The sequence below is a fragment of the Aureibaculum koreense genome (assembly GCF_034296135.1).
Taxonomy (GTDB): domain Bacteria; phylum Bacteroidota; class Bacteroidia; order Flavobacteriales; family Flavobacteriaceae; genus Aureibaculum.
In genome coordinates, this window is sequence record NZ_JAXKVV010000001.1 from 173,015 (window position 1) to 230,685 (window position 57,671).

63 protein-coding genes (2 of these 63 running past the window's edge) are annotated in these 57,671 nt (G+C 34.1%); 24 read left to right on the forward strand and 39 right to left on the reverse strand.

Annotation, left to right across the window (positions count from 1 at the left end; genetic code table 11):
- Positions 1-391, forward strand: partial view of a TIGR00266 family protein gene (locus tag UMM65_RS00835; RefSeq protein WP_321974554.1) — the final stretch only. It extends 410 nt beyond the left edge of the window; only the last 391 of its 801 coding nucleotides appear in the window; the start codon falls outside the window, past its left edge; its stop codon occupies positions 389-391.
- Positions 392-434: 43 nt separating this feature from the next.
- Here the strand turns inward: UMM65_RS00835 and UMM65_RS00840 are convergent, their stop codons facing one another.
- The 10 genes from UMM65_RS00840 to UMM65_RS00885 form a co-directional block, all read right to left on the reverse strand.
- On the reverse strand, positions 435-1,130 hold the full coding sequence (locus UMM65_RS00840) for a DUF4369 domain-containing protein (protein ID WP_321974555.1): 696 nt from the start codon (positions 1,128-1,130) through the stop codon (positions 435-437).
- A 218-nt stretch (positions 1,131-1,348) separates the two neighbouring features.
- The gene (locus UMM65_RS00845; protein ID WP_321974556.1) at positions 1,349-1,741 is read right to left on the reverse strand and encodes a VOC family protein; all 393 of its coding nucleotides are present in this window, start codon (positions 1,739-1,741) and stop codon (positions 1,349-1,351) included.
- A gap of 2 nt (positions 1,742-1,743) precedes the next feature.
- A complete protein-coding gene (locus UMM65_RS00850) occupies positions 1,744-2,274 on the reverse strand; it encodes an SRPBCC family protein (protein ID WP_321974557.1) in 531 nt (176 codons plus the stop codon).
- Between the two features lie 44 nt (positions 2,275-2,318).
- Positions 2,319-3,245 carry a 1,4-dihydroxy-2-naphthoate polyprenyltransferase gene (locus UMM65_RS00855; protein WP_321974558.1) on the reverse strand — a complete coding sequence of 309 codons (927 nt, stop codon included), beginning with the start codon at positions 3,243-3,245 and terminating at the stop codon, positions 2,319-2,321.
- A 154-nt stretch (positions 3,246-3,399) separates the two neighbouring features.
- Complete coding sequence (locus tag UMM65_RS00860) at positions 3,400-4,002, reverse strand: SPOR domain-containing protein (protein ID WP_321974559.1); 603 nt, start codon at positions 4,000-4,002, stop codon at positions 3,400-3,402.
- 18 nt (positions 4,003-4,020) lie between these two features.
- Entirely contained in the window at positions 4,021-4,800 is a 780-nt protein-coding gene (locus UMM65_RS00865; RefSeq protein ID WP_321974560.1) for a (Fe-S)-binding protein, read from the reverse strand.
- 118 nt (positions 4,801-4,918) lie between these two features.
- Entirely contained in the window at positions 4,919-5,362 is a 444-nt protein-coding gene (locus UMM65_RS00870; RefSeq protein WP_321974561.1) for an LNS2 domain-containing protein, read from the reverse strand.
- Positions 5,352-6,668, reverse strand: coding sequence for a (Fe-S)-binding protein (locus UMM65_RS00875; protein ID WP_321974562.1), 1,317 nt, complete (start codon positions 6,666-6,668; stop codon positions 5,352-5,354). The genes UMM65_RS00870 and UMM65_RS00875 overlap by 11 nt, the downstream gene beginning before the upstream one ends.
- A 338-nt stretch (positions 6,669-7,006) precedes the next feature.
- Positions 7,007-7,963 (reverse strand): MlaD family protein, encoded by a 957-nt coding sequence (locus tag UMM65_RS00880; protein ID WP_321974563.1) that lies wholly within the window; start codon positions 7,961-7,963, stop codon positions 7,007-7,009.
- A gap of 62 nt (positions 7,964-8,025) precedes the next feature.
- Entirely contained in the window at positions 8,026-9,141 is a 1,116-nt protein-coding gene (locus tag UMM65_RS00885; protein ID WP_321974564.1) for an N-acetylmuramoyl-L-alanine amidase family protein, read from the reverse strand.
- Between the two features lie 114 nt (positions 9,142-9,255).
- Between UMM65_RS00885 and UMM65_RS00890 the strand changes: the two genes are divergently transcribed.
- The 5 genes from UMM65_RS00890 to UMM65_RS00910 all read left to right on the forward strand — a co-directional run bounded on the left by UMM65_RS00890 (position 9,256) and on the right by UMM65_RS00910 (position 15,276).
- Complete coding sequence (locus tag UMM65_RS00890) at positions 9,256-11,940, forward strand: putative LPS assembly protein LptD (RefSeq protein WP_321974565.1); 2,685 nt, start codon at positions 9,256-9,258, stop codon at positions 11,938-11,940.
- Between the two features lie 107 nt (positions 11,941-12,047).
- A complete protein-coding gene (locus UMM65_RS00895) occupies positions 12,048-12,962 on the forward strand; it encodes a S41 family peptidase (protein ID WP_321974566.1) in 915 nt (304 codons plus the stop codon).
- Positions 12,963-13,134: 172 nt separating this feature from the next.
- Positions 13,135-13,947, forward strand: coding sequence for an AraC family transcriptional regulator (locus UMM65_RS00900; protein WP_321974567.1), 813 nt, complete (start codon positions 13,135-13,137; stop codon positions 13,945-13,947).
- A 134-nt stretch (positions 13,948-14,081) separates the two neighbouring features.
- Positions 14,082-14,459 (forward strand): VOC family protein, encoded by a 378-nt coding sequence (locus UMM65_RS00905; protein WP_321974568.1) that lies wholly within the window; start codon positions 14,082-14,084, stop codon positions 14,457-14,459.
- Positions 14,460-14,535: 76 nt separating this feature from the next.
- Entirely contained in the window at positions 14,536-15,276 is a 741-nt protein-coding gene (locus tag UMM65_RS00910) for a DNA alkylation repair protein (protein WP_321974570.1), read from the forward strand.
- Positions 15,277-15,406: 130 nt separating this feature from the next.
- Here UMM65_RS00910 and UMM65_RS00915 read toward each other — a convergent pair whose 3' ends face one another.
- Together UMM65_RS00915 and bshA are read right to left on the reverse strand one after the other, a co-directional pair.
- Positions 15,407-16,045, reverse strand: a complete 639-nt coding sequence (locus UMM65_RS00915; protein ID WP_321974571.1) for an HAD family hydrolase — start codon at positions 16,043-16,045, stop codon at positions 15,407-15,409.
- Positions 16,046-16,048: 3 nt separating this feature from the next.
- Positions 16,049-17,182: an N-acetyl-alpha-D-glucosaminyl L-malate synthase BshA gene (bshA, locus tag UMM65_RS00920; RefSeq protein WP_321974792.1), complete on the reverse strand. Its 1,134-nt coding sequence runs from the start codon at positions 17,180-17,182 to the stop codon at positions 16,049-16,051.
- Between the two features lie 40 nt (positions 17,183-17,222).
- Here bshA and UMM65_RS00925 point away from each other — a divergent pair, with 40 nt between their 5' ends.
- On the forward strand, positions 17,223-17,861 hold the full coding sequence (locus UMM65_RS00925) for an NUDIX hydrolase (protein WP_321974572.1): 639 nt from the start codon (positions 17,223-17,225) through the stop codon (positions 17,859-17,861).
- 42 nt (positions 17,862-17,903) lie between these two features.
- Positions 17,904-18,719, forward strand: a complete 816-nt coding sequence (locus UMM65_RS00930) for a lysophospholipid acyltransferase family protein (RefSeq protein ID WP_321974573.1) — start codon at positions 17,904-17,906, stop codon at positions 18,717-18,719.
- A 73-nt stretch (positions 18,720-18,792) separates the two neighbouring features.
- Here the strand turns inward: UMM65_RS00930 and UMM65_RS00935 are convergent, their stop codons facing one another.
- Positions 18,793-19,263, reverse strand: coding sequence for a Dps family protein (locus tag UMM65_RS00935; protein ID WP_321974575.1), 471 nt, complete (start codon positions 19,261-19,263; stop codon positions 18,793-18,795).
- Positions 19,264-19,440: 177 nt separating this feature from the next.
- On the opposite strand from UMM65_RS00935, the gene UMM65_RS00940 reads away from it, so the two are divergent.
- The gene (locus tag UMM65_RS00940; protein ID WP_321974576.1) at positions 19,441-20,379 is read left to right on the forward strand and encodes a LysR family transcriptional regulator; all 939 of its coding nucleotides are present in this window, start codon (positions 19,441-19,443) and stop codon (positions 20,377-20,379) included.
- Between the two features lie 14 nt (positions 20,380-20,393).
- Here UMM65_RS00940 and UMM65_RS00945 read toward each other — a convergent pair whose 3' ends face one another.
- The 4 genes from UMM65_RS00945 to UMM65_RS00960 all read right to left on the reverse strand — a co-directional run bounded on the left by UMM65_RS00945 (position 20,394) and on the right by UMM65_RS00960 (position 22,511).
- Positions 20,394-20,597 (reverse strand): hypothetical protein, encoded by a 204-nt coding sequence (locus UMM65_RS00945; RefSeq protein ID WP_321974577.1) that lies wholly within the window; start codon positions 20,595-20,597, stop codon positions 20,394-20,396.
- A 143-nt stretch (positions 20,598-20,740) separates the two neighbouring features.
- A complete protein-coding gene (locus tag UMM65_RS00950) occupies positions 20,741-21,010 on the reverse strand; it encodes a hypothetical protein (protein WP_321974578.1) in 270 nt (89 codons plus the stop codon).
- A gap of 62 nt (positions 21,011-21,072) precedes the next feature.
- Complete coding sequence (locus UMM65_RS00955; protein WP_321974579.1) at positions 21,073-22,053, reverse strand: type I phosphomannose isomerase catalytic subunit; 981 nt, start codon at positions 22,051-22,053, stop codon at positions 21,073-21,075.
- Between the two features lie 2 nt (positions 22,054-22,055).
- On the reverse strand, positions 22,056-22,511 hold the full coding sequence (locus UMM65_RS00960) for a peroxiredoxin (protein ID WP_321974580.1): 456 nt from the start codon (positions 22,509-22,511) through the stop codon (positions 22,056-22,058).
- A gap of 252 nt (positions 22,512-22,763) precedes the next feature.
- Here UMM65_RS00960 and UMM65_RS00965 point away from each other — a divergent pair, with 252 nt between their 5' ends.
- Both UMM65_RS00965 and mgrA read left to right on the forward strand, forming a co-directional pair.
- Positions 22,764-23,771: an adenosine deaminase gene (locus UMM65_RS00965; RefSeq protein WP_321974581.1), complete on the forward strand. Its 1,008-nt coding sequence runs from the start codon at positions 22,764-22,766 to the stop codon at positions 23,769-23,771.
- Positions 23,755-24,768, forward strand: coding sequence for an L-glyceraldehyde 3-phosphate reductase (gene mgrA / locus UMM65_RS00970; protein WP_321974582.1), 1,014 nt, complete (start codon positions 23,755-23,757; stop codon positions 24,766-24,768). The genes UMM65_RS00965 and mgrA overlap by 17 nt, the downstream gene beginning before the upstream one ends.
- Before the next feature lie 103 nt (positions 24,769-24,871).
- Here the strand turns inward: mgrA and rlmH are convergent, their stop codons facing one another.
- The gene (rlmH, locus tag UMM65_RS00975) at positions 24,872-25,345 is read right to left on the reverse strand and encodes a 23S rRNA (pseudouridine(1915)-N(3))-methyltransferase RlmH (RefSeq protein WP_321974583.1); all 474 of its coding nucleotides are present in this window, start codon (positions 25,343-25,345) and stop codon (positions 24,872-24,874) included.
- A 303-nt stretch (positions 25,346-25,648) separates the two neighbouring features.
- Here rlmH and nadC point away from each other — a divergent pair, with 303 nt between their 5' ends.
- Genes nadC through UMM65_RS00990 form a run of 3 tightly spaced genes read left to right on the forward strand, consistent with a single transcriptional unit; the run spans position 25,649 to position 27,417 of the window.
- Positions 25,649-26,506, forward strand: a complete 858-nt coding sequence (nadC, locus tag UMM65_RS00980) for a carboxylating nicotinate-nucleotide diphosphorylase (RefSeq protein ID WP_321974584.1) — start codon at positions 25,649-25,651, stop codon at positions 26,504-26,506.
- A 30-nt stretch (positions 26,507-26,536) separates the two neighbouring features.
- Entirely contained in the window at positions 26,537-27,031 is a 495-nt protein-coding gene (locus UMM65_RS00985) for a hypothetical protein (protein WP_321974585.1), read from the forward strand.
- Positions 27,028-27,417 carry a hypothetical protein gene (locus UMM65_RS00990; RefSeq protein WP_321974587.1) on the forward strand — a complete coding sequence of 130 codons (390 nt, stop codon included), beginning with the start codon at positions 27,028-27,030 and terminating at the stop codon, positions 27,415-27,417. The genes UMM65_RS00985 and UMM65_RS00990 overlap by 4 nt, the downstream gene beginning before the upstream one ends.
- Before the next feature lie 127 nt (positions 27,418-27,544).
- On the opposite strand, the gene UMM65_RS00995 is transcribed toward UMM65_RS00990, so the two are convergent.
- Positions 27,545-28,192 carry a protein-L-isoaspartate(D-aspartate) O-methyltransferase gene (locus UMM65_RS00995; protein WP_321974588.1) on the reverse strand — a complete coding sequence of 216 codons (648 nt, stop codon included), beginning with the start codon at positions 28,190-28,192 and terminating at the stop codon, positions 27,545-27,547.
- A gap of 205 nt (positions 28,193-28,397) precedes the next feature.
- Here UMM65_RS00995 and UMM65_RS01000 point away from each other — a divergent pair, with 205 nt between their 5' ends.
- Positions 28,398-29,366, forward strand: a complete 969-nt coding sequence (locus UMM65_RS01000; RefSeq protein WP_321974589.1) for a Gfo/Idh/MocA family protein — start codon at positions 28,398-28,400, stop codon at positions 29,364-29,366.
- Positions 29,367-29,418: 52 nt separating this feature from the next.
- Positions 29,419-30,306 (forward strand): 3-hydroxyacyl-CoA dehydrogenase family protein, encoded by an 888-nt coding sequence (locus tag UMM65_RS01005; protein WP_321974590.1) that lies wholly within the window; start codon positions 29,419-29,421, stop codon positions 30,304-30,306.
- Between the two features lie 166 nt (positions 30,307-30,472).
- Here the strand turns inward: UMM65_RS01005 and UMM65_RS01010 are convergent, their stop codons facing one another.
- From UMM65_RS01010 to UMM65_RS01025, 4 genes are read right to left on the reverse strand one after another with little or no spacing between them, the layout of a single operon-like run.
- Positions 30,473-31,582 (reverse strand): efflux RND transporter periplasmic adaptor subunit, encoded by a 1,110-nt coding sequence (locus UMM65_RS01010; RefSeq protein WP_321974592.1) that lies wholly within the window; start codon positions 31,580-31,582, stop codon positions 30,473-30,475.
- A gap of 48 nt (positions 31,583-31,630) precedes the next feature.
- Positions 31,631-32,893 carry an ABC transporter permease gene (locus UMM65_RS01015; protein ID WP_321974593.1) on the reverse strand — a complete coding sequence of 421 codons (1,263 nt, stop codon included), beginning with the start codon at positions 32,891-32,893 and terminating at the stop codon, positions 31,631-31,633.
- Positions 32,894-32,911: 18 nt separating this feature from the next.
- Positions 32,912-34,141, reverse strand: a complete 1,230-nt coding sequence (locus tag UMM65_RS01020) for an ABC transporter permease (RefSeq protein ID WP_321974594.1) — start codon at positions 34,139-34,141, stop codon at positions 32,912-32,914.
- Positions 34,142-34,143: 2 nt separating this feature from the next.
- The gene (locus tag UMM65_RS01025) at positions 34,144-34,830 is read right to left on the reverse strand and encodes an ABC transporter ATP-binding protein (protein ID WP_321974595.1); all 687 of its coding nucleotides are present in this window, start codon (positions 34,828-34,830) and stop codon (positions 34,144-34,146) included.
- Positions 34,831-34,927: 97 nt separating this feature from the next.
- Between UMM65_RS01025 and UMM65_RS01030 the strand changes: the two genes are divergently transcribed.
- Positions 34,928-35,338 carry a thiol-disulfide oxidoreductase DCC family protein gene (locus UMM65_RS01030; protein ID WP_321974596.1) on the forward strand — a complete coding sequence of 137 codons (411 nt, stop codon included), beginning with the start codon at positions 34,928-34,930 and terminating at the stop codon, positions 35,336-35,338.
- A gap of 7 nt (positions 35,339-35,345) precedes the next feature.
- Here UMM65_RS01030 and UMM65_RS01035 read toward each other — a convergent pair whose 3' ends face one another.
- Together UMM65_RS01035 and UMM65_RS01040 are read right to left on the reverse strand one after the other, a co-directional pair.
- A complete protein-coding gene (locus UMM65_RS01035) occupies positions 35,346-36,197 on the reverse strand; it encodes a sulfurtransferase (protein WP_321974597.1) in 852 nt (283 codons plus the stop codon).
- 116 nt (positions 36,198-36,313) lie between these two features.
- On the reverse strand, positions 36,314-37,618 hold the full coding sequence (locus UMM65_RS01040) for a dicarboxylate/amino acid:cation symporter (RefSeq protein WP_321974598.1): 1,305 nt from the start codon (positions 37,616-37,618) through the stop codon (positions 36,314-36,316).
- A 166-nt stretch (positions 37,619-37,784) separates the two neighbouring features.
- Between UMM65_RS01040 and UMM65_RS01045 the strand changes: the two genes are divergently transcribed.
- Positions 37,785-38,423: a DUF937 domain-containing protein gene (locus UMM65_RS01045; RefSeq protein WP_321974599.1), complete on the forward strand. Its 639-nt coding sequence runs from the start codon at positions 37,785-37,787 to the stop codon at positions 38,421-38,423.
- Between the two features lie 120 nt (positions 38,424-38,543).
- Positions 38,544-38,852, forward strand: a complete 309-nt coding sequence (locus UMM65_RS01050) for a DUF6787 family protein (RefSeq protein WP_321974600.1) — start codon at positions 38,544-38,546, stop codon at positions 38,850-38,852.
- Between the two features lie 49 nt (positions 38,853-38,901).
- On the opposite strand, the gene UMM65_RS01055 is transcribed toward UMM65_RS01050, so the two are convergent.
- The 5 genes from UMM65_RS01055 to UMM65_RS01075 all read right to left on the reverse strand — a co-directional run bounded on the left by UMM65_RS01055 (position 38,902) and on the right by UMM65_RS01075 (position 42,876).
- Entirely contained in the window at positions 38,902-39,234 is a 333-nt protein-coding gene (locus UMM65_RS01055; RefSeq protein WP_321974601.1) for a DUF2853 family protein, read from the reverse strand.
- 123 nt (positions 39,235-39,357) lie between these two features.
- Positions 39,358-39,672: a hypothetical protein gene (locus UMM65_RS01060; RefSeq protein WP_321974602.1), complete on the reverse strand. Its 315-nt coding sequence runs from the start codon at positions 39,670-39,672 to the stop codon at positions 39,358-39,360.
- A gap of 169 nt (positions 39,673-39,841) precedes the next feature.
- Positions 39,842-40,438 carry a GTP cyclohydrolase I FolE gene (gene folE / locus UMM65_RS01065; protein WP_321974603.1) on the reverse strand — a complete coding sequence of 199 codons (597 nt, stop codon included), beginning with the start codon at positions 40,436-40,438 and terminating at the stop codon, positions 39,842-39,844.
- A gap of 374 nt (positions 40,439-40,812) precedes the next feature.
- Positions 40,813-41,463: a peptide-methionine (S)-S-oxide reductase MsrA gene (msrA, locus tag UMM65_RS01070; RefSeq protein ID WP_321974604.1), complete on the reverse strand. Its 651-nt coding sequence runs from the start codon at positions 41,461-41,463 to the stop codon at positions 40,813-40,815.
- A gap of 66 nt (positions 41,464-41,529) precedes the next feature.
- Positions 41,530-42,876 carry a M28 family peptidase gene (locus UMM65_RS01075; protein ID WP_321974605.1) on the reverse strand — a complete coding sequence of 449 codons (1,347 nt, stop codon included), beginning with the start codon at positions 42,874-42,876 and terminating at the stop codon, positions 41,530-41,532.
- Between the two features lie 60 nt (positions 42,877-42,936).
- Between UMM65_RS01075 and UMM65_RS01080 the strand changes: the two genes are divergently transcribed.
- On the forward strand, positions 42,937-43,434 hold the full coding sequence (locus tag UMM65_RS01080) for a TonB-dependent receptor (RefSeq protein WP_321974606.1): 498 nt from the start codon (positions 42,937-42,939) through the stop codon (positions 43,432-43,434).
- Positions 43,435-43,757: 323 nt separating this feature from the next.
- On the opposite strand, the gene UMM65_RS01085 is transcribed toward UMM65_RS01080, so the two are convergent.
- Both UMM65_RS01085 and UMM65_RS01090 read right to left on the reverse strand, forming a co-directional pair.
- Entirely contained in the window at positions 43,758-44,783 is a 1,026-nt protein-coding gene (locus UMM65_RS01085; protein WP_321974607.1) for a threonine aldolase family protein, read from the reverse strand.
- A 101-nt stretch (positions 44,784-44,884) separates the two neighbouring features.
- On the reverse strand, positions 44,885-47,284 hold the full coding sequence (locus UMM65_RS01090; protein ID WP_321974608.1) for a zinc-dependent metalloprotease: 2,400 nt from the start codon (positions 47,282-47,284) through the stop codon (positions 44,885-44,887).
- Between the two features lie 283 nt (positions 47,285-47,567).
- On the opposite strand from UMM65_RS01090, the gene prfB reads away from it, so the two are divergent.
- From prfB to UMM65_RS01110, 4 genes are all read left to right on the forward strand, one after another.
- Positions 47,568-48,659, forward strand: a complete 1,092-nt coding sequence (gene prfB / locus UMM65_RS01095) for a peptide chain release factor 2 (protein ID WP_321974609.1) — start codon at positions 47,568-47,570, stop codon at positions 48,657-48,659.
- Between the two features lie 264 nt (positions 48,660-48,923).
- Entirely contained in the window at positions 48,924-49,622 is a 699-nt protein-coding gene (locus UMM65_RS01100) for a transposase (RefSeq protein ID WP_321974610.1), read from the forward strand.
- Positions 49,623-49,641: 19 nt separating this feature from the next.
- Complete coding sequence (locus UMM65_RS01105; protein ID WP_321974611.1) at positions 49,642-51,477, forward strand: family 43 glycosylhydrolase; 1,836 nt, start codon at positions 49,642-49,644, stop codon at positions 51,475-51,477.
- A gap of 9 nt (positions 51,478-51,486) precedes the next feature.
- The gene (locus UMM65_RS01110; RefSeq protein ID WP_321974612.1) at positions 51,487-52,104 is read left to right on the forward strand and encodes an HAD family hydrolase; all 618 of its coding nucleotides are present in this window, start codon (positions 51,487-51,489) and stop codon (positions 52,102-52,104) included.
- On the opposite strand, the gene UMM65_RS01115 is transcribed toward UMM65_RS01110, so the two are convergent.
- The 7 genes in view from UMM65_RS01115 to UMM65_RS01145 are tightly spaced (at most 44 nt apart) and all read right to left on the reverse strand, a layout consistent with a single transcriptional unit that may run on beyond the window.
- Positions 52,082-52,936 (reverse strand): 5-oxoprolinase subunit C family protein, encoded by an 855-nt coding sequence (locus tag UMM65_RS01115; RefSeq protein WP_321974613.1) that lies wholly within the window; start codon positions 52,934-52,936, stop codon positions 52,082-52,084. The two genes, UMM65_RS01110 and UMM65_RS01115, sit on opposite strands and share 23 nt — an antisense overlap.
- Positions 52,933-53,661 (reverse strand): 5-oxoprolinase subunit PxpB, encoded by a 729-nt coding sequence (gene pxpB, locus UMM65_RS01120; protein ID WP_321974614.1) that lies wholly within the window; start codon positions 53,659-53,661, stop codon positions 52,933-52,935. Before pxpB ends, UMM65_RS01115 begins: the two co-directional genes overlap by 4 nt.
- A complete protein-coding gene (pxpA, locus tag UMM65_RS01125; RefSeq protein ID WP_321974615.1) occupies positions 53,662-54,402 on the reverse strand; it encodes a 5-oxoprolinase subunit PxpA in 741 nt (246 codons plus the stop codon).
- Between the two features lie 5 nt (positions 54,403-54,407).
- On the reverse strand, positions 54,408-55,634 hold the full coding sequence (locus UMM65_RS01130; protein ID WP_321974616.1) for an Nramp family divalent metal transporter: 1,227 nt from the start codon (positions 55,632-55,634) through the stop codon (positions 54,408-54,410).
- Positions 55,627-56,742, reverse strand: coding sequence for a DUF2891 domain-containing protein (locus UMM65_RS01135; protein WP_321974617.1), 1,116 nt, complete (start codon positions 56,740-56,742; stop codon positions 55,627-55,629). The genes UMM65_RS01130 and UMM65_RS01135 overlap by 8 nt, the downstream gene beginning before the upstream one ends.
- A 44-nt stretch (positions 56,743-56,786) precedes the next feature.
- Entirely contained in the window at positions 56,787-57,623 is an 837-nt protein-coding gene (locus UMM65_RS01140; RefSeq protein ID WP_321974618.1) for a DUF6438 domain-containing protein, read from the reverse strand.
- Between the two features lie 41 nt (positions 57,624-57,664).
- Positions 57,665-57,671, reverse strand: the 3' portion of a protein-coding gene (locus tag UMM65_RS01145; protein ID WP_321974619.1) for a YifB family Mg chelatase-like AAA ATPase. Its footprint extends 1,532 nt past the window's final position; 7 of the gene's 1,539 nt are visible here — the last part of the coding sequence; its start codon lies off the right edge, out of view; it ends in the stop codon at positions 57,665-57,667.

Sequence of the window (57,671 nt, forward strand, 5' to 3'; positions counted from 1 at the left end):
TAGAGGCTTATTTGGTGGCGAAGGGTTTATTATGCAAAAATTAGAAGGTGATGGCATGGCATTTATGCACGCCGGTGGAACGGTTTCTAGCAAAGTATTGCAAGCTGGAGAAAAATTAAAAGTAGATACAGGCTGTTTAGTAGGTTTTACACAAAATGTAAATTACGATATTGAATTTGTAGGTGGCATTAGAAATACCGTATTTGGTGGCGAAGGTTTGTTTTTCGCCACATTAACTGGCCCAGGTACAGTATATGTACAATCTTTACCATTTAGCAGATTGGCAGGTAGAATCATTGCTTCGGTACCAAGAACTGGCGGCAAAAGCAAAGGTGAAGGCAGTATTTTAGGTGGAATTGGTGATTTGCTGGATGGAGATAACAGGTTTTAATAAGATGTGAGATAGCAAAGTATAAAGGTGAGGTAGTTAAGAATTAATTGCTCTTCTTACGCTCCGCTACAAATTCGTTCAGTATTTTGCCGTATTTAGACTCTTTAATTTCTGGAGTAAGGCTATTGTTAACACTATCTATCCAAACTAAATTGGCATCGTTAAACTCTGTTAATGCCACAAAAGGTGCCACTTCTTTATCACGGTTTGTTATGGCAAAGTTTATTGCATACCTATACCTACTTTTAAGTAATTGATCTATGGCATTTGCAATAGAGTCAATTCTTATGGTGTCATTATCTCTTTTTGCTTCAAAATCAGCTTTAACCAAATCTAAACGTTTACCTGTGTACTTACTTTTAATTTTGTTGTATTCATCTAATAACTGTTGATTTGTTAAGCCATTTATTTTAGCTGCAAATTGAAATTTATCGAGTTTGGTATTTATGGTTATTGTTCCTTTTTCACCAAAAAAAGCTATTTCCTTGCTAGGCGATTTATCCAAGGACAAATAATACATTTCAGGGCTTTCCACTTCAGCTTTTAAGATATAAGTATCTGTGCCATCCAAAGCAACTGAATCGACCGTTACCATTAATGAATCATTCTGTTTTTGAAGGTATAACGTACCTTTTTTAAGGTCTTTAATAGTACCCTGAACAATCATAGTATTTTCAGAGTCCTTCCCACATGCAATAGTAATTAGACCAATTAGAACGATAACAATTATTTTTTTCATTGAAAATAAATTATAATTTAAAAATGCAAATATAACGGTCTTTGGTTAATGTTGAAGCGTATTAGTTAGAAAGTCTTAAGACAATATTTTTGTACACAGAATTTAAAAATTTCTTGGTAAATCAAGAGTGCTTTTGGAAGCGAAATTTACAAGTAAAAAGTTTGAGATAAAACCAAACAGGGTAAGAATATAAATTATAATTATCAACCAATAATAACTCATGTATTAGAATGCAAGGCTACCCTGTTCCCTTCGGTATCTAAAAACAGTGCCATAAATCCGTAATCTTCCGAAATTTGGGTTTTGGGCTGTAAAATTTTACCTCCTGCGGGTTCTATCCTACTCAACTCATCTTCCAGATTACCTGTTCTGGAAGAGAAGTATATCAAAACTCCCATATCTGAAGAGGGTTTGTAGGCATCTTTATGTAAAACCAAGGATCCGGCAGCCCCAGGTCTATTTTGATCTTCAGTGAACGGAAACCAACCCATTGTTAATGGCCCCAGTTCATGTATAGAAATTTCAATATTAAAAACTTTATTGTAAAACTTAACCGCCCTATCCATATTCGTTACTGGTAACTCAAACCAGCCCACCATATTTCTTTCCATAATTATTGATTTTCTAAAGTTGCTTTTAATTTGGCCAATCCTTGTTCAAAATCGGATCCAACGCTTTTATCCATATTCATAAACAGCATCATAATATTAATCGGAAACTTATTAAAACCCGAAAATCCCCATGTTACTTTTGTGCCACCATCAACTTCATTTACTCGCATATACGCATCTGATGTGGATTTGAAGGGTTTTAAAAAGCGTAATTGAGTTCTCAATTCTTTATTTTTATCGATTCCAGTAATTTCTTGTTCTCCTGTACCCACTTGTTTATGGTTACTTTCCCAAGCAGAAATAAATCCAACCTCACCATCTGTACCCGTAAACGTTTTTTTCATGTTCGGATCTCTTTCCGCCCAAGGCGACCAATCTTCTTGATTTTTTAAATACTTTAAATAGTTAAAGACTTCGGAAAGTGGTTTGTTAATAACAATACTTCTATTTACTTCGTATGTTTTAGGAGCAATGATTCCTAAAATAAGTACAAGTAAAACAATACCCAATAAAATATACAATATTGTGACCATAGTTAGTTAGTTTTTAGTTAGTTGGGTAAAGTTATAAAAAATAATTATAAAATCTGTCCTAATCCGAAAAGTACGGAAAAAAGAAAAGTACTTAGAGCTAATTTCTTAAGTTCCGGGTCTAATTTTGTAGTATCATTATTTATATAGACCGTAAATAAATGTTTGAAAATAGGAATAAAGGCAATGATAAATATGAATTGCTTTGGTGAATTGTAATGCAGGAAATTATATAAAAAAGCCGCTAAAAAAGCTGTAATCAGTAAAAAATAATGATAGTTTTTCGCGGTTCTCTCACCAATCTTTACCACAAGCGTTCGTTTATTTGCTTTTTCATCAGAAATTCTATCTCTAAGATTATTCAAATTAAGAACTCCCACACTTAATAAACCTATTGAAGTGGCCGGAAGAAAAATAGTCCAATCTAACTGTTGGGAATATAAAAAGTAACTACCTACTACACTTAACCAACCAAAAAAAAGAAAGACAAAAACATCGCCAAAGCCACTATATCCATAAGCTTTTTTGCCCACGGTATATTTAATAGCTGCTGCAATACTTGCCAAACCCAACATTAAAAATAGTAAAAAATAAAGGAGATTATCTTCACCAAAAGAGATATAGAGCAACAGAATTGCAATTAGAAAAGTGACAACGCCAGTTACTATCATGGCATTAAGCATTTCTCTCGCCGATATAATACCGCTCTGCAATGCTCTTTGTGGGCCTATCCTTTCGTGGTTGTCCGTTCCTTTTATGCCATCACCATAATCATTTGCAAAATTTGATAATACCTGAAACCCAACTGTGGTCAACACAGCCAAAAGACAAATTCTCCAATCGAAAAATCCATTTGCATAAGCTAGAAAGCTACCTACTATAATTCCAGAAATCGACAAAGGCAAGGTGCGTAAACGTGCAGCATTTACAAAGGTTTTGGGTTTTGAGCTCAAGGTTTCGGGTTGGGAATTCAAGATTTAGAATTTGACAAATGTTTCGAGTTCTTTTAGCGATACGATGATTTATAGTTGATTTATCACTTAGCGATTATGAGATCCCGAAATTTCCTGTGGTCATTCGGGATAAGCGATTCACTAAAATTTTGAAAAACAAAATTTTGTTCTCTGCTTATTTAAGATATTGTGTTTCTTCGCTTAGTTCCAATGCCTCTCTAATATTTACCGGATCTCCGTAAGATTGGGCAATAATAAAACAATCAATAAAACCCAATCTTTTTAAATCTTCTTTTAAAACCAAAGCCTCGGCATAAGTGACAAAATTACCAATGGCATATTTGTTTAAACCACCTTCTTCAAACTCTTTCATATGGGCTAAATCGTCAGAGAACAACTTTGCTTTAAAGTTAGCAAATGCACCAATTTGAATGCTATAAACAATGGTTTCACCCACAATGCCTTGTGCATTTCTCTTAACTTCAAATGCAATCTTTTTTGCTTCTTTTAAATCGTGAAGCGTATCATTATTAATCAATGATAAATTATTTTTAATTAAATATTTGTTATCTATTTTATTAGATTTTGGTAAAAAAGACCATAAAAAAAGTATTAATGCCAATAAACCGAAAATTCCTAAAATAATTCTGTGTTTTCTTAAAATAGAATTATTCTCCTCTTCCTCTTTGAGCAACTTATTCAATTTATTTATGGTTTGGTTTGCCTTGTCAACCTCCTCATAAATATTAACTAAATTTTTGTCTTTAATATATGGCATAACTAGGTTAAGTTTTAATTATAGATCTTGTGCATTTGCAATAAGTTCTACAATATCCAATACTTTTATATCATTTTCTTTTTCTTTGTTTTTAACACCGTCTGTCATCATTGTATTACAAAAAGGACAACCCGTAGCGATAATATCGGGTTTAGTTTCCAAAGCTTCTTCGGTACGTTCAACATTTACATCTTTATTCCCTTTTTCTGGTTCTTTAAACATTTGAGCACCACCAGCCCCGCAACATAAACCATCGCGTTTACAGCGTTTCATCTCAACCAGCTCAACTTCCAGTTTTTGAATCAAATCCCTAGGAGCTTCATAAATTTCATTGGCCCTGCCTAAATAGCAGGGATCATGGAAAGTGATTTTTTTTCCCTTATAAATCCCTCCTTCAATGGTTATTTTACCTTCATCAAGTAGGGATTTTAAAAACTGAGTATGGTGCATAACTTGGTAATTACCACCTAATTGTGGATACTCATTTTTAATAGTATTAAAGCAATGTGGACAAGCCGTAACTACTTTTTTAATTTCATAGGCATTCATGACCTCAATATTGGTCATAGCTTGCATTTGGAAAAGAAATTCATTGCCGGCACGTTTAGCGGGATCTCCAGTACAACCTTCTTCTGTACCCAAAACCGCAAAATTAACCTCGGCCTTGTTCAAAATCTTAACAAAAGCCTTGGTTATTTTTTTAGCTCTATCATCAAAACTACCAGCACAACCCACCCAGAATAAAACTTCGGGCTGTTTGCCTTGAGCTGTCAGTTCAGCCATGGTAGGTACGTTCATAATATATTATTTAGAGTTATTTTACCCCTATACAAAATTGCCAAAATTGGCAGTTTTGACCTTCTCATAAGAGGTAGATAAAATTCCAACCATTTATTATAGTTGGAATATTCTTTATTTAATGTTTCCCGTCGTCAAAAACTTGAATGGTTACTTCTTTTTCAATCAAGTCTGTAAATTTACCTCTATATCTGGTCGCTTTTACCAAATGATTATCGATCCAATGGTAATTACCACCTCTTGGTTTACCCATTAACAAGCTATGGTATTTAAAACCATTTTCCGCCAACCATCTTTCCGTATAATCTCTATGGTCTTCCGTTCTTGATGTAAAGAAACAAATAATATGACCTTCATCATACCATTTGTTTAACGTAGCTAGTGCATCAGGATATACCTCTGCAGTTAACATACGCTCTGGTTCTTCATTCGGAATATCGTCACATACGGTTCCATCTATATCAATTAGGTAATTTTTAATCCCCTCTCCTAGTTCAGGGCTTAATAAATTTCCGTCTTTGTCTCTTAACTCTTTTAATTCTTTGTCAAATTTACTCTTCATTTTTCCAGTTTAATCTATCTAATTGGTTATACTGCCATGGTGCAGCGTTGTTTTCTATGTTAGTCATCATAATGTTCAATTCCTGTGGAGCCGCTGATTTTTCCATAACCAAAAATCTACGCATGTCCATAATTATCGATAACGGATCAATATTCACAGGACATTCTTCTACACAGGCATTACAAGTTGTGCATGCCCAAAGTTCTTCGTGTGAAATATAATTGAACAAATTTTTATCATCACTTTTAAATGTACCGTTTTTATCAATATTTTTTCCTACTTCTTCTGCCCTATCCCTTGTTTTCATCATTATTGCCCTTGGCGATAATTCTTTTCCTGTAATATTAGCAGGGCAAACAGAAGTACATCTACCACACTCAGTACATGTATAAGCGTTCAACAACTGCACCCAATTCAAATCAAAAACATCTTCAGCTCCAAATTTTTCGGGCATACTTTCATCAATTTCACTTCCAGTATTTTCTGGTGGACTAGCAAACGGATCTGCGTTCGGGTCCAACATCAATTTCACTTCGTCCGTAACCGATTGTAAGTTATTAAATTTTCCTAAAGGATTCAAATTTGCATAATAAGTATTTGGAAAAGCCAATAAAATATGCAAATGTTTAGAGTAATATAAATAATTTAAGAACACCAAAATACCCGCAATATGCAACCACCAGGCGGTTCTTTCAATAATATGAATTGTTTCTGGACTAAAGCCACCAAACCAAGGTGCTATAAATTGACTTATAATATTTCCTGAATTGGCTTGTTGAAATGGAATATCAGTTGCATTCATGGTCAGAAACAGGACCATCAAAACCATTTCAAAATACAAAATATATAGTGCATCGTTTTTAGGAAAGCCTTTCATTTCCTTGTTCCAAAACCGAGGAATGCGAAGTACCATTCTACGAATCCAAAAAACAATTACGGATATTAAAACCAAAACGGCCAAAATTTCAAAACTACCAATTAAGAAACCGTAAAAACCGCCCATAAAGGACAATACCCTGTGTGTGCCGAAAAGTCCGTCTATTATAATTTCAAGTACTTCAATATTGATAATAATAAAACCAGCATACACAATAATATGAAGCAAACCGGAAATGGGCCTCCTTACCATTTTGGATTGACCCAAGGCAATATTGACCATATTCTTTAAGCGTAAACCAGAATTATCACTTCTATCTACCGATCTGCCCAATTTAATATTACGAATCAACTTTTTTATGTTCTTAGCAAAAAAACCGATACCAATAATCAATAAAATGGTAAAAAGTATGTTGGGAATATATTGCACTTAGATAGTAATGTTGCTTTATGAATTTTTATTTTATAGTTAAAATGTCAAAAAAACAAGTGCAAAAGTTCAATAAACTGACACCTTAAAATATAACATTTCAAGATTAAAATATTGAATATCAATACCATAAGTATTGATTGCTCATGTATTCAACACATAGTAAAACTAAGGAATAATATTTATGATATATGGTTTGCTGTCAATTAGTTATTAACCGAAAGTTAATAACTTTTAAAGCAACTAAAAAATCATCAAGAACCTACATAAATAAGTAGAGTATTGTTGCACAATTCATTAATTATCCATTAGAGGAACAATGAGTACAAGGATTGCCATTACTCTTTAACCTCTTCTTCCTCTTCGGGTTTATAAGGTTTTGGTCTTTTCCCAAATAATGAAAAGTGAACAAAACGTTTAGGGTTTACTTTTAATTCAAAAAGCAATTCTTCCATTTCCTTAGAGGCCGCTTCTAAATTATCATATAACCCTTCGTCTTTGAGCAATTTTCCAATAGTTCCATCGCCATTTTCAATAGTGGCTAAAATACCGTTAAATTTGTCGATTGTACCTTGTAACCTTTGGACGGTTTCTTTAATTTGAGATTCGTTAAGTGAATCTGTCAGGCTCACTAAATTACGTGAAGCGAGAGTGGCATTACTCAAAATAGAATCCACTTTACCATTATCAGCCAACATATTGTCTAATGAAACCGAAGCAGTTTTAAATGTAGATAATGTTGTATTTAACGAGGCAATCGCATCTCGTAAATTACCTTGAGTCTTTTGATCAAATATAGCGTTAACACCTACCAATAAGGTATCTGCATTGGTCAAAAAACTGGTAACCTTAGCTTGCAACGGGGCAATTTGATCGTTTAAGGCACCTAGAATTCCCGCTTCAATTTTTCCGTTTAACGTATCGCCAGAAACCGCATTGTTACCATCAAATGCGGGAAGAATTTTAATGGACTTTCCACTAATAAAATCAGGACTATAAATTTCCGCAATACTGTTTTTTGTAAATTTAAAATCGTTTTCCAACGAAAAATTTACAACAAGTACACCTACTTTTTTTGGGTGAAAATATATTTTGTCAACAACTCCCACCTTTAAACCGTTTATAGTTACCGGTGCGGAAACAGAAAGTCCCTGAACGTTTTCGTATTCTACATAAAAATGCCTGCTGCTGTCAAAAAGATTAGACCCTTTTATAAAACTAAAACCCCAAATAAAAACTGCAATGGTAAGTACTGCAATAATTCCTGTTTTTAATTCTCTAGAGATTTTTGCCATAGATTATTTTATAAGTAGCAATATTACTAATTATTTCCGTGAGTAGAAAGTTATTGTGTTTTTTACTTAGATGCCAATGCATCCTTAACCGATATTTTTCTTTCGTTTTTAAAGGCCACAACAAAGGCTCCGGCAAAGCCTTTTGCCTTGGCTTCCTTTTGCAGCTCTTTAATCTTCAAATAATCAGAAGTTTTACCATAGTAATATTTATGGTGTGCCCCTATTCTTACTCTTTCTACACCTTTTAAACCTTTAAAATTATAGGATGCCGTATTTACTTTTTTAGGACTTGAAGAAATCTGCACCTTAAAGTCAATTCCTTTTACTATTCTGGTTTTTGGCGTAGTATCTTCTTTGGGTTTTTCTTTCGGTTTAACTTCAACTACGGTATTGGCATCCATTTGTTTTTTATAAGACTTAATGGCTTTATAAATTGATTTAGCAATTTCTTGCTGCCCCTTTTTAGAGTTAAGATAAGCTCCCTCTGCCTTATTTGTTAAAAAACCTGTTTCGACCAATACACTTGGCATAAAAGTATTTCTTAGCACCAAAAACCCCGCCTGTTTCACCATTCTGTCTTTACGTTTTAAATCATTAGCAAAATTGGTTTGAATTAAACTTGCTAAAGTTAAACTTTGATCTAGATATTCTTCTTGCATTAAAGTTAATCCGATAACCGCTTCTGGTGAATTAGGGTCAAAACCATCATAATTTTCTTTATAATTATCTTCCAAAAGAATTACCGAGTTCTCTTTTTTGGCAATTTCAAAATTCCTGTCATTTTCATGAAGTCCCAATACAAAAGTTCCTGCACCATGTACACTTGATTGTCCAAAAGCATCGCAATGTATAGAAACGAATAAATCCGCTTTTGATTTTTGGGCTATAGTACCTCTTTCGTGCAATTCTATAAAAGTATCATCATCACGAGTATAAATTACTTCAATACTTTTATCTGCTTTTAGCAACTTACCCACTTCCAACGCAATTTTTAGCACTATATCTTTTTCAAAATAACCATTTCCCAAATTGCCAGGGTCTGTTCCGCCATGTCCAGCATCAATCACCACTTTAAACTTTTCTTGAGCGGAAACCGTAAAGGATTGCAGTCCTACAATTAGGAGAAACGATAAAAAAAATAACTTTTTAATTGTTATTTTACACAGCAAAGTATTCATAAAAATATTAATTATTAACTATTCTTTAGCTTATACCACTTAAAAAATATATGTAAGTTTGTAATTTCAAAAACTAAGCCAAATTTAACATTTACAAAAATACTGATTATAGCATTGCAATCAAATTTTAAGTATATAGTTTTTGTTTTCCTTTTTTTAGGGATTGGTTGCCTATCAATAAATGCACAAATTACAACGCAAAAGAGAGATTCGCTCGAACCCGTTACAAATAAAATTATTGGTTTAAAAGGTTTTTCTTTTAACGATACCATCCAGCTTCCAGATGTTGCCAACCTAAAACCCATAGACACTACAAAAATAGACTCCATTACTCCCAAGGAATTTTTAGATGCTGAAATAATAAAAAAAGCTACCGATTATATTAAGAACGATTTTGTTAACAACAGAACGATTTTATACAACAATGCCGAAATTTACTATCAAGACATTGAGTTAAAAGCCGGTATTATTGAGATAGATCAGGATAAAAATCTGGCTTATGCCAAAGGTATTATAGACAGTACAGGTGCTTATATTCAAAAACCGCAATTCAAACAGGCGGGACAAGAAAGTGAGCAAGATTCTTTGGTCTATAACTTTAAGAATGAAAAAGCAATTATTTATAATACTAAAACGGTACAAGAAGGTGTAATTGTAAGAGGTGAAATAACCAAACGTGAAAACGATTCAGTTTTTTATCTGGACAAAGCCCATTTTACAACCTCGACCAAAGAAAAGCCCGATTACGAAATTGTTACCAGAAATATAAAATTAGTACCGGGCAAAAAGATTGTGGGCGGACGCTCCCAACTAAAATTGGCAGATGTTCCTACACCTGCCATCTTGCCGTTTTTTTATGTACCGTTGACCAAAGAGCGTTCCGTGTCCGGATTTTTGATTCCCACTTGGGGCGAGAACAGTAACCAAGGCTTCTTTTTGCAAAATGGTGGTTATTATTTTGCTATTAACGATTATGTAGATCTTGCCGTTTTGGGAGATGTCTATACCAACGGGAGTTGGGGAATGCGATTTGAATCCAATTACGCCGTCCGCTATCGATTTTCTGGAAATTTCAGCTTACGTTTTGAAAACCTGATTACTGGGCAACGAGGATTCAGTAATTTTAACAAAAGAAATAATTTTTATGTCAGATGGTCGCATAGCCCGTCACAACAAGCATCTCCAAACTCGCGTTTTTCAGTATCTGTAAATTTGGGAAGTAGTAAATATTTTCAAGAATCGTTAAATGAATACAACATCTCACAACAAGTTACCAACACTTTTAATTCTTCCATAAATTATTATAAAAAGTTTGTGGGCACCCCATTTAATATGAACATCGGTCTGACCCACAGCCAAAATACAAATACTGAAAAAATTGACATGACCTTACCTTCTTTGCAAATAGGTATGGACAGAATTTATCCTTTTGCCCCAAAGTCGGGTGCTAAAAAAAATCCTATCCAAAGTATTGGTTTAAGCTATAATTTTGATGCCCAGAATAGAATTTCAACTGATGACGATAAATTTTTAAAACCTGGCATGTTTAAAGATGCCCGTTCCGGTGCAAAGCACACCGTTTCTGCCAGTACAAATATGAAAGCCTTAAAATATATTACTCTTTCACCATCTGTAAACTACAATGAAGTTTGGTATTTAAAAACAGTTGACCAAAGATATAACGACGAGCTTGACCAAATAGAAAGAGACACCATTAATAAATTTGACGCTTTTAGGGAATATTCTGGTGGTGTTTCTGCTTCTACTACTCTTTACGGAATGTTCAATTTTAAAAAAGGAAGGTTACAGGCCATTCGCCATGTGATGCGTCCGTCCGTATCATTTAATTATAGGCCCGATTTCAGTTTTTACTATGACGAAGTGCAACAAAGTGATGATCCCAATGACTTGAGAGAATTCAGCCGTTTTGACGGTGGGGTTTATGGTGCACCCTCTAGGGGATTATCAAGTAGTATCGGTTTAAGTCTTAACAATACTTTTGAGGCCAAAATGATGTCCAAGGATTCTACCGCCACCGAACCCGAAAAAATTAAGTTATTAAATAACCTTAATTTTTCAACCAGTTATAATATTGTTGCTGATTCTTTAAATTGGAGTCCCGTTAGGATGACCGCAGGTACAACCATTTTAGACAATAAACTAAGTTTAAATGCCAGTGCCACATTAGATCCGTATGCGTTGAGTGCCAGTGGTAGAAGGATAAACACCTTCAATGTAAACAATGGAGGTAGTTTATTCAGGCTTACCCAAGCCAATATGTCCGCTAGTTATTCTATATCCAGTGATATTTTTGCAAAAAAAGAACCTAAGGATAAAAACGCTGCAAGTTCCAGTGGTACCGAAGGTGACGAAGAAAGTCTTTTTGGTAGCGATCTGACCACAAGAAATACCGCCGACGACCAAGACGAAAGCAAAACGAAAGTGGCAAAGTTGTACGGAGCAACTTTACCTTGGAAATTAAGTTTACGTTATAATGTGGGGTATTCAAATTCTACAAGACAAAATGAAATTTCCAATAATTCACTTCAGTTTTCAGGCAATGTAGAGTTATCACCTAAATGGAGCGTCGGTCTTTCTTCTGGATACGACTTCAAAAATAAGGGCATTACCTTTACCAACCTGAGTTTTGAACGTGATTTGGACAGTTGGCGAATGAGCTTTAACTGGGTGCCTTTTGGCAATAGCACTACCTATTATTTCTTTATCGGGATAAAATCCTCTGTATTGAGCGATATTAAATATGACAAGAGGAAGGTGCCGGATAGGAGGTTGTTTTAGTTGGTTCGTTTTATCCATGTACTTGATTCTTAAAAATTTTAACGATATTCGATTAATATCAGATTAAAAAATATAATGTCAATTTTCACTAAGTCATTGGAAACAGTATGAAAAAAATTATTTTACTACTTTTCTTATTGCTATACTCATGTCATTCTAACAAATCATATATCAATAAAGCTATAGATATTATGGAGGAAAACTCCATTAAAAAAGACTTAGTGGATTGGAAAAAAATGAGAACACAATCTTTAATTGAAATAAAGAAAAACAACACAAGAGAAAATGCATATCAAATAATTAGAAAAAACCTTTCCTTAATACAAGACAATCATAGCATGTTTTTAACAAAAGAATCTTTACAAAAAATTTATAGTAAAGATAATGCCCCTCCTGATTTGAACTATGATAAAATTAAGGATAGTATTGCATATATATCTATTCCTTCATTTCTTGGAAATGAAAAACAAACTATTGATTTTGCTCAACAAATTCAAGAAATAATAAAAATTTTAGATACAGAAAAAGTTGAAAAATGGATTATTGATTTAAGAAATAATAGAGGTGGAAATATGTGGCCAATGTATTTAGGGTTAGCTCCAATTTTAAGAGAAGGAGTTTCAGGATACTTTATAAACTCAAAAGGGAATTACTCAGAATGGGTATTTAAATATAATTCTGTTTTTGAAGGGAAATCAAAAATGTTAGAATTAAAAAACTCATATAAAATAAAAGCTAATAAGACTAAGATAGCTGTCTTAATAAACTCAAACACTGGTAGTTCTGGCGAAGCAATTGCTGTAATGTTTAAAAAATTCCCAAATACTTTGTTTTTTGGAGGAGATAGCTATGGAGTTTCAACTGGAAATAGTACTTATGACATGAATGACGGAGCTAAACTAGTTTTAACAACTGCCGTATTTGCAGATAGAACAAAAGAAAAGTATGGTCAAAAAATAAAACCTGATGTTTACAGCTTAGATCCCAGACAAAGTGCCGTAGAGTGGTTGGAAAAAAATTAACATGGTTTCATTAATTATTAATTCAAACCCACTTACAAAACTTAATCAAAAAACAACTTTTTACTATCTTTCAAAATATTATCTACTTATCATATCCTTAAAAAAGAGTAACGTAAACACCTTTTAAAACTTGACTTTCTAAAAAATAATACAGACCTTCGGAACATATAACATGGAGGAGCTTAAAAACATAAAAAACTTTTACAAACCTATACAGCCTACCGTAAAGTATGATGATAAAGAAATTTTGTATCGAGAACTACAACCCGATAACGAAATTGAAAATTTTGTGTACAGCTTTTGGCAACTAAAAACACTAAAAAAATTAAAAACTCCTTTTCTATATAGGGTGGTTTCCGATGGTTGTATCGATATATTTTTCGACCATAAAAAGCCATCCGAAAATTTTGTGATGGGGTTTTGCAGAAAATACACTGAATTTGCTGTTGGTAAAGATTTTGATTATATCGGTATTCGGTTTTTGCCTGCAGCTTTTCCCCTATTATTTGGAATTAATGCTAAAACACTTATCAACCAATCGCAAAAATTAAAGCATATATTGCCCAAATTTTCAAGCTATATAACTTCTGAAATTAAAACATCGCAACCTTTCGAAAAAGTTATAGAACTTTTAACCAATGGATTAAAAGAGAGTATCAATATCAAGGTATTATATTTTGACCCACGCTTATTTAATTCCTTAAAAGTGATATTTCAAAAAAAGGGTTTTTTAGATATTGAAAAAGATATAGATACGGGCGTAAGCCCTCGTCAACTTCGGCGAATTTTTAACTATTATATTGGTACAACAGCGAAGTCTTTTAGCGATGTTGTTCGTTTTCAACATATTTTAAATGCAACTACCTCAAATCAAAATTTTAAAGAAAATAAAATATATTTTGATGTAGGTTTCTACGACCAAGCCCATTTCACAAAAAATTTCAAAACTTTTTATGGTGTTACGCCGTCCGAAGCTTTTCGGTAAAGTTGTCCGATTTTTACAATTTTTGAATATTAACGCAACCTAAATTTGTATTGTTAAAATAAGTGACCATAAAAAATAGTATTCATCGCATTTTCCCTAGCCCTTGGATTAGGATATGCACAAACACCTAAAAAATGAAATTAAACGCAGGAATTATTACCGACAAACTTCAAGAAACTAAAGAATTCTACACAAAAGTGTTAGGTTTTGGAATTAGCTTTGAAAACGAATTCTATCTATTGCTACACACCCCTAGCAAATCAGAAGAAATTAGTTTTTTGTTACCAAACCACCCAAGTCAAAAACCCATTTTTCAAATACCTTTTAACGGTAAAGGCGTGTATTTAACCATTGAGGTTGAAGATGTGGACAAGATGTACAAAGAACTAAAAGACAAAGGCGTTGCAATTGAAATTGAGATTAGAGATGAAGTATGGGGCGACAGACATTTTGCTATTGTTGACCCTAACGGAATAGGTATTGATATTGTAAAATACTCAGCACCAGAATAAAAAATTCTTGAAACCGACTATTCTCTAGATAGAGCCGTCAGGGAATTATTTAGATTAAAAAAGAAAAACTATTCAAATGGAAAATAATAAAAGTATAACCGAACATTTTGGTACGTCTTTGGCCATTTTATTGTCTGATAAAATCAAGGAGGTGTATCCAGAGTTTAATTCTGAAAATTTTATAAAATCTGTGGATGCTGGTGTGGTAGATAAATCGTACACTAAGAGAATCATCTATATCGCAGAACAGCTTCACCAACAATTACCAAAAGATTTTGAGGAAGCCATAAGAATACTCGTAAGTATTTTAGGCGATGAAAATCTTGAGGAGACGGGAATGTTCACAAATTATTGGTGGGTAATGCCCATTGGTAAATTTGTAGAACTTTATGGAATAGACCATTATGAACTTTCAATAAATGCAATAGCAGAAATCACAAAACGAAATACTGGCGAGTATGCCATTAGACCTTTTATTAGGAAATATCCTGAAAAATGCTTGAAACAAATGAAAGAATGGGCATTGTCAGATAATTTTCACCTGAGAAGATTGGCAAGTGAGGGATTAAGACCCAAGCTACCGTGGTCAACCAAACTTGACACATTCAACGATAGACCTGAACCAGTTTTTGAAATTCTGGAACTACTAAAAGAAGACGAAATAATGTTTGTCAAAAAATCTGTAGGTAATCATTTAACCGATTGGCTAAAGGTAAACCCAGAACCCACCAAAAATTTAATACGTAAATGGAGAAAGTCTGATAACAAACATACACAATGGATTATTAAAAGAGCTACACGTAAAATTAAAGTTTAAACATATTGTTTTAATAACGTCCAAAATAAAATTGTTCAATTTTACATTTATAAAAAAAACCTATTGGTAAGATCAGGGTAAGACTAGCTTAAAAATCTAAAGTAATGGTCAACAAAAATATAAGTAATAACTACGTCCTTAAAATTTGCATTAACTCGCTCATTTCTGTGAATATTGGCACTTCAACACCCTGCAAAGTAGTCTTGTTGCTTTCATTTTGAAGTGCGTAAACATCAAAACCACCAGCTTTGGCTGCGATTACTCCCGGTAAACTATCTTCAATCACCACACATTCATTAGATTTAAAACCCATTGTTTCAGCCGCATATAAAAAGATATCGGGTTCAGGTTTCCAACTATTTATTTCGTAACAGCTAAATATGTTGTTGTCAAAGTATTTCAATAAATTGGTGATCTTTAAATTCAGCTTTATTTTATTCAACGGTCCACTGGAAGCCACGCAATAAGGAATGGTGAGTTTATCCAATAACTCGTGTACTCCCTTAATAGGTTGTAAATCACGTTGAAATGCCTCAAAAGACAGTTTCCTGTAAGTGGCTTCAAAATCTTCAGGCAATGTTCTGCCCAATTCTTTTTCTACCAATTTAAAATTATCTTTTAAGGCTAATCCCGTAAACAAGTCAATGGCAGTTCCTATATCAATATGGTAATCGACTGTTTTTAGTAAATCAACCATTATTTGCGTGGAAATAGCTTCGCTATCTACCAAAACACCATCACAATCAAAAATTATACATTTATATTTCATAGTCTAACAACACCCTTCCTTCACCGTTCTATAGACATCTTCATATTCAGGTAAAATCTCGTTAATAATGAATTTTTTGGCATTGTTGTAGGCATTATTTTTGAATTCGGTCAATCTATCATTATCTTCTAAAATATAAATAGCGTTTTTTGCCATTTCGTCAGTATCGCCCACATTGCTCAAAAACCCTGTTTTACCATTTACATTCACTTCTGGTAATCCCCCAGAATTTGAAGAAATAACTGGTGTTTTTGCCGCCATGGCCTCCAACGCCGCCAATCCAAAACTCTCGGTTTGTGAGGGTAGCAGAAAAAGGTCCGTTAAACATAATATTTTAGCAAGCTCAACACTATTGCCCAGAAATTTAACATGTTCTGCAATACCCAATTCCATTACTTTTTTTTCAGCACTGTCCCTTTCAGGCCCATCACCTACCATTAATAATTGAGCCTTTATTTTTTGTTGCGTTTTGTAAAAAACTTCAATTACATCTGGTATACGCTTTACAGGTCTGAAATTACTGATATGCGTTATAATACGTTCATCTTCGTTGGCAAGATTGCCTCTTAAACAGGGTTCTTTTTCTAACGCATCGTATTTTTCAAAATCAATAAAGTTATAAATCACCTTGATTTCTTTCTTGATATTAAACAATCGTAACGTATCTTTTCTTAGACTTTCAGAAACCACCGTTACTGCATCGGAATTGTTAATACTAAATTCAACCGCTTTTTTATAATTAGGATGGCTTCCCACAAGGGTAATATCCGTACCATGAAGTGTTGTCACAAAAGGAATTTCTATGCCATCTGCTTTTAACATTTGTTTTGCCATATATGCGGCATAAGCATGGGGTATAGCGTAATGTACATGTAACAATTCTATATTATGAAGTTTTACCATGGCAACCAACTTACTAGATAAAGCCAATTCATACGGTTGATAATGAAACAGCGGATATTCCTCAACAAAAACTTCGTGAAAATGAATATTACTTGACAACGCGTTTAGCCTAACGGGCTGATTATAGGTAATAAAATGTACTTCATGTCCTTTTTTCGCTAATGCGATTCCTAACTCGGTTGCCACTACTCCACTACCTCCGTAGGTAGGATAACATACTATACCTATTTTCATATATAAATCGTAATTTTGAACCGTAAAGCTATAAATTTTAATGGACTTCAACTTCTTTTTAACACAAATAAATAAACTAAAAAAATTACCATTGGGCGGTCAGGAATCCCAATTTAAGATGGCTCCTGAGTTGAGAAAACAATTTTCGTTAAAAGATGTTGAAAATAGAAATCCAAGACCATCGGCAGTATTGGCTTTGTTCTATCCCGACGAGAATAATAACACAAGGTTTTTATTGACTTTACGATCAACTTACAAAGGTGTACATGCAGCACAAATTAGTTTTCCAGGGGGTAAAAAAGATAAGGTCGATGTGGGTCTGGTGGATACTGCACTTCGTGAAACCGAAGAGGAAATTGGTGTTGATAAAAACAATATTACAATTTTAAGGGAAATGACAAAGACCTATATTCCGCCCAGCAATTTTTGGGTATATCCTTTTATGGGCTATACAGATAAAACACCCTCTTTTGTGAGCAATTATGAAGTTGAGATTTTAATTGAAGTTTTGGTGAGTGATTTAATTAATGAAAAATCTTTAAGTACAAAAAATTTAACCACTTCGTACATGGAAAATATAGATGTACCTTGCTTTAAACTAAATGGTTACATAGTTTGGGGAGCAACTGCAATGATGTTAAGCGAGATTAAAGACTTGTTTAAAAGTATAAAATCGTAATTTCTTTTGTAAATTTGATTTTCAACAACCTATGGAATCTGAATGAAACTTTTTAAACAAGACCCTTTTGGCAATGCGTTATTTTTAAAAAAGTTCTTGATAAGAGTGCTTGGACTGGTATCGCACGGACGCTATCAAGGGTTTAATAAATTGGAGATAGAAGGTTCTGAAATACTTCGAAATTTACCTGAAACAAATGTTTTATTTGTCTCAAACCATCAAACCTATTTTGCGGATGTGGCGGCAATGCTCCATGTTTTTAACGCCTCTTTGAGTGGTAGGGATGATTCCATTAAAAATGTAGGATACATTTGGCAGCCCAAATTGAATATTTACTATGTTGCCGCACTTGAAACTATGAAATCAGGTATTTTGCCAAAGATATTTGCTTATACGGGATCTATTTCTATAGAACGTACTTGGAGAAGTAAAGGAAAAGATGTGAAGCGACAGGTAAAAATGTCCGACATCAGTAATATTGAAAAGGCACTTAACGACGGTTGGGTAATTACTTTTCCACAAGGTACCACAACTCCTTTTAAACCTATTAGACGGGGAACCGCTTTTATAATAAAGGAAGCAAAACCCATTGTAATACCTATTGTAATTGATGGATTTAGAAGAGCTTACGACAAAACAGGATTGCAGCTCAAAAAACGTAACATCTTACAGTCCATGGTTATAAAACCACCAATGGAAATTGATTATGAAAACGACACCGTGGCCGATATTGTTGAAAAATTGGAATATGCTATAGAACAACATCCGTCGTTTTTAAAGGTTTTACCCGTTCCTCCAGAAGAATATGCAAAGCAGGAAGCGGCGTTAGATAAAAAAAGAAAATTTTGGGATTATTAAAATAAGTTGGCAGTGTTCAGTCTTCAGTCGGCAGTAAAAACTGCCAACTGCTACTGAATGCTGTCTGCTGAAATTACCCAAGCCAAGCTTTAAACATCCAAACAGTTTTTTCCTGTTCCGAAATAAAATCGCTCATCATGGCATTTGTACCTTCATCATCGGCTTCAGCTGATTTATCTAAAATTTTACGCTCTATTTGTATTAATTCTTTTAGAGATTTAACTACCAAATTTACTGCTTCAACATCTTTTGAAATATTCTTACCAACAGGTACTTTTGAATGGTTAGTATAATCTTCAAAAGTATGTAAAGGCGTACTTTCCAATGTTAAAATACGCTCGGCAATTTCATCGATTTTCAATTGAGAATCATTGTATAATTCTTCAAATTTTTCATGCAATTGGAAAAAATTTTTACCTTTAATATTCCAATGTAGTCCTCGCAAATTTTGATAATATACTTGGTAATTGGCCAATAATTCATTTAAATCAGTTGCCAATTCATTTACTTTTGTTTCGTTTAATCCTAATACTGTTGTCTCCATCACTAATAATATTTTTAATTTTTATTTCTATTTTTCAATTGTAAGTCTAAGAAGTTAAATATTAACCACTTAACTCAATACAAATTTACTTTAACTTAATTGATGATTACTATAAAATTGATTGATAGTTTTTATATTTTTATAGCCAAAATTTATACATAATATAAATAATTATTAATGACTATTACTCAACTTACTTACGTACTTGCAGTGGCTGAATATAAAAATTTCACTTTGGCTTCTGAAAAATGTTTTGTTACTCAGCCAACGTTAAGTATGCAAATTCAAAAATTAGAAGAAGAATTGGATGTTACCATATTCAATCGAAAAAAGAAGCCCATTGCGTTAACCCCAATTGGTGAAAAAATAATTGAGCAGGCTAAAATTATTATTAATGAAAGTAATAGAATTACAGATATAGTAGATCAACAAAAGGGATTTATTGGGGGCGAGTTCAAACTGGGCATTATACCCACGGTAATGCCAACCTTACTGCCTTTATTTTTAAAGACATTTATAAAAAAATATCCAAAGGTTAATCTAATAATTGAAGAACAGACCACAGAGGATATAATTCAGAATTTAACCGATGGTCATTTAGATGCGGGAATAGCGGCAACTCCATTAGAAGTTCATGCTATTAAAGAAAAAGTACTGTATTACGAACCTTTTGTTGGATTTTTAAATAGTAACCACAGACTTTTTTCACATAAAGATTTATCTGTAGAAGATTTAGATATTGACGATATTTTACTGTTAGAAGACGGACATTGCTTTAAAGACAACATCATTAACCTTTGCAACAATTTAAAAAAGGAAGATCCACATAATTTTAAGCTAGAAAGTGGAAGTTTCGACACTTTAGTGAAGCTAACTAAAGAAGGTTTGGGAATGACGCTACTGCCCTATTTACAAACTTATGATTTAAAAGAGAGTGATAAAAAATCCGTAAGATCATTTAAAAGTCCAACACCGTCACGCGAGGTGAGTATTATTTACCATAAGTCTCAATTAAAAATACAATTAATTGATGCTCTAAAAGAAGTAATAGATGGTGTAATTAGGGGTGTAATAGCCTTTAGCGACGTTAAAATAATAAGTCCGCTTAAGAAATAATTTGGAAAAAGAAATTACTTTTTGGGGTTGACAATATGCATACATACATACAGTTCGGGCTTATTAGCCGTAAACTGTTGTAACCAAATTTTTAATTCGTCAATCTCATAAGGCAATAATCTGTTTAACGCTTTTTCCAGTTCTTTGCAAAACAATTCAACATTAAAACTTACTTTTTTTAAGACCGTTTTAGTGTATTCGAATATTGCTCTAGCCATGTTGGTTATGGATTAAATTTTAAGATAATTACCATAAAGATAAATTGGTAATTAACATTTTTACAACGCTAAAGTTAAAAAATTATTTTGTCAAGATGTGTTAAAATTTTTCTTAATTTTTTTAACCATCTGACAGTCAGATTTTATAATTTTTGAATTTTGCCTAAAAGAGCTTCGCCTTTTGTTTGAAGTTCGGTTTTTACCGCTCTAAAATGAGCTTTTTTATTCTCTACGTCTTTTGTATTTACTTTTACAATAAGTTCATCAAAAGTTGCAATAGCCTCATCAATAATCTTTTCAGCTTTATCCACCTTTTTTGGGTCGTCTTGTTCTAATTGCCAATCATAACACTCTTCAATAATGTCAGATAAAACGTAATTAATATCTTTTTTTAAGTTCTTTACACTTGCCATAATTCTAATTTTTTAAGATTTGCAAATTTACGCTAAAAAGCAATAGGATTTGCGATAAATGTTTATTTAATATATACTTCTAACACTTCAGCTTTTTCATCTGATTTTAAGCTGAAATGCGTCAGACATGCTGGCATTAAAATCGTTTCGCCTTTGTTCAACCTTATTTCTTTATCATCATTGTAATTAAAGACCACATTACCTTCTACTGACATATAAATTACAAAAGAGTCTTTGTAGGAATTATCAATTGCTACTTTTCCATCCAACTCTATAATGTTTGTGGTAAAATATTGGCAATCCACAATAGCTGCACTTTTGTTCAATTCAGATTTATAATCTGTGGTGTATTTATCAGCCGCTTTGTAGTCAATCGCATCTAAGGCCAGTTCGGTATGCAACTCCCTTCCATTACCTAGATCGTCTTTTCTATCCCAGTCATAAATTCTATACGTTATATCACTAGTTTGCTGAATTTCAGCCAACAAAACCCCGGCACCAATGGCATGAATTCTTCCTGTAGGGATAAAATAGACATCACCTTTTTTAACCTCGTCAACATTCAGGATTTCCAACAGCGATTTATTTTCTAAATGTTTTAAATATTCTTCTTTGTTAGAATCTTTTTTAAATCCAACTATTAAATTTGCCCCTGCATCAGCCTGCATCACATACCACATTTCGGTTTTTCCGAATGAATCATGGCGTTTTTTGGCTAAGTCGTCATGAGGATGCAATTGAATGCTTAATGCTTCTTTGGCATCAATAAATTTTATTAATAAAGGGAATTTCTTTCCAAACCGTTTATGCACTTTTTTTCCGAGCAAGATGTCTTTATATTGATCTATTAAAAACGCTAAAGACCGACCTTTAAATTTCCCATTGGCAACCACCGATACATCACCTTTCACATCAGAGAGTTCCCAACTTTCACCAATATTTTCCTTATCCGTTTTTTTATTTAAAATCGTATTCAGTTTATTTCCGCCCCAAATTCTTTCTTTTAAAATCGGTTCAAATTTTAATGGGTATTGTACGCTCATCTTTAGATCTCTTTTAGTTTTGACAATGCTTCCGTTATGTGTTTTTCAGCTCCAAATTGACTATTAAAAATATGGATTATCGTTCCTTCTTTATTTACAACATAAGTAACACGACCCGGTAATAAACCCATCATGCTTTTAGGCACACCGAACAGTTTTCTGACTTCATTATCAACATCCGCCAAAAGCGTAAAAGGTAAATTGTGTTTTTTCGCAAAATTTTTGTGCGATTCAACATCATCGGCACTAATTCCTATTACTTTAACATTCAAATCGGTAAAAGTTTCAAATTCATCACGGAATTTACAAGCTTCTTTGGTACAACCTGGCGTATCATCCTTTGGATAAAAATAAATCACCATTGCTTTTTTACCAATGTAATCTGTAATATTAACTTCGTTATTATTTTGATTTTTTAACGTAAATGATGGAACCGAGTCACCAATTTTTAACTTCATTTTTTGAGGATAGATATATTGAATGACAAACAAAAGCAAAACGACAATGATAACGCCGGTAACAATTTTTTTTATCATATTACAAATATCGTTATTTTAGGATAGAAACTAAAATTTGTTTTAACTTTGAAAACCAAGTTTGTTTTTTGCCTAACCCAGAATTGCTTTTTGCAATTCTAACCCTTCTAAAGGAAAGGTAAAAGTAAACATTTATAAACCTTTATTTTTATTGACAGGAATACTCAAACCGAAATGATTGATTTTATTAATAATTTACCTAAAGCTGAGTTGCATTTACATATTGAAGGTACTTTAGAACCTGAACTGCTTTTTGCTTTGGCCGAACGCAATAAAATCAAGTTAAAATATAATTCCATTGCCGAATTAAAATCGGCCTATCAATTCGACTGCTTGCAAGATTTTTTAGATATTTATTATCAAGGAGCTGCGGTTTTAATTACTGAAGCCGATTTTTACGATCTGACATACAGTTATTTTATAAATTGTGCAGAGCAAAATATCAGACATACAGAAATTATGTTCGATCCGCAAACACATACCGAGCGTGGTATTGCATTTGAAACTGTAATAAATGGAATTTCAAAAGCATGTAATGATGCCAAAGAAAAATTAAACATTTCTTCTTTGTTGATTATGAGCTACTTAAGGCACTTATCTAAAGAAGATGCTATTAAAACGCTAAAGCAATCGTTACCCTACAAACATTTAATAACTGCGGTGGGATTGGATTCTTCCGAAAAGGGAAATCCACCTTCAAAATTTCAAAATGTATTTGGGGCATCAATAGAAGAAGGATATATACCACTAGCCCATGCTGGTGAAGAAGGTCCTCCAGAATACATTTGGGAAGCATTAAATCTTTTAAAAATTAAAAGGATAGACCACGGTAATAATTGTTTGCAAGATGAGCTTCTTGTTGAAGAAATAATTAAAAGGGATATGGCATTGACGGTTTGCCCACTTTCCAACACTGCGTTGCAAGTCGTGGACGATTTAAAAAAACATCCATTAAAAAAAATGATGAAATTGGGATTAAAAGTAACAGTAAATTCAGACGATCCAGCTTATTTTGGCGGACAACTCAACCAGAATTTTATTAAGGTACAGAAGGCTTTAAATTTGACCAAAAACGACTTATATGAGTTAGCCAAAAACTCGTTTCAATATTCCTTATTAAAAGATGAAGAAAAACAAGTTTACCTTAACGAATTAGAAAAATACTATGCAAATAAACGATAAATCAGGAATTATAGAATATAGGGCATCCTCCAAAAGATATGATGCCATGAAATATAATAGATGTGGTAAAAGTGGTCTACTGTTACCAGCTATATCATTAGGATTATGGCATAACTTCGGCGGTATTGATAGTATGTTTAATGCTCGGAATATTTTACGAACTGCTTTTGATTTGGGTATTACCCATTTTGATCTGGCCAATAACTATGGCCCACCTTTTGGCTCTGCGGAAGAAACATTTGGGCTGATTTTAAAAAAAGATTTTAAACCATACAGAGACGAACTTATTATTAGTACCAAAGCGGGATACGATATGTGGCCTGGTCCTTACGGAAATTTAGGCTCACGAAAATACCTGATTGCCAGTCTTGACCAAAGCTTAAAAAGAATGGGCTTGGATTATGTCGATATTTTTTACCATCACAGACCTGATCCAGATACCCCTTTGGAAGAAACCATGATTGCCTTGTCCGACATTGTTCGTCAAGGAAAGGCATTGTATGTTGGTATTTCTAATTATCAACCCAGAGAAACTGCCGAAGCTGCAAAAATATTAAATGAGTTGAAAGTACCTTTTGTATTGCACCAAGCGAGATATTCGATGTTTGACAGATGGGTGGAAAATGGTTTATTGGAAACTTTGGAAAATAATGGTGTGGGTTGTATCGCTTTTTCGCCATTGGCTCAAGGAATGTTAACGGATAAATACCTGAATGGCATTCCCAAAGATTCAAGAGCTGGCAAAAGTTTAACCTATTTAGACTCTGAACAAGTCCAAAATAATTTGAATAAAATTCAGGAGTTGAATAAGATAGCCGAAAATCGTGGACAAAAACTATCGCAAATGGCAATTGCCTGGCTTTTAGTTCAACAAAATGTTACTTCCGTTTTGGTTGGTGCAAGTTCCTCTGAACAGTTGAAGGAAAATGTAAAAGCGTTAGATGAATTGGAGTTTTCAGAAAAAGAATTAGGTGTAATTGATGATGTTTTGAAATAGAAATGTTCTTTCTTTTATATACATAAACTTTTTTACCCCTCCGCCGTCCCGATAGCTATCGGGACGGCATCTCCCCTTGAAGTAAGGGGAGAACTCTCTCTATTTATTCATGATGATATGGTTCATTTTTTAAAATGGTAAATGCCCTGTACAATTGTTCTACCATAAATAATCTAATCATTTGATGCGAAAATGTCATTTTTGACAACGCAATTTTGCCATGTGCTTTTTGGTAAACAGCATCTGAAAATCCATAAGGGCCACCAATGACAAATACCAACTGTTTAATGCCCGAATTCATTTTCTTTTGTAGAAATTTCGAGAATTGAATAGATCTAAATTCTTGTCCTTTTTCATCGAGCAAAATCAATTCATCGGTAGCAGACAAACGCTGTAAAATCAATTCGCCCTCCTTTTCTTTTTGTTGATTTTCAGTCAGGTTTTTTGCTTTTTTTATATCGGGAATAATTTCCAACTCAAAATTGATATAATGCTTTAGCCTTTTTTGATAGATAGCGATTAACGCTATTAAATTTTTGTCATCCGTTTTACCAATGGCAAGAAGTTTTATTTTCATAGTGCAAATTTAAGGATAACAATTAATTCTATTGTTATATCGATATTTTCTGAGATTAAAAAAAGTTTCTCGCAAAATCCGCAAAGAGAAAATACGCTAAGACCGCAAAGAAGTAATATTTTGCAACACTTTCCTCTGTGCATCTCTTGTCAATTTTGTAATTTCTCTGAGAATCTCTGTGTAATAGCTTTTCACTTTGGTTTCCCGTCTTCTGTATTTCGCTTTTTTAAACTCTGAACTTCATAACTCCGAACTCATAACTATTCATTTATAATCTATACTTTTGTTTTCAAACTTCAATACATGATAAGCGAACAACAATTTCAGAAAGAACTGGATATCATCATAAAAAATGCCATTAGAGAAGACGTAGGTGATGGCGACCATAGTTCTTTGGCTTGTATTCCTGCTGATGCTAAAGGGAAGGCAAAATTATTGGTAAAAGATGAAGGTATAATTGCAGGTGTTGAGTTTGCCAAAATGGTCTTCGAATATGTTGATGCTGATTTAAAGGTTGAAACTTTAATTGATGATGGAAGCTCCGTAAAGTACGGTGATATTGTTTTTTACGTAGAAGGGAGTTCACAATCTATTTTAAAGGCAGAACGACTGGTATTAAATGCCATGCAACGGATGAGTGCGATTGCCACTAAAACAAAATCTTTTGCCGATTTATTGGAAGGTACAAAAACCAAAATTTTGGATACGCGAAAAACCACACCCGGTATTAGAGCTCTCGAAAAATGGGCGGTAAAAATTGGCGGTGGCGAAAATCACAGATTTGCTTTGTATGATATGATTATGTTAAAAGACAATCATATAGATTTTGCTGGTGGACTTACAAAAGCTATCGAAAAAACAAAGCAATATTTAAAAGATACCAACCGTGATTTAAAGATAATTGTTGAGGCAAGAAACCTGCAAGAAATTGAAGAAATATTAAAATCAGACGGTGTTTATAGAATTTTAATTGACAACTTTAACTATGAAGACACTCGTAAAGCGGTTGAAATGATTGGCGATAAATGTTTAACGGAATCTTCAGGCGGTATTAATGAAAATACGCTTAGAAAGTATGCAGAATGTGGTGTAGATTATATTTCTTCTGGTGCTTTGACGCATTCTGTTTATAATATGGATTTAAGTTTAAAGGCGGTTTAATGATATATCAGATTAAAAACAATTAAAACTATGAAATGCCCAGCTTGTAAAAAAGAATTTGAAACTGAAATAGATAAATGTACTAGATGCAATTTCCCTTTTAATGGAACAGAAAAAGAAAAAGGAATACACATTGGGGAATTTATAAATAAAAAAGGTGTTTCCTATGATTTGGATGATTCCTTAGGCAGAAGTCAAAAGATACTTTATTTTATCGCAGGACTGAATGCATTATTTATAGCGGTAATTTTAGTTAATGGAAATTATGATAGTATTGGGTTATCTCTTAGTATTTTATTTACAGTCACAATTTTGTTATCAGCATTTTTCTTAAAAAAGAACCCGGTCCTCTTTTCAATAATTCCTTTAGCCTTAATTATTGGAATTACTTTATTTAACTATTTAATAGATCCCAACACTCTAATCAATGGCATTGTCTTAAAAATCATAATAATTGGAAGTTTAATTTATACCATATATCTTTCTGTTCAATCGAAAAAGTTCTCAAAGAAATATTCAGAATGAGTAGGATAATTAACTTTTTAAATGAATTGGATGATATTGAATTAGCATATTTTGCAAAATTCAAATACAAAACTTATATGAAAGAAACTCAAAAAATCATCCTAGAGTACTTATTAGTTAAAGACTTGACAAAGTCTAAAATTGACCAACTTATATCAAGCAATAAAAAAACTAGAATTAATGATGGGAAAAAACGATGCCCAAGATGTTTTTCTGACAAAATTAGAAAAGACAAAGTCAAATGGACAAATACTAGCGGTGCAATAGGTCTTAGTGACGAAATAGCTATTTTGGACGGTTTTATTGGCAAGGTTACCTATAAAAATGAAGTTGTTTGTAATGTTTGTGGGTTTTGGCTTGAAGATCCAAATGAAGAAAAATCCTAACTTATTTTAATTTATATTCGTATATCTTCGAACGTTCTTACAAAAGTATTGTCTTGTTTCTAGTATCTTACCGTCTTAATTCTATCTTCCACTTAGATCAAATATTTTTACGACTAACGACCACAGACTATTTCGCACTCTCCTTCAGCATAGGTACAAACCTGAACTCACCAAACTCGTGTTTTTCGAATTCTTTTTCGGCTTTTCGAATATAAAGTGTCATCGTTTGTACATCATCACCAACAGGAATTACCAACCTACCTCCTACTTTTAATTGACTTAATAAAGGTTTTGGCACAAAAGGAGCACCCGCCGTTACTATGATTTTATCAAAAGGAGCAAATTCAGGCCAACCTTTATAGCCATCACCATATTTTAATTTTTTAGCAACATAGCCGACTTTAGGTAAGAACTTTTTTGTTTTTTCAAACAATTCTTTTTGGCGTTCTATGCTATATAATTCAGCTTTAAGTTCTATCAAAACAGCAGCTTGGTAACCGGAACCTGTTCCAATTTCGAGTACTTTATCATTAGGTTCTATTTCTAACAATTCCGTTTGAAAAGCAACAGTGTAAGGTTGCGAAATGGTCTGGTCAGCCGCAATCGGAAAAGCCTGATCCTTATAGGCGAAGTCAATAAATCCTGAATCCATAAACAGATGTCTGGGAATATTGGAAATCGCATCAAGTACTTTTTTATCTTTAATCCCTTTGCTTTGCACCACTTTAACTAGTTGGTTACGAAGTCCTTTATGTTTTTGGGTATCTTGCCTCATGGTTTACCAAAGTAAATAAATATTCTTGTAAAAAAACAATTAAAAAAGCTAAATATAAAATTAAGACAAATTTTATATTTTACCTCACCCACAACTTCAAAATGAAGTTATGACCTCTCCGAAGGAGAGGTAAAATCGAAACCCCAATGTGAAAAAACATCGGGGAATTATTTTTAATTGTTACCTTTGTTCAAAATCTTAATTTATGCTTAAAGTTGGCGTGTTAGGTGCTGGGCATCTAGGAAAAATTCATTTAAAATTATTGCAACAATCCGAAAAATATGAATTGGTCGGTTTTTATGATCCAGATATAGACAATGCAAAAAATGTGGAAAAGGAATTTGGATATAAATCGTTCCATACAGTTTCAGAATTGATAAATGCCGTAGAAGTTGTAAACATTGTTACCCCAACACTTTCACATTTTAATTGTGCCGAAGAAGCCATAACCAAAGGAAAGCACATTTTTATCGAGAAACCCATTACACATTCGGTAACAGAAGCTGAAGCTATTAGAACATTGGCCAGCAGACATCATGTAAAAGGACAGGTTGGTCATGTTGAGCGTTTTAACCCCGCCTTTACCGCAGTTAAAGATAATATTCAGAACCCAATGTTTATTGAGGCACACCGTTTGGCAGAATTCAATCCACGTGGTACCGATGTACCCGTTGTGCTTGATTTAATGATACACGATATTGATATTATTTTGAGTGTAGTAAACTCTGAAGTAAAAAATGTCCATGCCAGTGGCGTAGCGGTTATTAGTGATACACCAGATATTGCCAATGCCCGAATCGAATTTGAAAACGGATGTGTTGCCAATCTCACTGCAAGTAGAATCTCTTTAAAAAATATGCGTAAATCACGATTCTTCCAGAAAGATGCTTATATCTCGGTTGACTTTTTGGAAAAGAAAAGCGAAGTGGTTAAAATGAAGGATGTACCAGAAAATCCTGACGAATTTGCCATGATTTTACAAAATGCGGAAGGCGTAAAGAAGCAAATCTATTTTGAAAACCCTGAGGTTGAACCGAACAACGCTATTTTAGATGAACTAGAAACTTTTGCAGATGCCATCGAGAACGATAAAAGACCAGTAGTAAGTTTAGGGCAAGGAGCAAAAGCGTTGAGAGTTGCTCAGATGATAATCGATAGTTTTACTAAAAAGTAGCAAGTAAAGGTTAAATAACTGAGTAACTCAATAACCCAATAACTTAAAACGAATGAAAAATATAGCAGTTATAGGAGCTGGAACTATGGGCAACGGAATTGCACATACATTTGCCCAATTTGGATATCAAGTTAATCTTATCGATATATCACAAGCTTCTCTTGAAAAAGGCATGGCAACAATTTCCAGTAATTTAGATAGAATGCTGGCCAAAGAAAAAATCAGCATAAAGGACAAACAGCAGGCATTGGCTAATATTAGAACATTTTCTACATTGGAAGAAGGTGTTACGGATTGTGATCTGGTAATTGAGGCTGCTACTGAAAATGTAGATTTAAAATTGAACATCTTTAATGAGTTGGATGCACTTTGCGATGAGGAAACCATATTGGCAACCAACACTTCATCCATTTCTATTACTAAAATTGCTTCCGTTACCAAAAGACCTGACAAAGTAATAGGTATGCACTTTATGAACCCCGTACCTATTATGAAATTGGTGGAAGTTATTCGAGGATATTCAACTTCTGACCAAGTTACCAACACAATTATGCGACTTTCTCAGGAATTGAAAAAAGTGCCTGTTGAGGTTAATGATTATCCCGGGTTTATAGCTAACAGAATCTTAATGCCCATGTTGAACGAGGCTATTTATTCTCTTTATGAAGGCGTAGCCGGAGTTTATGAAATTGACACCGTGATGAAGTTGGGAATGGCCCACCCAATGGGGCCATTGCAATTGGCTGATTTTATAGGTTTGGATGTTTGTTTGTCCATATTAAAAGTACTTCACAACGGATTTGGAGATCCGAAATACGCTCCTTGTCCGTTATTAGTCAATATGGTAATGGCTGGTAAATTTGGAGTAAAATCGGGCGAAGGTTTTTATGATTATTCTGAAAGTAGAAAGGCTGAAAAGATTGCAAAGCAGTTTTTGTAACCACCCCGCCCATAATCTTTTCCTGAAAATTTAAAATTTTGTTTAAGGGTACCCCTCCTTAAAAAAAGGAGGGGAATTACTACGATTTTTATCTTTCGTAAAAAAAAACCTCCACTTAATTAAAAATGGAGGCTCTCGTTAACTAAAACTATTTGAGTTAGTAATTTTAGCTATTTTCTGGCTCATCGTCTTTTTTAGCCATTTTATTCCAAACTTTAAGTTCGTCATCCGCAGTTATTCCACTTAAAATTTCAACATTTATACCATCTGAAATACCCGTCTTAATATCTCTTCTTTCAAACTTGTCTTCTCCAGTTTTTACTTCAACATAAGGTTTTTCCGTTTTCTTATCAAATTGCAATAAGGCCTCTCTTATAGAAAGTACACTGTCTTTTTCCTCTAATATAATTTCGGCATTGGCACTATATCCTGCTCTTAAAAAATAAGAGTCATCTAATGTCACATCTGCTTTAATGGTAAACTGCACCGCTCCACTTTCTTCGGTACCTTTCGGGGCAATAAAGGTTAATTTTGCAGGAAATTTTTTGTCTTCAACTGCACCTAGTGTAATCTCTAAATCAATATCTTTTTTAATTTTACCAACCTCGGCCTCATCAACTTGGCCTTCAAAGATCATTTTGTTCATGTCGGCAATAAAAGCAATGGTAGTCCCTGCATTAAAATTGTTACTTTCTATAACTTGATAACCTTCCTTTACTGGAACCTCAAGTACCATACCTGAAGTTGTAGCCCTAATATTTGTATTGGCTGCTCCGCCTGATCCCGCATAGCCTTTTCTTATGATTTGGTAATCATTTTGTGCATTTTGTAAATCTTGCTTAGCTTGATTATAGGCCAATTCAACGTTTTCAAATTCAGACCTAGAAATAACGCCTTTATCATATAATCCTTTATTTCTGTCATATGAGATTTTCGCATTGTTCAATTGAATTTGAATACTTCCTATTCTTCCCCTTGCATTACTTAACGATTGTTCGTTAGGAACAACCCTAACCTTTGCTATTAGGTCTCCTTTTTTAACTTTTTCACCCTCCTCAACAAAGATTTTGTCAATAATGCCTGAAATTTGAGGTTTTATCTCTACTTCTTCAAGTGGAGTTACCTTACCTGTGGCGACAGTCTTCTTTACGATATTGGTTTTAAAAGGCTTTTCAGTATCAAATTCGATAACGGATTTGCTATTCATTTTACCGAACCAGATTAAAACTGTCACAAACGCTAGAGCGATTACACCAAATATAATTTTTTTCTTCATTTTTATTTTATTTTCAGTTGGTTGATTATTTATACTTATTTAAATTTATTATTCTTCTCTTAAGGCTTCAATAGGTCTAATACTTACCGCCCTCTGGGCAGGTATCATTCCTATGAGCGTACCAAAGGTTACTAAAGCTACAACCGCTCCAATTGCTATTGGGATATTTACAGTTGGGTTTACAAACGGAAATCCATCGCCCCCAGCTAATGTGCTGTTGATTATCATTAAAACAAATCCGGCAAAAATAATTCCTAAAATTCCCGCTATTAGAGTTAAAAAAACAGATTCTAACACAATTTGCCCTTTTACTTTGCTTGGAGTAGCACCTAAGGCTCTTCTTATACCAATCTCTTGAGTTCTTTCCTTAACGGTAATTAATAAAATACTACCAATAGCAATAACCCCAGCAATTAAAGTTGACAAACCCACAAACCATGTTAAAAATTTTATACCTTTTACAAAACCCGTAATTTTACCAAACATTTCCCCAAAATTGAACGAACCAAAAGCTCTATCGTCTTCTTGGTTTACATTATGTCTTCTTCGTAAAACTGTTTTTACAGCTTCTTCAACCTTAAGAATATCAGCATCTTTATGTGCGGCAATTACCATCCAACCTATATTGTCTCCTGTGTTATTTATCTTTCTAAAAGTTGAAAAAGGCATGTATATGGAATCATCACTTTCAAAGCTGCCTCCAGTTCTTTCTTTATAAACACCAATTATTTGAAAAAAGCTTCCATTAATCTCTATAAAATCACCAACCGCTCTTTCATCATTTTCAAATAGCTCATCAACTACTTTTTCTCCGATAATGCAAACCTTTTTTTCTTTTTCAATGTCATTTTTATTTATAAACCGGCCATCTAATAACTTAACTTTATTAACCTTGTCCAAGATGGGATAATCTCCGAAAACTTTATAGGTTTTTGCATTCGCTTTTCTTTTTACCTGAGCGGGCGGCCCTCCAAAAACACCTTGCACATTACGCGGTGCTACAAATTCAATTTCAGGTACTTGTTTTTGAATTGCTTCGGCATCTTGTATTTTTAAGCGTAATTGCCTGCCTCTTTGAAACCCTTTGTTTGGCATACTTGTACTTTGAGCCCATAAAAAAATACTATTAGTAGCCAGGTTGCTAAACTCTCTATCGAAGCCATTTTCCATACCTCTAGCAGCCCCCAATAGCGTAATAAAAAGAAATATACCCCACAATACACCTATTACGGTAATAGCAGTTCGCAATTTACTTTTCTTTATAGAACCGAAAATTTCTTGCCAAGTATCATTATCAAAAATAAACTTCATTTTTTCTATTAATTCAAATTAGTCGTCACTCAATGCCACCACCGGCTTAATTTTTGCAGCTCTTCTCGCAGGTATATATCCGGCTAAGGCACCAACAAAAATTAATATAACGGTTGCCCAAACAATTGTACTCGTATTTACTTGTGGGTTGGTAATAAAATAATCTTCCAAATTATTCCCCATTCTACTCAAGGCAAATATTGCAATCAAAATTCCTATATATCCTGCAATGGCAGTAATAAAAATGGACTCTTGTAAAATCAACCCGACAATAGAACCGGGCGTTGCACCCAAGGCTTTACGTATTCCTAATTCTTTGGTTCTTTCTTTTACAACAAAAACCATGATATTTCCAATTGAAATTGCCCCCGCAAACAAAGTTCCGATACCTATCCATAATACTATCATTTGCAGCACGTTGGCAAGCTGCATATTTTGTTGGTAATTATCAAATACGGAACGAACAAATATGCCACTTCTATCGTCTTGGGCAATAAAATGCTTTTCTTTTAAAATGCGAGTTATATCTACTACTACTTTTTTAGCACCCGATACACCAAGAGCCTTATTAAATGTTAAAACAATCTGATCAATATCATTAGTGTTTTTATGTATGAGCTGTATTGTTGAAACTGGAGCATAAATGTTCCTTTCTTCCTCGTCACTACCTTCATCTTTAAAAATACCAACAACTTTATAAGTTATTCCGTTTAGTTCTAAAAATTTACCAAGTGCATTCTCTTTTTTAAATAAATCTTCTTCAACCAACCTCCCAATTACAACAACCCGAGTTTTATTTCTAATATCGTTACCATCAATAAATCTTCCAGATGTAATTATAGTATTCTCAATAAACTGATGATCGGGATGCACGGATCTAATAGTATAAGCACCAGATTCGTTTTTATTTCTAGCTTGAACGCCTTTATAAACTCTGGCGGATAAGTATTCTATTCTATCCCCTAATTCCTTTTCTAACAATTCTAAATCTTCATTTTCAAATTGAATTCTTCTGCCTTCTTTAAAACCTTTATATGCTTTTGAAGTATTTCCAGGGCTTATAAAAATGGTATTAGTTGCATCATCAGAGAAAAATTTATCAAAAGTATTTTTTAATCCATTACCCATACCAAAAAGTACGGTAAAGATAAAAATACCAAGAGCTACGGTAAACGCCCCTAGAAACGTTCTAAGCTTATTTTTATTAATTGATTGAAAAATTTCTCGCCAACGATCTATATCAAACATGATTATGCGTTTTGCAATTGAAGTTCATCACTCATAATTACACCGTCCTTTAACCTTACAATCCGTTTGGTTTGTTCGGCAATATCTTCTTCATGGGTAATTACCAAAATGGTCATTCCTTCGTTGTTAATACCTTTAAGTATTTCCATAACAGAACCCGAAGTTGTAGAATCTAAGGCACCAGTTGGCTCATCTGCCAAGATAACCTTAGGATTGGTAACTAATGCCCTTGCAATAGCCACACGTTGTTTTTGTCCACCAGACATCTCACTAGGTAAGTGATTTGCCCAAGCACCCAATTCCACTTTTTCCAAATATTCCATTGCTATCTTTTGTCGGTCTTTTCTGCCCACACCTGCATAATATAGAGGCATTGCTACATTTTCTAACGCCGATTTATAATTAATCAAGTTAAAAGACTGAAAAACAAAACCTAAAAATTTATTGCGTAAAACAGCGGCCTTTTTTTCATTAAGTTTTTGAATTAACTGACCATCTAAAATATATTCGCCCTCATCATGCTCGTCCAACAAACCTAAAATATTCAACAAGGTAGATTTTCCAGAACCTGATGAACCCATAATAGAAACGAATTCCCCTTCCTTTATAGACAAGTTCAATCCTTTTAATACATGCAATTTATCTTTACCTATAGGATAGGATTTATGAAGATTTTTAATTTCGATCATTTGGTTAATTTTAATACTAAATTAAGAAATCGGTTAAGCAATTTCTGCCAATGTTTCGTTAAAAGACGAATCTAAATTCATTTTGTAACTTTACTCAATGAAATTTTTAGAAAATAAATCAATTGTTCTATTTGATGGTGTTTGCAACCTGTGCAACAACGTTGTTCAGTTTATCATTGAACATGACAAAAATAAGCATTTTTTATTCGCTTCTTTACAATCTGACGCTGCCCAAGATATTTTGTTACACTTTAATAAGAAAAATTCTGATTTTGATTCTGTTGTCTTAATTGAAAATGAGAAAATATTTGAAAAATCAAGTGCTACTTTAAAGATTGCCAAGAGATTAAGTGGTATTTGGAAATATAGTTATGCCTTAATAATAATTCCAAAATTTATTAGAGATTTTTTTTACACAATTATCTCACAAAACAGATATAAATGGTTTGGTAAAAAAGAGGATTGTATGATGCCTACTGCCGCCTTAAAGGCAAGGTTTCTGGATTAAATTCAAACTATTTCTCAATCGGTAACTCATGCAAGCTCCCCCATTCTGTCCAAGATCCATCATATACGGCTAAATTCTTATAACCTGCAACTTCAGCTCCTAAGGCTAAAATACAAGCCGTAATACCTGAACCACATGAAAAAATTATTTGGGGCTTCCTCCCGGTTATCAAAGAATCAAATTTCCGAGTTAAATCCTTCTTTGGCAACATTTTTTCATCATTTAAGAGTTTGTTATAAGGTAAATTCTTTGAATTAGGTATATGCCCGCTTCTCAAACCTGCCCTAGGTTCTGGCCTTAACCCTTTGAATCTATCATCAGAACGGGCATCTAAAATGAGTTTATTATTATCTGAAATAGCATCTAAAACTTTGCGGTAATCGTAAATATAACTTGGCTGATAGTTAGATTTAAAATTCCCTAATTCGCCCTTATAAGCTTTAATTTTCTCACAAGGATAACCAGCGTTTTTCCATGCGGGGAGTCCGCCATCCAACACAGCAATATTTTTGTGACCCATAGTTTTAAACAACCACCATGCACGTGGACTTGAATATATGCCATGTTGATCGTAAACTACAATAGCACTATTTTTATTTATACCTAATTTTCTCGCTTCTATTTCAAAAATTTTTGGACTCACTAAAGTATTAGGGAAAGGTGCCTTATTATTTGAAAATACATTTTTTATATCAAAAAAACGAACATTTTCAATTCCATCATTTCTAGATAGTTCAGTCTCCTTTTGCCCCACTTTTGGGATAGTGGCATCTAAAATAACCAGATTTGGAGCTAAACGGTTTTTATATAACCATTCTACAGAAACCAACGGTTTTGTTATTTGTAATTGGATATTCATAATAAATATATCTCACAGATAAAAATAAGACATTGAGCCTGTAATAAATACTAAGAACACAATTGTTCCGTCCAGTTTACCAGAGCAACTCTGAACTCAAAACTCTGAATTCAGAACTACTTTTTAGGATAATCATCATCCCAATCTTTAACCTCTGGGTCACCCAATTTATCAACGGATTTAGCTACGACCATAGCAACAGTAGCGTCACCAGTAACATTTACAATAGTTCTGCACATGTCTAACGGTCGGTCAACGGCAAAAATCAACGCTAACCCCGCTTCTGGAATCCCAGCTTGTGCCAATACAATAACCAGCATAACCATACCAGCACCTGGAACGGCGGCACTTCCTATTGATGCTAAAGTTGCCGTAGCCACAATACCCAATTGTGTGGCAAAATCTAGATCCATACCAAAGGCTTGGGCAATAAAAACAGCCGCCACAGCTTGGTACAAACTGGTTCCATCCATATTAATGGTGGCTCCTATTGGCAATACGAAACTAGCCACCTCTTCTTCAACCCCAATATGTTCGGTAACACGCTCCATTGTAACTGGTAAAGTGGCTGCACTTGAACTTGTTGAAAAGGCCAATAATTGTGCTGGAGCCATATTTTCCATAAAAGATTTTGGACTTCTTTTCGTATAAGAAAACATAATAAGATTATACACCACTATCATTAAAGTTAATCCGGCCAAAACAGTAATGGCATACCAACCTAAAGCTTTAAACAAATCTAAACTCGGCGATTCCACTACCAATGCGGCCAGTAAAGCAAAAACACCATAAGGAGCGGCAAGCATTATAATATCTATCATTTTTAAGATTACCTCATTAAAGCCATCAAAGAATTTTTTAACAGGTTCCGCAGTTGCTTCTGGTATTAGAATCAATCCTATTCCAAAAAAGATAGCAAAAAAGATAACTTGAAGCATACTGCCATTATCGGTTGTTGCTTTAAAAATATTGTCCGGCACTAAATCTTCTAATGCCTGTAAAGGACCACTTTCCTTTTGTTTTTGAGCATTTTCTTGTACTTTGGCAGCATCACCACTATAATTTTCCACCATTTCCAATCTGGTTTCTTCTGTGATAGAACTGCCCGGTTTTATTAAATTAACCAAAACCAACCCTATAGATACAGCAATAACAGTAGTTACTAAATAAATCCCGATGGTTCTCCCTCCCATTTTAGAGAGTTTAGAAATATCTTTAAGGTCAGATACCCCTTTAATTAACGACCCTAAAATCAAAGGCACCGCAATCAATTTTAAAGAGTTGATAAACATATTGCCAAAAGGTTTGATCCAATCTTGAACAAGTTTACCACCGCCTTCAATATTTGCCATCATCCATCCGAAGGCAACGCCAATTACCATCCCTATTAATATTTGCCAGTGCAATGCTATTTTTTTCATACGTGGTTGGGTTTAAAAATTTTTGAAAGATATAAAAAACTAAGGACAAATCTAAAATTAGCTTCTGTAATAAAGACCCTCTAAACACAATTCAGTTTTTAAATTTGTGGTTAGATAATAAATTGTATATTGTAAACCAATTTTTAATAACCAATTAAACAAAAAAATGGCAAACTTATTAGATTTATTAAACAGTGATTTAGGCAAGACCTTAATCAATGGTACAAGTCAGCAAATTGGTGCTGATAAAGGTAAAACAGCTTCTGCTATTAGTGCGGCATTACCTTTAATTTTAGGGGCAATGAAAAATAATGCTAAAACACCTGAAGGAGCATCTGGCCTTCTAAATGCACTTAACAATGATAAACATAGTGGCGGAGTTTTAGATAATTTAGGAAGCATATTAGGTGGAGGTGGAATAGATGATGATGTGTTAAATGACGGTGCGGGAATTTTAGGTCACGTATTCCGCGGAAAAGAACAAAATGTGGCAGGTGCGGTAAGTAAATCAAGCGGTCTGGATATGGGTTCTGCAATGCAAATATTAAAAGTTGCCGCTCCTTTTATAATGGGTGCTTTAGGTAAGCAAAAACGCCAGCAAGGTGTGTCGGATACAAATGGCCTAGGAAATCTACTGGGCGGAATGTTAGGTGATGACGATCCACAGGAACAAAGTATGATAGAAAAATTGTTGGATGCCGATGGTGATGGAAGTGTAATAGATGATGTTGCCGGGATGATTTTAGGCGGTGGAAATAAAAAAAGCGGTGGAATTGGTAGTATCTTAGGAGGTCTATTCAAATAATACCAAAAACAAATTACAATTTAAAAGCTGAGTTTTGACTCAGCTTTTTTTATTTGTTAAATATCTACTTTACTGAATTTTTAACCATTAATTTTGCGGTTTAAAAATTTTCAAGAAAACATGTTCGATAAATTAAAAAAACGTTGGGGTATTTCTTCCAATTTACAAATAGTAGTTATACTTATTGTATTTTCAATTACCGGTTTCACCTCTTTGTTTATTGCAAAACCTATTTTAGATTTAATTGGCTTACCTCAAGAAACCACTAACCCATGGATATATAGACCTTTGAGAATTTTACTAATTTTTCCCTTTTATCAGATACTGATTTTAATTTTTGGGTGGCTGTTCGGCCAATTTGATTTTTTTTACAATTTCGTAAAGAAGTTTTTAAGTAGAATAGGGTTCAAATGGTTGTTTAAGCAATAAAAAAAGCCTTCTTTTCAGAAGACCTTTAATGTGTTTTGTTTTTAAATTCTTAGCTCAATTCTTTTTGAACCATGTAGTAAAAAGCAACCCTATTCTTTTGTCTGATACCTGACATTTTATCAGCTACTTTGCTTACTGCAGCTTCTCCTTTACTTTTATCGGTTATTCCTAATTTTTTTTCTACAAAATTCTTTCTAACCGTCTCTAATTCGGCTGGATCGGTACCTGAAACTAAAATAGCATCTTTATTATCAACAATTAATTTCATTCTTCCTACTAAATCATCTAGTAGAGCGTTGTCAATATTAGAAACACCTGATTCTTTTAATTGAGACTCCGCTTGGGATTTTAGTTTAGCTAACTTTTCTGCTAATTCACTCATAATAATATAAATTTTTGGTTATTAAATTGGTTTGCGTAAACAAACTTTATTGCACTATGCAATTAGCTTACTAAGTTAAAAAAAATATTGTTAATGAAATTGTAAAGTTTAAAAAATTTAAACTTAATCCTTTTTGATTACATATTTATAAATCCAAGTTAACGTAAATGTGGGGATAAAATCCAACCCGGGAATAATTTCTTCTATAAAAGATACCATACCTCCAATTTTTCCAACTGCCCCTTTATACATTTTATAAATTAACATTGCGGAGATAGGTGCCCAAATAACATCACTGAACTCTCCAATTAAAGGCAAGGTAAAAGATAACATTCCTATCGCGTCGAATAAAATACCTAGTGCTAATAAGCGATATTTGCCTGATTGACTTTCGTCATGGGCTTGCGGTTCTATAATTTCTGGTTCTATTGTGTTCATAATTTGTTTATTTACTATTGTTATAGCAATAAAAATGCCAAAGATAGTCGGTGGTCTTTGGTCGATGGTCAGAAATTCTTTTTAAATAAAAAATCTTTTGTCTTTTTTTTTGATTAAAATACAGAATATCATTATTGTAGTAATATTTGCAAATTATAAAGTTGTTAAATTACGACAACTTAGAACTTATCAATTTTAAAAACTCATTTCTAGTTTCCATATTCTTAAATGTGCCCCTAAATGCTGAAGTTGTGGTCACCGAATTTTGCTTTTGTACACCTCGCATCATCATACACATATGTGAAGCCTCAATTACAACCGCCACTCCTTGTGGCCTAAGAACGTTGTTAATCGTATTTACAATTTGATCGGTCAGTCGTTCTTGAACTTGCAAACGTCTTGCAAAAATATCAACAACACGCGGTAATTTGCTCAGTCCTACAATTTTACCATTAGGGATATAAGCAATGTGAGCTTTGCCAAAAAAAGGCAAAATATGATGCTCACACAATGAATATAGCTCAATATCTTTTACAATAACCATTTCGGAATAATCTTCATCAAACAAAGCTGATTTTAAAACTTCTTCCGCATCCATTTCATATCCAGATGTTAAGAATTGTATTGCTTTTGAAGCCCTTTCAGGTGTTTTTAACAAACCATCCCTACCAACATTTTCTCCAATACTCGTAATGATGGATTGATATTTTTGTTTTATTTCTTCCGTTGTTTCTATATTATCTTCTTCAAATGTACCGTTTGGCATGAGTCTAAATTTTTGAAATGGAAAGATATAAATAATTAAATGATTGAAAAATTAAAATACAGATTTGTTTCAACTAAACTAACAACTTCAGGGTATGATTTCACTTATTACTTAACCGTTGAAGATTCCACCATGCAGTCAGTGGGATTATCCCGATGGCTATCTGGACGACCAACAAATTTCAACCAGACTAATACGCTCTTGAAAAATCCAATTTAAATGATAATGAGATCCCGCTATGCAGCGGGATTAGTTCGACTAGCAAACTTAAATTCACAGCTTCGCTGTTTTTAAGTTTGAGTCTCACTAAAAAAGAAAGATTTGCCAGAAACGAGTCCCGACAAATCTTTCAAACCAAAAATCAACCAAATTTTTTAACCTTTTTTGAGCTTATCTTTATATTGCTTTTTAAATTTTTCTAATTTCGGATTAATAACCGCTCTGCAATATCCTTGATTTTTATTGTTATTATAATAATTTTGATGATAATCTTCGGCTGGATAATAATTATTTAAAGCCGTTATCTCCGTTACAATTGGGTCATCAAAAATATTTTCTTTTTCCAAGGCTGCGAGCATAGCTTCGGCAGCATTTTTTTGTTCTTCATTATGATAAAAAATAGCCGATCGATATTGTGTACCCACATCTGCTCCTTGCCTGTTCAATGTTGTGGGATCATGCGTACTAAAAAAAACTTCCAATAATTCGGTATAAGAAATAACCTTAGGGTCAAAAGATAATCTGATTACCTCAGCATGACCCGTTGTACCTGTAGTAACTTCTTTATAGGTTGGATTTTTAACTGAACCTCCAGCATATCCGGACTCAACTTTGCTGACACCTTCCAATTGCTGAAAAATAGCTTCTGTACACCAAAAACATCCATTACCAAAAGTTGCCAACTCATTACCTTCCATAGCTTCATGATTAATAACTAATTTTGGATCTTCTTTTTTTTGTTCCGCTTTTATATTACACGAAAAAAAACTGATTATAAAAATTAATAAAACACTCTTGTTTATCATTTAGTAAATTTATTAAGTAAGACGACACTGAGTTAGTAACATTACAGCCTTAAGAAAACTTTAACATTAGTCTCTTCCGATTAATTTATTAGGGAATTGCACTAAACTTTCCGCTCCGTTTTTACCCACACTTGCAACACCAAATAAATAGTTGTCAATAACAATATTTTTTAATGTGTAATCAGTTAGTTTGCCAACAAAACGACTATGTTGCCACTGGGGTGATGTAGTATCTCGCCAATACACTTTATATCCCAATAAATTATCATCTTCAACGGCATCCCATTGCAACTGGGTTGAAGGTTGAACCGCTCCACCAATTTTTAGATTTTCAGGAGCCAAAGGTGCAGACGCCAACGAAGCCAACGTTAGAGCGTTTACCGCAGTGAGTTTAGCGGCATAATCAAAATTTACGGATTCTATAACATCTCCGTATTTTATACCGTTTTCAGTACGTAGGTCTTGATGTTGCTCGTTATAATTTTCATGGGTTTCCATAATCCGTACTCCTGTAAATCCGGCATCGTTAAAAGGTCGGTGATGTCCGCCCCTACCAAATCTATCTAATCTGTAAATCATAATAGCATCTAAATTGGTCATATAATCATCCGTGATTTTATCGATATATCGTGCCAATTGTCGTGATGGACCATCAACTTCACCACCATAATAACGCATCGCAGCTCTTTCTCTGTCGGTTGTTTCCATGGAAATGGCCTCAGAAAAAACCCTAAACGTACTGTTGTCAACAACACCGTCAATGCCTTTAATATTACCGATCATGTCGTTATTTATTACTCCAATAATATTCCAACCCTCATCTTTGGCAATTTTTGCCATGTGCTGGCCGCCATATAAACCCTGTTCCTCACCAGAAAGCCCCGCATAAATTATAGAAACGGGAAATTTGTTGTTGGTCAAAATCCTAGCCGCTTCTATAGTTCCTGCCATTCCAGATGCATTATCGTTAGCTCCTGGAGAATCTGAAGTAAAATTGTTGGCATCCGAAACACGTGAATCAATATCGCCAGACATAATTACATAACTGTTAGGATATTTTGTACCACGTTGAATTGCGAGGACATTAACTATCTCGACATCTTTAACAATTCTCCTGTCGTTCTTCGGCACCAGATTACGTTGATAACTAACCTCCAAACAGTTATTACAGTCTTTTGAGATATTATCAAATTCCGATTTTATCCAACGTCGGGCGGCACCAATACCACGGGTTTTTGAAACGGTATCTGACAAAGTATGTCGCGTTCCAAAATTGACCAATGTTCTAATGTCCTTTTCAATGCGTTCCGCGGATGGTGCAGTAGCAATTTCAGTTAATAGTTTGGAAATATCGCTTTGGGCGGAAGATAACGTTGAAATTAACAATACCATAATGGGTAATAATGCTTTCATAATATTATTGATTGAAGTTGTAATTATTTCGTTATTTTCGTAAAAATAATTTATTTTCTTATGAAAAGGATACTCTTTACTTGTTTTCTATTAACATCGGTTTGCTTGTTTTCCCAAAATGACGATAAACCCAACTTTTGGGATAATGTGCAGTTTGGCGGTGGTTTAGGGTTGAGTTTCAGCAATAACTACACAACTATAGCTATTGCCCCGAGTGCGGTTTACAATTTTAATCAATATTTTGCTGCGGGTCCAGGACTAAGTTATTTATATGCAAAAAATAGAGATTTAAATTTAAAGTCAAATGTTTTTGGAGCGGGATTAATTACTTTATTTAACCCGATCCAAAATTTACAGCTTTCAGCTGAATACGAACATTTATTTGTCAATCAGAAACAAGGATTCGACAAATTCAGCTTTGATTATCCTGCACTCTATGCTGGTTTGGCCTATCGCGTGGGGAATTTCTCCGCAGGATTGCGATATGACATTTTGTACAATGCTGACAAAACTATTTATGCATCCGCTTTTTCACCAATTTTTAGGTTTTATTTCTGATCAAGCTCTTTTCACTACAAAATGTTTTAATTGCTAAGGATATTATAAAAATTAATACAAATACCATTTCATACGTAAATTCAACAATCTCACTCGAAAAAAAACCAACTATAAAGACCAAATCCAAAATTATATCAAAAAGGCTTGGTAACTTAAACTCTAAATTATTTTTAAAAAAATCATAACAAAGAAATACAGCAAACGTCATAGAAACAATAAAAAATAAATACTTAGTTATACTAACTTCCAAAAAGAATGTTGAGCAAATCCATATAAGCAAACTTATAAAAACATAGGCATATTTTGTAAATTTCATTGTCATACTAAAACTTTAAATCAGCGAATTTATTTATTAGTCTATCAACTATTTGGGCAGTTATATCCAAATGAAAAACCATCCGTAATTTACCTTCTCCCATTCCCGTAATTAATATATTTTCTTTTTCCAATCTATTGACAAAGTCCACATCATCAATATCATCATTGGTATAAAAAATAATAATATTGGTTTCTACTGGCTCTACTTTTTTGATGTATTCGGCAGCCACAAGGGCAGCCGCTACTCGTTTGGCATTTTTATGATCTTCGTCTAAACGCTCCACATGATTATCTAAAGCATAAATACCAGCTGCGGCTAAATAACCAACTTGCCGCATACCGCCACCCATGGTTTTTCTGTAACGTAAGGCTTTCTGAATATGTTCTTTTGAACCCAACAACAACGAACCTATAGGACAACCTAAGCCTTTAGATAAACAAATTGAAATCGTGTCAAACAATTCTCCATATTGCTCGGGTTGTTCATTTTTTGCTACTAAAGCATTGAACAATCTAGCTCCATCCAAATGAAAAGCCAAGTCGTTCTCTTTACAGACTTGTCTTATTTTTTTGAGTTCTTCAATATCCCAACACGCACCACCCGCTTTATTTGCTGTATTTTCAACGGTTACTAAGGTTGTAATTGCTTGATGGATATCATCTCTATTACTTATGTTTTCTAATATTTGCTTAGCGGTAAACATTCCTCTATCCCCATCAATTAATTTACAGGACACGCCCGAATTAAACGCCGGTCCTCCGCCTTCATAATTATACACATGACTCCATTTATCGCATATAATTTGTTCTCCAGGTTGGGTATGGATTTTTATGGCGACTTGATTTACCATTGTTCCCGAAGGAAAAAACAATGCGGCTTCCATTCCAAATAATTTAGCAACCTTTTCTTGTAATTTATTTACCGTAGGGTCTGCATTAAAAACATCATCACCAACTTCGGCACTAAACATAGCTTCAAGCATACCTTTGGTTGATTTGGTAACAGTATCGGATAATAGGTTTATGGTCATTGTTGGGCTGTTTGTGGTTTATGGTTTTTCTGTACAGAGTTCAAGATTCCTAGTTCGATGTTTAAAAACTCTGAACTCATAACTACGAACTCATAACTACTTTACTCCATCCCAATAGGTGAACCATCAGGAATTTTTGGAGCATCAATTCTTTTGAAATCTAAAGGGTTCTTTTTAAATTTTTGAATATTATTGATAAGCTGTGTGTTTACCATTTTTTGCATTTCATCTGATTTTGCTGAGCTTAACCAACTTTCTATTTCACTAAGTTTAGCATTTACAATAGCGGTAACTTGTGGATAATTATCCACATCCGACGCTAATCCAAATAGTTGGTTCAACACTTGGGCATTAACTACATTTTGCAATTCCTGATGATAGCTATTTTTATATTGTATTTTAAAAGAATTATCAATTACTGCATCAATCACCTCTACTAACCCCAATTGACTATCATCTAAACTTTTATGTTGAACTAATCTCGAAGCCCTCTGTGGATGAAATAAAAAACTCAAAGTCATTTCTGATGCCGTTTCTACCGCTGCGAAAGGATCAAATGCTACACCATTTTTACTTTTAAATGATTCTCTACTTCTTCCGTAGCCCATAGCTCTTGGCGGAAATAAATCCAATAATTTTTCGGGTATGGCAAGGTGTTGGACATCTATAGTTTTTAATAAATTTTTTAAAGCTTTACGTTCGGTATTTCCATCTATTCTTTTGACAATTTGTTCATTACCATTTTTAATAGCATAACTATAATCTAACCCTCCAATCATTTTAGCAGCAGCCTCTGTCTGATAACGATGAAAGAAATACAACGGCACAAAAACATCTTCTAAGACAGAATATGGCTCATCTGATTTTATATTATCTTTAGAAAAATTATCAATTGCTTTTTTCCGTATTACCAACACTTCTTCCAGTTCATTGGCGGGATTTATTCCATTATCCCATAAATGAGCATAGGCATGTGCACTTCCAGCGGGACGAGCATCTTGATTAGAAATATAACGCAACCCATTCATAAAAGCATTGTTTAAAATTTGAGGCAACATCAAATCTTCGTTTTGATGTTGTGGAAAATCTTGATAAGAATAAGCGACCGTAACTTTATCCCAATCACCAATACCAACGGCATACGCATCGGAAAAATCAATTTTGCCGTCTTTTAACTTTATTTGGGGATGCGGATAATCCATGACCGAAGCCCTATTATTGGCACTAGCCGCAAAATTATGAGCAAAACCAATAGTGTGTCCTACCTCATGGGCTGAAAGTTGTCGGATTCTTGCCAGTGCCATTTCTAACGCAAAATTATCATCTGTATCATTATTAGCATAAGGAGCTTGCAGGGCTTGGGCAATTAAAAAGTCTTGACGGATTCGTAAAGAACCCAAGCTCACATGCCCTTTTAAAATTTCACCAGTACGTGGGTCGGAAATACTACCGCCATAGCTCCAACCTCTTGTGGAACGGTGTACCCATTGTATCACATTATAACGTAAATCCAGCGGATCTGCACCTTCGGGTAACATTTTAACCTGAAAAGCATCTTTATATCCAATAGCTTCAAATGCGTGATTCCACCACCTTGCACCTTCCAATAAGGCAGAACGCACAGGTTCTGGTGCACCTCTATCTAAATAATAAACTATTGGCTCTTTAGCTTCACTTACAGCGGCATTTGGGTCTTTTTTCTCTAAACGATGACGATAAATAAATCGTTTCATTATGGACTGATTTACTGGCGTAGCATAATCCATATAACTCATGGGATAGGACCCAGAACGCGGATCGTATTTTCTAGGTTTGTAATCATCATCAGGCAATTCCACAAAAGAATGGTGCTGACCGACTGTAACAGATGAAGAATTCGGAGTAACACTTCTGATATTGTATCCCTTAGCTTTTCCTTTAAACGTGAGCATTACATCAAATTCTACATTTTTTGGAAAGGCTTTGGTACGTTCCAGATTAAAAGCACTACGACTTTTATCAAGACTATAGTTTCCTTGATTATTGCCTTCCAATCTATTTGCTACACCATGAGCGTCACGCATTAAAAAATCAGTAGCATCTACCAAATAAGTATTGTTTTTTTGCTCTTTAATTACAAAACCATGCAAAACTGATTTTGCAAAAGCTTCTTCAATGGATTTTCGTTCGTCCTCATTATCCGTTATCGCTCTATACGATTGATTGGGTTGAATCAATAAAATTTTGTTCCCCGCTTTTTTAAACTTCACCACAACGCCATCACCCAGTTGTCCTCTATCCAAACCAATATCATTTGAACCTATGCCCTCTGATAATGCATTTACATAAAGCAGTTCTATATCTAATTTATCAATTTCTAGGTATATTTTATCTTCACTTTCATCATAGTAAAAGTTAATGTATCCGTTGAATTTCGTTACACTTTTATTGTCTTTAAAGAATTGTGAATGTCCTAGTTGGAAAAAAAATAGAAATAGAAAGGCTAATGTTAGTTTTTTCATATCGTTAGAATGTGATTAACCCCGAAAGGGTTTAAACCCTTTCGGGGTTAAATTCATTGGCATAAAACTAAGAAATAAGTCCGACAATTTCAACACATACTAATTTTAGTTTATTTTTGCGATAAAGGAATTTATTAATGCAGTTTAATTTAAATTTTAAAGAGCTAAATTTTAAAATTCCTCTATTTTACCTCACCCAGAACTTCATAAAGAAGTTCTGACCTCTTTCAAGGAGAGGTATATTTGAAACCCTGATGAAATTATCAGGGAATATTAAAAAAGTATGATTACACAAGATACCATAAAAGATATTGACGAGCGAATTGGTAAGCTAAAAGGCTATCTACATATCGATCAAAAGTTGATTGAAATTAACAATGAAGAAGAAAAAGCATCCAATCCCGATTTTTGGAACAATCCAAGGGAAGCAGAAGTTTTGATGAAATCTTTACGTGAAAAGAAGAAATGGGTTGAAGATTATAATACGTTGATTACCAATAACGAAGAGCTTCAAATTTTATATGATTTTTATAAAGATGGTGAATCATCTCAAGAGGAAATTATGAAAACCTTCCGTAAAACCAACAACCTTTTGGAGAGTTTAGAATTTAAAAATATGCTTTCCGATGAAGGTGACAACCTAAGTGCTGTACTACAAATTACAGCAGGTGCTGGTGGAACTGAAAGCTGTGACTGGGCAGCCATGTTGATGAGAATGTATTTAATGTGGAGCGAAAAACAAGGTTTTAAGGTTAAAGAACTCAACCTACAAGATGGTGATGTTGCTGGAATTAAAACAGTAACCTTAGAAATTGATGGCGACTATGCTTTTGGCTATTTAAAAGGAGAAAATGGAGTACACAGGTTGGTTAGAATTTCCCCTTTTGATAGTAATGCCAAACGGCACACCTCGTTTGTTTCTGTGTATGTATATCCTTTGGCGGACGATAGCATTGAGATTGATATTAATCCCGCAGATATTTCGTGGGATTTTGCCCGATCTAGCGGTGCCGGTGGGCAAAATGTGAATAAAGTGGAGACCAAAGCCATTTTAACGCACCACCCTACGGGAATAGTAATCCATAATTCCGAAACGCGTTCGCAATTAGAGAATCGAGAAAAGGCCATGGTAATGTTGAAGTCGCAATTGTATGAACTAGAACTACAAAAACAACGTGAAAAACGCGACGAAATAGAATCCAATAAAATGAAAATTGATTTCGGTTCGCAAATAAGAAATTACGTAATGCACCCTTACAAATTGGTAAAAGACGTACGCACAAGTCATGAAACTGTTAATGTTGATGCCGTAATGGATGGTGATTTGGATGGTTTTATCAAGGCGTATTTGATGGCAGCGGGGCAAAACCAGTAGGGTGCGACCCTCGTGGTCGCCCGAACCTTAAACCAAAACCAATTAGCCCGATAATAATTCAAATTAAATAACGGAAAATAAAAATATTTAAAAAGGCGACCACATGGATCGTATAAACAAATAGCAAAAAGGCGACCACGAGGGTCGAATAAAAAAATAGCAAAAAGGCGACCACGAGGGTCGAATAAAAAAATAGCAAAAAGGCGACCACGAGGGTCGAATAAAAAAATAGCAAAAAGGCGACCACGAGGGTCGCCACAACGGATGAAACGAATTCGAAAAATACATAATCGAAAAAACATCAGATTAAAAGGTTATGATTACGCCCAAGAAGGATTTTATTTCATTACGACATGCAGTTATAATCGGAAATTATTATTTGGTGATATTTCAGAAGGCAAGATGGAATTGAACGATGCAGGAAAAATGATTGAAAATGAATGGCTGGCGTTACCAGAACGTTTTAAAAATATAATTTTACACGAATTCGTTGTAATGCCTAATCATTTTCATGGAATATTGGAAATCGTAGGGGCAACCCCCGCGGTCGGCCTAATCCAACAACAGGAACAAAACCAAGAACAAGACCAAAACCCAGACGGTAAAATCAAAATAAACAACGGTAACAATCAGGGTATTATTCAGAATGATATCAAAGATAATGAAAATGAATACAGTAAAGGAAATAGCGATTTTTACAAAAAGGGTAAATTTAAAAAAGGGCGACAAGGGTTCGCCCCAACAGGTAAAAAATTAGGGGAAATGATTGGGGCCTTTCTCTCTATAACAACAGTAAAATATATAAATGGGGTAAAATCAAGCAATTGGAAACGATTTGAAAAAAAATTATGGCAAAGAAATTACTGGGAACACATTATTCGGAATGACAAATCGTATCAAAACATATCCAACTATATCAAAAATAATCCCACAAAATGGGATGAAGATAGACTTAAAAATTAGCCGCAAACTGTTATCAATTATGAAAAATATATATCTGACCCTTGTCATAACACTATTTTTAATCTCATGCTCTAAATCAGAACAAAAACAAGAAACTACTGAAAACAAGGTATCAGAAACTAAAAAGAACTTCAAGACCTATTGTAATCCACTTGATATAGATTACACGTATATGTCGCATTATAGGGCCAAGAACAATGTTTCCTACCGTTCGGGTGCTGACCCTGCCATTGTCAATTTTAAGGGTAAATATTACCTTTTTGTTACTAGATCACATGGCTATTGGGTTTCTGATGATATGAGCAACTGGAGATTTATCAGACCTCAAAGTTGGTATTTTAACGGCTCCAATGCTCCTGCCGCAGCAGTTCATGGCGATAAAATAATTTTATTGGGCGATCCATCAGGACGCGGAGCAGTAATCGAAACCAGCAATCCCGAATTGGGCGACTGGACAACCAATTATGCCGTAATCAACGTAAAAGGCGGGGTGCAAGACCCTAATATATTTGTAGATGACGACGGTAAAGTTTATCTTTATGAAGAATCCTCTAACAAATGGCCAATCAGAGGAATAGAATTGGACGCTAAAAATTATTATATCCCCATTGGCGAGCAAACGGACTTGTTTAATTTGAATCCCGAAAAGAATGGCTGGGAACGTTTTGGACAAGACCACAACTCCGATTTAAAACCGTTTATCGAAGGGCCATGGATGATGAAACATAATGACACTTACTATTTAGAATATGGAGCCCCAGGCACACAATGGAACGTATATGCCGATGGGGTTTACACGAGCAAAAACCCATTTGGCCCATTTGAATACGCACCCTACAACCCAATAGCCTATAAACCTGGCGGTTTCTTAAAAGGATCGGGACATGGTAGTACGGTAAAAGATAATAATGGTAATTATTGGCACTACTCCACAATGGCAATTTCGGTAAATTTTAAATTTGAACGAAGATTAGGAATGTATCCCGCGGGTTTTGAAGATAATGGACAAATGTATGTAAATACTGCCTATGGCGATTATCCGCACTATTTGCCTAACACCGAAGTTGAACAACATAAAAACAGGTTTACGGGTTGGATGCTGTTATCTTATAACAAACCGGTTAAGACAAATTCGGGCATTGTTGAAAAAGAGGTAAATGTAGTTGATGAAAGTGAAGGCGGTTATATGCAGGAACAGATCAAAGACTTTAATATCAACAAGATAAACGATGAAGAAATCCGCTCCTATTGGGTGTCAGAATCCAATAACGACTCTATTTATGTAGAAATAGATTTAGAAAAACCAATGGACATTAAAGCTATTCAAATCAATTTTCAGGACTTTAACAGCACCGTTTTCGGTCGTCACGATACAATTAGGCAACAATTTATGATAGAATCGTCCCTTAATGGAAAAACTTGGCAAACGATGGTTGATTATTCGAAAAATCAAAAAGATATTCCACATGCCTATATCGAATTAGAAGAGTCCGTGGAAGCAAGGTATATTCGCTATAATCACGTGCATTGCTCAAACAAATACTTGGCAATTTCAGAATTTAGGGTATTTGGCAAAGGAAAGGAAGCCCCTCCCACAAGTCCGGAAAATTTTAAAGCGATTCGCCAAGAAGACCGAAGAAATACGAATTTAACTTGGGATGCAGTTCCAGATGCAACGGGCTATGTCGTGTATTGGGGAATCACCAAAGATAAGCTGAACTTATCGGTGCTACTTTACGACAAACCCAATTACGAATTACGGGCGTTGACTACAGATCAAAGCTATTATTATCAAGTTGAGGCGTTTAACGAAAACGGCATTTCAGAAAAAAGTGAAATTCTATTTACAGAATAATTTAAAGTTATGAATAAAATTGACACCATTATCTTCGATTTAGGAGGTGTTCTAATTGATTGGAATCCAAAATATGTGTATCGTGAGGTTTTTAATGGCGATGAAGAAAAAGTAGATTGGTTTTTGAATGAAATCTGCACCATGGAATGGAATATGGAACATGATGCGGGCCGTCTCCTTAAAGACGGTACGGAACTTTTAGTAAAACAATATCCACAATATGAAGAATGGATCCGCATTTACTACAACAGATGGGCAGACATGTTAGGTGGGCCAATTGAAGACACCGTAGCCCTCTTGAATAAACTCAAAGAAGATAATATCTACAACTTGTACGCTTTGACCAATTGGAGTGCAGAATTGTTTCCTGTAGCTTTAGAACGCTATGATTTTTTGCAACATTTTCAGGATATTGTGGTTTCAGGTACAGAAAAAACCAGAAAACCGTTTGCCAAAATCTACGAAATTATCTTAGAACGCAACGCCATAATACCAAAAAGAGCTGTTTTTATTGATGATAACAGAGATAATGTTGAAGCTGCGAAAAGATTAGGCATACATGGGCTTCATTTCAAATCAGCTCGTCAATTAAAGGCTGAACTTATTAATCTTGGGATTCAAGTTTAAATTGAATTTTATCTCCAGTAGTTTTTTGTGCTAACCTACTAATAGCCGTTTCACTAAGCTGAAGTACTCTTGGATAACCTCCCGTAACCTGGCAATCTCGCATCAAAACAATCAACCTTCCCGAAGGTGTTAACTGTACCGTTCCTGGCAAAACTGCTGAGGTCAGCATAGATGGCAATTCATTTTCAATTAACCCTTCTAAGCGATAACCCATTCTGTTATTATCATTAGAAATATTGAAAACAACGGTTCTTAGTTGTGTTTTTTGCTTAAAACTTAGCAATTCATATTCCGGTCCGGGATATGCCAGCAGGATTTTATCTGTAAAATGTTCTTGGTCATGTTTTACCAAAGCATTTTTTAAACTTTTACTTTCTATAAAATTACTTATTTGTAAATAGTCATCTTTTTTTAATATCGTTTGCGATGTTATTCCATTATAAAGACTTCGGCTTCCTAGAACTTTTGGCGTTTGAAAACCTCCTTTAACGGCAAGATAGGCACGGACACCAAATACTGGTTTTTCAAAACTGAGTACATCATTTTTCTTTAACAAAAGTGCCTTGTTTAAGTCAATGGAATTCTCATTTATTTTTGGTGATAAATTTGCTCCAGAAATGCAAATAACCGTTTGCTTTTCAAATAATAAGGTAAGTTTACCTAAAGCAATTTCCAATAAGGAATCATTATCATTATTCCCAATAATCTGGTTTGCTAATTGTGCCGAATATCGATCCATCACTCCAGAACACGGCACCCCTTTATCGGCATAACCAAAACGGCCCATATCTTGAACCGTGGTATAAAATCCAGGTGACAAAACCTTAATCATAATTCTGATTTTTTGAGTTTAAAAGACCCTCTTGAAATTTTGGATTCAATTTGATTGTAAGTACTCATATCAATGGGTATGAATTTAATTTCATCACCTGATTTTGCAAAACAGGGTTCATCCGAACCGCTATTAAAAAAAGAAATTGGCGATTTTCCGATAATATGCCATCCACCGGCACTAATTGAAGGGTATATACCTGTTTGGATTCCGCCAATAGCAACAGACCCTTTTTCTACACGCAATCTTGGGTTAGATTTTCTTGGAATATGTAGTTTTTTATCCAGTCCACCTAAATATAAAAACCCAGGTAAAAATCCGATAAAATATACGGTATAAATTGCGGAGGAATGAAGGCTTATTATTTCGTTGTATGTCAAATCATTTTCTGACTCCAATTCCTCTAAATCAATGCCAAATTTTTTGTCGTAGCAGACGGGAATATCCCATCTGTAATTTTGTACAGATTCCTTTGAAATTTCTTGTTCATATAACGATTTTAAGGCCAAAATATCGTCATAGATAATATTTATAGTATGATGATAAATAATTGTTATCGAGGAATATGTATTGATTATATCAACTATTTGTTTAGCATTATTTTTAATAATTTTATTTTTGAACAAAACGACATCATTCAGTATATTTTTGTCAATTTTAGATGGCCATTCTATCAGAATTGCACTTTTGCCATAGAATTTATATGTTAATCTATACCCACTCATCTAGGCAATATTAATTCCGAAATTAGGTAGTTTTCTTGAGAGGTAATTTAATATTCTTAAAGCATTGGGATTGTCACCATGAACACAAAACGTTTTTGCCTTTATGGCAATCTTTTTTCCATCAATGGTTTTAACGTTATGTTTAGTAATCATTCTTAGCAAATGTTTCAACACTTTCTTGGGGTCAGTGATAATAGCTTTAGGTTCCGACCTAGAAACCAATGTTAGATCGGCATTGTAATTTCTATCGATAAATGCCTCAAAACGCACTCTCAAATCTTGTTTTAATGCCATTTCTGCCAGTACCGATCGGAAAGGTGCATATAACCATACATCTTTTGTAGTATTTTTAACAGCGTCAATAACGCATTGAGCAGTTTCAGCGTCAACAGCAGCTTTGTTATAAAGAGCACCATGAGCTTTTACATGATTCATCGTGGCCACCGATCTTCTCAGTTCGTTTTGTACAGTATTGATTTGTTCTTCGAGACTTTTTTGCAATTCATCAAGCGGTATATCCATTTCTTTCCTGCCAAAATTGGTTTTGTCGGGATAAGAAGGGTGAGCCCCAATATGCACACGGTTTAACAGTGCCAGCTCAATGGTTTTGCTTATTGTCATACTATCTCCAGCGTGACCTCCACAAGCAATACTGCAAGAGCTGATTAGCGGCATTATTGTCAGTTCATTATCTATCCCCTCGCCCACATCACAATTTACGTCTATGGAAAATAAATTCATATTGATTATATTAGTTCAAACACCTTAAAGATACTCTTTAATCCTAAAAAGATGGTTACCGCTAAGATAATAAATCCGATGGCATTTTGAAGTTTGGTATTCTTAAATTTACCCAATACAGATTTTTTGTTCATTATCCATAACAAAAATCCTGCAATTACGGGCAGTAGCATCCCATTTGCAGCTTGGGCAAATTTGATTATTTCTATGGGTTTTATCCCCAAAGAAGAGAATAACACGCCTAAAAACAAAATAAACATCCAAACGGCTCTAAATTTGGAGGACTTTAACTCTGTTTTCCAACCTAAACATCCCGTGGCAACATAAGCCGCCGCTAATGCTGCGGTTATAGTACTTGTTATACCTGCCGCAAACAGCCCTAATGCCAAAAAGTACTTTGCATAACTTCCAAATAAAGGCTCAAGCCCCATTGCCAAATCGGCAGCACTGGTTACTTGTTGATTTTGAATGGCCGCGGCCGAAATAATTATACACATAGACACTAACCCTCCTAACACAACTGCAATAATTGTGTCTTTTCTGGCATATTTTAAATCGGAGTGTTGATTCCATTTCTCTTTGACCAAGCTAGCGTGCAAAAAGAGATTGTAAGGCACTACAGTTGTTCCTATTAATCCTACAATGGTTAAAATGCTTTCTTTCGGTGTAGTAGGGATAAACATACCTTTGGCTATTGCAATTAGATCGGGTTTGGTCAATATTGCGGTTATCAAAAAAGAAATACTCATCAAGATTACCAAAGTAACCAATGCTTTTTCCAGCACTTTGTAATTGCCCAAGTACAATAAAGCAAAAGCGACAAAACCGATAATTAGACTTAAGATATTAATGTTTAAACTCCCAATTTCAATACTGTGATTTTTAAAAACGGTCTCTAAGCCCAATACACTACCGCTAATATTCCCCGCTTCATAAGCGGCATTGCCAATAACTATAGCGGACAAGACGAGTATAATAATCAATTTTCTAAAGAATGGATGTTTAATTTCCGTTCTAATAATTTCTGAAAGTCCTCTTTGTGTGATGATGCCCAATCTGGCGGACATTTCTTGCAGAATGATTGTGGCAATAATGGATAAAGCCATTGCCCATAGTAAAGCATAACCAAAATTTACACCTGCTATGGTGCACAACGTTACCGTACCTGGACCTATAAATGCCGCCGCAACTAAAGGTCCTGGTCCAATGTTTTTAAACCAATTTTTAATCACTTGATATAGAATTTAAGGCATAAATCGCAAAACTTCCTAACCAGTGGCCACCTTCGTAGCTATCACCTACAATATTCGGCAAAGAATTGTTAATATGTTGATTGGCTACATTTTTCAAATGATTGTATTCTGGTAAGTTTTCAGCAATTTTATTCAAACTCCAAGCCCTTGAAAAATTAACACCATCCAAATGTACCAATTTACCATCGCTTCTGTCAGAAACCTCGCCAACTGCCAAAGTAAAATTCTCGTCAGATAATTGAGGAAGAAACTTTGTTATCCAACTTTTAAACTCGGTTGTGGGCAATACCCGTTTCATCAAGGCAGCTTCTTCCAAACAGGGTGATAAGAAGTCAAAACCACTAGGCTCCCAAGAAATGGGACACTCAGCATCATTTAAATAAAAGTCTTTAGCACGTTTTTCAATCAAAACTTTTAATTGAGTATGGTTTAAGGTGATGGCATAATCGTAGGCAAATGAAAGTCCAAATGCGGTATTGGTATGCTCACCAACACGGATGGGATAATTTAATTTCGGTAAAAATTCCAGATATTTCTGTACGATCAAGTCTGTTAAGGGCTGTAAGTTACTTTCCAATTCTCGTGCGGCTTCATCATTCCAAGTATGGAGTTCTTCAGCTAATTTTAATAACCAGGCCCAACCATAGGTACGTTCGTATGATTTGTTATGTTCACCATCAAAATAAGCTACTTCGGTTAAAATATTTTGTTTGGAGATATTTTTAAGCAGTGTTTCCTTGATTTCCTTACTGCTTTTGAGTTCGGGAAATTGTTTTAACAAACTCACTAAGCTCCAATGGCCATGAACGGATGAATGCCAATCAAAACAGCCATAAAAAGCAGGATGTAAAGTTTTTGGTGTTTTTAAATCTTCGTCACCACCAATAGTTTGATTTAATTTATTCGGGTATTCAACCTCAATACAACCAAAGGGCAATGTTGCTAAACGATTGGCTTCTACTAAATTTAATTGAGGTATTGGTGCCATATTTATTGCAACATCAGAAGGTAGCGTCTCTTCTTTATTTTCTGCTTTTTTACAGCCCAACACAAGTAAAAAGAAAACCAGTACATATAAACTCCTCATTTTATAATATTTAGAGGTAAATGTACAATTTATTTTTAAAAAGTTTATTGTGATATCTTATACATGACCAATTTTGATTTCTCAAAATCATGACTTTCTTCAGCTTCTTTTAATTCCGCTTTCTTATCTATATTTAATAAAAAGTCGGATAGTTTATCCAACACCGGATGTTGGTCATTTGTATTGATTTCAATTTTATCGCCATCAAAAGTCTCAACAATATACGTGTATCTTGGTGTATCGTTTCGTTTTGATTTCTGCTCCCAATTTTTATCGATTGAATATAATTGACTTCTATTTAAAATCTTTTTGAGTTCATAGATACCTTCTTTTGACAATTTTCCAATAAAATCACCCTGTGCTTCAGTGTAATTTTTACCGCGATAATAGACGGTACCATCTATGTCAATCTGAACAGACATTGACGGACAAGTACCAAAACAAGTAGAAGAATGAAAAGTTAACTTTTTAAAATTAACTTTATCTAACAGTTTGCCTCTGTTATAAAAAATATATTGTTTTTCCTTGGTAAGTGCATTGACATCTAGTTTATTAAAATTAGCCTGTTCCTTTTCCGTTACAGGAACAATTACTAATCTATTCTTATTAATTTCCTTGATTCTAAATTTGAATTCTTCAGTTTTAAAATCTCCCGCTAATCTATAATTGATTTTAAAAGAGAGGCTTTTATTATCAAGATCAAATAAAACCTCTTGTTTTATATTATCAAAATTATAAACTGCCGCGTCATTATCGAACCGTAAGTAGTTTAGGTCTTTATTGATCCACTCCGTTCCGGTCAACAAATCTTTACTGGCCTTAGATTGAGCATTCACTGAAATCACCACTGATAATATCAGTAATAAAATTAAATTTTTCATTTTAGTAGGGGTTGTGTATTATTAATCAAATTTAATAAAAATTATCCT

Coding starts and splice junctions, on each gene's coding strand:
- UMM65_RS00840 (WP_321974555.1), bottom strand. CDS start 1,130: ATGAAAAAAATAATTGTTATCGTTCTAATTGGTCTAATTACTATTGCA.
- UMM65_RS00845 (WP_321974556.1), bottom strand. CDS start 1,741: ATGGAAAGAAATATGGTGGGCTGGTTTGAGTTACCAGTAACGAATATG.
- UMM65_RS00850 (WP_321974557.1), bottom strand. CDS start 2,274: ATGGTCACAATATTGTATATTTTATTGGGTATTGTTTTACTTGTACTT.
- UMM65_RS00860 (WP_321974559.1), bottom strand. CDS start 4,002: ATGCCATATATTAAAGACAAAAATTTAGTTAATATTTATGAGGAGGTT.
- UMM65_RS00865 (WP_321974560.1), bottom strand. CDS start 4,800: ATGAACGTACCTACCATGGCTGAACTGACAGCTCAAGGCAAACAGCCC.
- UMM65_RS00870 (WP_321974561.1), bottom strand. CDS start 5,362: ATGAAGAGTAAATTTGACAAAGAATTAAAAGAGTTAAGAGACAAAGAC.
- UMM65_RS00880 (WP_321974563.1), bottom strand. CDS start 7,963: ATGGCAAAAATCTCTAGAGAATTAAAAACAGGAATTATTGCAGTACTT.
- UMM65_RS00885 (WP_321974564.1), bottom strand. CDS start 9,141: ATGAATACTTTGCTGTGTAAAATAACAATTAAAAAGTTATTTTTTTTA.
- UMM65_RS00895 (WP_321974566.1), top strand. CDS start 12,048: ATGAAAAAAATTATTTTACTACTTTTCTTATTGCTATACTCATGTCAT.
- UMM65_RS00900 (WP_321974567.1), top strand. CDS start 13,135: ATGGAGGAGCTTAAAAACATAAAAAACTTTTACAAACCTATACAGCCT.
- UMM65_RS00905 (WP_321974568.1), top strand. CDS start 14,082: ATGAAATTAAACGCAGGAATTATTACCGACAAACTTCAAGAAACTAAA.
- UMM65_RS00910 (WP_321974570.1), top strand. CDS start 14,536: ATGGAAAATAATAAAAGTATAACCGAACATTTTGGTACGTCTTTGGCC.
- UMM65_RS00915 (WP_321974571.1), bottom strand. CDS start 16,045: ATGAAATATAAATGTATAATTTTTGATTGTGATGGTGTTTTGGTAGAT.
- bshA (WP_321974792.1), bottom strand. CDS start 17,182: ATGAAAATAGGTATAGTATGTTATCCTACCTACGGAGGTAGTGGAGTA.
- UMM65_RS00925 (WP_321974572.1), top strand. CDS start 17,223: ATGGACTTCAACTTCTTTTTAACACAAATAAATAAACTAAAAAAATTA.
- UMM65_RS00930 (WP_321974573.1), top strand. CDS start 17,904: ATGAAACTTTTTAAACAAGACCCTTTTGGCAATGCGTTATTTTTAAAA.
- UMM65_RS00935 (WP_321974575.1), bottom strand. CDS start 19,263: ATGGAGACAACAGTATTAGGATTAAACGAAACAAAAGTAAATGAATTG.
- UMM65_RS00940 (WP_321974576.1), top strand. CDS start 19,441: ATGACTATTACTCAACTTACTTACGTACTTGCAGTGGCTGAATATAAA.
- UMM65_RS00945 (WP_321974577.1), bottom strand. CDS start 20,597: ATGGCTAGAGCAATATTCGAATACACTAAAACGGTCTTAAAAAAAGTA.
- UMM65_RS00950 (WP_321974578.1), bottom strand. CDS start 21,010: ATGGCAAGTGTAAAGAACTTAAAAAAAGATATTAATTACGTTTTATCT.
- UMM65_RS00955 (WP_321974579.1), bottom strand. CDS start 22,053: ATGAGCGTACAATACCCATTAAAATTTGAACCGATTTTAAAAGAAAGA.
- UMM65_RS00960 (WP_321974580.1), bottom strand. CDS start 22,511: ATGAAGTTAAAAATTGGTGACTCGGTTCCATCATTTACGTTAAAAAAT.
- UMM65_RS00965 (WP_321974581.1), top strand. CDS start 22,764: ATGATTGATTTTATTAATAATTTACCTAAAGCTGAGTTGCATTTACAT.
- mgrA (WP_321974582.1), top strand. CDS start 23,755: ATGCAAATAAACGATAAATCAGGAATTATAGAATATAGGGCATCCTCC.
- rlmH (WP_321974583.1), bottom strand. CDS start 25,345: ATGAAAATAAAACTTCTTGCCATTGGTAAAACGGATGACAAAAATTTA.
- nadC (WP_321974584.1), top strand. CDS start 25,649: ATGATAAGCGAACAACAATTTCAGAAAGAACTGGATATCATCATAAAA.
- UMM65_RS00985 (WP_321974585.1), top strand. CDS start 26,537: ATGAAATGCCCAGCTTGTAAAAAAGAATTTGAAACTGAAATAGATAAA.
- UMM65_RS00990 (WP_321974587.1), top strand. CDS start 27,028: ATGAGTAGGATAATTAACTTTTTAAATGAATTGGATGATATTGAATTA.
- UMM65_RS00995 (WP_321974588.1), bottom strand. CDS start 28,192: ATGAGGCAAGATACCCAAAAACATAAAGGACTTCGTAACCAACTAGTT.
- UMM65_RS01000 (WP_321974589.1), top strand. CDS start 28,398: ATGCTTAAAGTTGGCGTGTTAGGTGCTGGGCATCTAGGAAAAATTCAT.
- UMM65_RS01005 (WP_321974590.1), top strand. CDS start 29,419: ATGAAAAATATAGCAGTTATAGGAGCTGGAACTATGGGCAACGGAATT.
- UMM65_RS01010 (WP_321974592.1), bottom strand. CDS start 31,582: ATGAAGAAAAAAATTATATTTGGTGTAATCGCTCTAGCGTTTGTGACA.
- UMM65_RS01015 (WP_321974593.1), bottom strand. CDS start 32,893: ATGAAGTTTATTTTTGATAATGATACTTGGCAAGAAATTTTCGGTTCT.
- UMM65_RS01020 (WP_321974594.1), bottom strand. CDS start 34,141: ATGTTTGATATAGATCGTTGGCGAGAAATTTTTCAATCAATTAATAAA.
- UMM65_RS01025 (WP_321974595.1), bottom strand. CDS start 34,830: ATGATCGAAATTAAAAATCTTCATAAATCCTATCCTATAGGTAAAGAT.
- UMM65_RS01030 (WP_321974596.1), top strand. CDS start 34,928: ATGAAATTTTTAGAAAATAAATCAATTGTTCTATTTGATGGTGTTTGC.
- UMM65_RS01035 (WP_321974597.1), bottom strand. CDS start 36,197: ATGAATATCCAATTACAAATAACAAAACCGTTGGTTTCTGTAGAATGG.
- UMM65_RS01040 (WP_321974598.1), bottom strand. CDS start 37,618: ATGAAAAAAATAGCATTGCACTGGCAAATATTAATAGGGATGGTAATT.
- UMM65_RS01045 (WP_321974599.1), top strand. CDS start 37,785: ATGGCAAACTTATTAGATTTATTAAACAGTGATTTAGGCAAGACCTTA.
- UMM65_RS01050 (WP_321974600.1), top strand. CDS start 38,544: ATGTTCGATAAATTAAAAAAACGTTGGGGTATTTCTTCCAATTTACAA.
- UMM65_RS01055 (WP_321974601.1), bottom strand. CDS start 39,234: ATGAGTGAATTAGCAGAAAAGTTAGCTAAACTAAAATCCCAAGCGGAG.
- UMM65_RS01060 (WP_321974602.1), bottom strand. CDS start 39,672: ATGAACACAATAGAACCAGAAATTATAGAACCGCAAGCCCATGACGAA.
- folE (WP_321974603.1), bottom strand. CDS start 40,438: ATGCCAAACGGTACATTTGAAGAAGATAATATAGAAACAACGGAAGAA.
- msrA (WP_321974604.1), bottom strand. CDS start 41,463: ATGATAAACAAGAGTGTTTTATTAATTTTTATAATCAGTTTTTTTTCG.
- UMM65_RS01075 (WP_321974605.1), bottom strand. CDS start 42,876: ATGAAAGCATTATTACCCATTATGGTATTGTTAATTTCAACGTTATCT.
- UMM65_RS01080 (WP_321974606.1), top strand. CDS start 42,937: ATGAAAAGGATACTCTTTACTTGTTTTCTATTAACATCGGTTTGCTTG.
- UMM65_RS01085 (WP_321974607.1), bottom strand. CDS start 44,783: ATGACCATAAACCTATTATCCGATACTGTTACCAAATCAACCAAAGGT.
- UMM65_RS01090 (WP_321974608.1), bottom strand. CDS start 47,284: ATGAAAAAACTAACATTAGCCTTTCTATTTCTATTTTTTTTCCAACTA.
- prfB (WP_321974609.1), top strand. CDS start 47,568: ATGATTACACAAGATACCATAAAAGATATTGACGAGCGAATTGGTAAG.
- UMM65_RS01100 (WP_321974610.1), top strand. CDS start 48,924: ATGAAACGAATTCGAAAAATACATAATCGAAAAAACATCAGATTAAAA.
- UMM65_RS01105 (WP_321974611.1), top strand. CDS start 49,642: ATGAAAAATATATATCTGACCCTTGTCATAACACTATTTTTAATCTCA.
- UMM65_RS01110 (WP_321974612.1), top strand. CDS start 51,487: ATGAATAAAATTGACACCATTATCTTCGATTTAGGAGGTGTTCTAATT.
- UMM65_RS01115 (WP_321974613.1), bottom strand. CDS start 52,936: ATGATTAAGGTTTTGTCACCTGGATTTTATACCACGGTTCAAGATATG.
- pxpB (WP_321974614.1), bottom strand. CDS start 53,661: ATGAGTGGGTATAGATTAACATATAAATTCTATGGCAAAAGTGCAATT.
- pxpA (WP_321974615.1), bottom strand. CDS start 54,402: ATGAATTTATTTTCCATAGACGTAAATTGTGATGTGGGCGAGGGGATA.
- UMM65_RS01135 (WP_321974617.1), bottom strand. CDS start 56,742: ATGAGGAGTTTATATGTACTGGTTTTCTTTTTACTTGTGTTGGGCTGT.
- UMM65_RS01140 (WP_321974618.1), bottom strand. CDS start 57,623: ATGAAAAATTTAATTTTATTACTGATATTATCAGTGGTGATTTCAGTG.